The organism is Paraburkholderia haematera, assembly GCF_905220975.1.
Lineage (GTDB): Bacteria > Pseudomonadota > Gammaproteobacteria > Burkholderiales > Burkholderiaceae > Paraburkholderia > Paraburkholderia haematera.
Map to the genome: position 1 here is coordinate 55,953 of NZ_CAJNBK010000020.1, position 55,499 is coordinate 111,451.

Below are 55,499 nucleotides of genomic sequence, written 5' to 3' on the forward strand. Positions count from 1 at the left end.
ACGAAGACGTCGTGCTGCTGAAGGTCGAGCAGGTGTCGGGCATTGCGTGCCACACCGGCCGCCACTCGTGCTTTTTCCAGAAATTCGAAGGCACGGTTGAAGATGGCGGCTGGGCCGCTGTCGATCCCGTGTTGAAAGACCCCGAACACATCTACAAATGACGCAATCCACGCAATCCACGCAATCCACGGAACCCGCTTCGTCCACGAACGACACGTTGCTGCGCCTCGCGGCCGTCATCGACAGCCGCAAGGGCGGCGATCCAGATGTCTCGTACGTGTCGCGCCTGTTCCATAAGGGCGATGACGCAGTACTCAAGAAGATCGGCGAAGAGGCCACTGAAGTCGTGCTGGCCGCCAAAGACGTCCGTCAAGGCGGCGCGCCGAAAGCGCTGGTCGGCGAAGTGGCGGACCTGTGGTTTCACTGCCTCGTGATGCTCTCGCATTTTGACCTGAGCCCGGCCGATGTGCTCGCCGAACTCGAGCGCCGCGAAGGCCTGTCGGGCATCGAGGAAAAGGCGCTGCGCAAGAGCCGCGAACGCGAAGAGAACGGCGACTGATTGTCGCCGCCTTGTCGCCCGTCTTGAAGTGGCGAACGTCGACACCCATATTGCACTGAACACATAGGATCGCATCCTCGGGAGGACGCAAGCATGGAACAGTCGCAAGAAAATTATCCGCCGCCGGCCTACCGCAACGCGATCGAGCCCGAGCGCGAACGCAGTCTGCGCACGCTTACGCACGTGCTGTACGCGCTGTACGCGGTCCATTGGCTGACGGGTGGTCTGACGATCCTGATCGCCATCATCATCAACTACATCAAGCGGCCCGATGTGGCGGGCACACCTTACGAGGCGCATTTCGAGTGGCAGATCCGCTCGTTCTGGATGGCCTTGCTGGGTTATGCGATTGGGGCTGTGCTGCTGTTCGTGCTGATCGGCATTCCGGTTCTGTGGGCCGTCAGTATCTGGATGTTGTACCGTATTATCAAAGGCTGGCTGTATCTGTACGATAACAAGCCGTTCGCGAACCCGCGTGGCTGGGTTTGAGTCGAGTCCGGTTGCGGCCGGCTGGGACCTCAACCGTGCCGCACCACGATTCGCGCGCTAGCCCTACTGCATCAGGAATACGATGAGTCACGACCCGAACTGTCTTTTCTGCAAGATCGCCGCCGGCGAGATTCCGTCGACCAAAGTCCATGAAGACGAAGAGTTTGTCGCCTTTCGCGACATCCGTCCGGCAGCCGAAACACACGTGCTGGTGATTCCCCGCAAGCACGTCGCCACGCTCTCGAATTGCACCGAAAGCGAGGCCCCCCTGCTTGGTAGAATGCTTGTTCTGGTGGCGCGTTTGGCCGAACAGTTGGGCGTGGCTTACACCGGTGGCGAAACCGGTTTTCGTACGGTCATCAATACGGGTCCGGGCGGCGGGCAAGAGGTGTATCACCTGCACGCACATATCCTCGCGGGGCCGCGTCCGTGGCAGCGAATGGGCTGACAAAATACCGCGGGCTGCGAGGTGTGCGGCGAGTTTTGGCCGTCGACAAAAATGCGGCCATTGTTTTTGCTGAATTTTACTGAACTGTAATGACGCCGACGCGATCGTCAGGTCAGAATGGCACACCGTGTCGCGGGTTGAATCGGAACAGCTCGCGGCAACGTATAGATGGAGCGTACGCGCTTCGATTCACGCCGTAAGGCGCACGAGTTTTGCCGCATTACGTTGCGGTGTCGGGGTTAAGGAGAGTAGTCATGGGTTCGTTGAGCATTTGGCATTGGTTGATCGTGTTGCTGATCGTGGCGCTCGTGTTCGGCACGAAGAAGCTGCGCAATATCGGCACCGATCTGGGTGGCGCGGTGAAGGGCTTCAAGGAAGGCATGAAGGAGGCCGAAACGCCTGCAGCAGGTGATGCGCAGCAGCGCGAACTGCCGCGCAATGGCACGGTAGATGTGGATGCGAAGGAAAAAGCGCCGCGTTCCGGCGATTACCGCTAAGCCGCGGCCCAACCGCGTTACTGACGGACACTCCACTTCATGCTGGACCTCGGTCTAACCAAGATGGCGCTGATCGGCGTCGTCGCGCTGGTCGTACTCGGGCCTGAGCGCCTGCCTCGCGTCGCCCGCACGGCCGGCGCGCTGTTCGGCCGCGCGCAGCGGTATATCAACGACGTGAAGGCCGAAGTTACCCGCGAAATCGAACTCGACGAATTACGTCGCATGAAATCCGAGTTCGAGGCGGCGGCGAGCAACGTCGAAACTAGCGTTCAGGACAATCTGCGCAAGCATGAAACCGAACTGAACGATGCGTGGAATAGCGGCACGTCGGTGTCGCCGAGCATTGCTGGCGGCGCGCTTGAAGATGCCGGTAATTCGGCATGGCCGACCATAACGCCACCGGCGGGCCTCAAACGCAAGAACTGGCGTGTCAAGCAGACGGCCATGCCCACCTGGTACAAGCGCGCCACCACGCGCCGCACGCGGGTGCAATCGGGTGCGGCGCGCGTGGCGCGGCATACGCCGGCCACTATGCGTCGTCCGACGCGGTTCTTCTGATGATCAGAACGACAATCTCTAACCGAGGGCCGGTGTGAGCGACCCCCAGCAAACCCAGGACGAAGGCACTGAAGAGACCTTCATTTCCCACCTCGTTGAATTGCGCGACCGCATCATCCGCGCCGGCCTTGCCGTCATCGTGGTGTTTGTCGGGCTCGTGTATTGGGCGCCGGACATCTTCCGGCTGCTGGCGCGGCCCTTGATGCAGAATCTGCCGAAGGACGGCAAGATGATCGTCACCGACGTCACCGGCTCGTTCTTCGTGCCGATGAAGGTGACCATGCTGGTTGCCTTCGTGATCGCGCTGCCGATCGTGCTGTACCAGATCTGGGCGTTCGTGGCACCAGGTCTCTATCAGCATGAGAAGAAACTGGTCGTGCCGCTGGTGGGCAGCAGCTACACGCTGTTCCTGTGCGGCATGGCGTTCGCGTACTTCGTGGTGTTTCCGACCATCTTCCGTGTGATGGCGCACTACAACGCGCCGCTCGGCGCGGAGATGACGACCGATATCGACAACTACCTGAGCTTCGTGCTCACCATGTTCCTTGCGTTCGGCGTGACGTTCGAAGTGCCGATTGTGGTGGTGCTGCTGGTTCGCATGAACGTGCTGACCATCAAGAAGCTTAGGGAAATCCGTCCGTATGTGATCGTGGGCGCGTTCGTGATTTCGGCGGTGGTGACGCCGCCGGACGTGTTCTCGCAGTTGATTCTGGCGATTCCGCTGATTGTGCTGTACGAAGCGGGCATCATCGCGGCGCGGTTGATTGTCGGCAAGCAGCCGGTGGCTGTTGAAGACGCAAGTCCGCCGAATTGAACGCCATGCGCTTCACGCGCTAATTGCGCTGGCCGGGTAGTAGCCAAAGGGCCCGGCAAACAAAAAGGGCAGTCCGCAATGGATTGCCCTTTTTGTTTTGCGACGGCGTTGCGTTTGGCTAGCTGCGTTGCGTGTGGCCCTTCGGTGCTTGCCTCTTCTCTCGTCCAGCGACTGCCAAGCCGACGTTGCGCGTGTGTCGACAGCCGCAAACCCTTGGACCGCCTGCACCGCACTATCAACCGCCTTCGTCGTCCTGTTGATCGCCGCCGCCGTTGTCATCCGCCGGTTGCTTCGGCGGCGGTGGACGCTTGCCGATGGTCACGTCGAGATCCATTTCGTGGCTCTTGCGCACCAGGTGAACTTTCGCCGCCGTACCCGGCTTGATCTGTGCGATCACATTCAACAGACGCGTGGTGTCGGTGATCTCCTGGCCGTTCACGCTTACCAGGATATCGCCCGGTTTGATGCCCGCACGATCGGCCGGCCCGTTCTTCAGGACGCCCGCGACAATCGCGCCCGACTTCTGCTCGAGCCCGAACGATTCTGCGATTTCCGGCGTCACGTCCTGCGGCTCCACGCCGATCCAGCCGCGCGTGACCGAGCCCGTCGTGATGATGCTCTCCAGCACGCTGCGCGCGGTCGAGACAGGAATCGCAAAGCCGATACCGAGCGAGCCGCCCGAGCGCGAATAGATGGCGGTATTGATCCCTAGCAGGTTGCCGTTCACGTCGACCAGAGCGCCGCCGGAATTGCCCGGGTTGATGGCCGCGTCGGTCTGAATGAAGTTTTCGAAGGTATTGATACCGAGGTGATTGCGCCCGAGCGCGCTGACAATGCCCATGGTCACCGTCTGGCCGACGCCGAACGGATTGCCGATCGCCAGCACCACGTCGCCCACACGCGTCTGATCCATGCGGCCGAGCGTGATGGTGGGCAGGTTGGTCATGTTGACCTTCAGCACCGCCAGATCGGTCTCAGGATCGACACCGATCACCTTCGCATTGGTGGTGCGACCATCGGCCAGGGCGATTTCGATCTGATCGGCGCCGTCCACGACGTGCTGGTTCGTTAGAATGTAACCTTCCGAACTCACTATTACCCCCGAGCCGAGATTCGACGCGGGTTGTTCCTGCTGCTTACCTTTGTTCTTGTCGCCAAAGAAGTAACGGAATAACGGGTCTTTCGCGCGCGGGTCGGGCGGCAGTGAGCCATCCTTGCTGGAGAACACATTGACGACCGCGGGCATGGCTTTTTGCGCGGCGTCCGCATAGGACGCCTGGGCGGGGCCAGTGCCGATGCCTGGCGCTACTTCCCGAAGGGCGACGATCGGTTCGGCGAGTTGCTTGCCGAATTGCCCTTGACGCTGGAGCCACTGCGGTTTGAGGGTCGCAATGATGAACATCAGCGCCAACAGCACGGTCACCGCTTGGGCAAAGAACAGCCAAAAGCGTCTAAGCATCTGAAGACTAGAGGTTTATATGGATCGGATCGAACTTGAATTGTACTTGAACAATCTCCTTGAAACCGCGCGCTTCAAGGACTATTGCCCCAATGGATTGCAGGTGGAAGGGCGTCGCCGGATCAATAAGCTCGCGACCGGCGTGACGGCTTCAGTAGCCTTTCTCGAGGCTGCGCTCGACTGGGGCGCGGACGCGGTGCTGGTCCATCACGGCTACTTCTGGCGCAACGAGGCGCCGCAGATCACCGGCCGCAAACATGCGCGGCTGAAGCTGCTGATCGCCAACGACCTGAACCTGTTCGCCTATCACCTGCCGCTCGACGACCATCCCGAGTTCGGTAACAACGCGCAGATCGGCGCGAAGATGGGCTGGATCAGCGACGCGCGCTTCGGCGAGAACGATCTCGGCTGGCTCGCCACGTTCCCGATGCCGATCACGCTCGCGCACTTCACGGCGCAAGTCGAGCAGACGCTCGGCCGCACGCCGCTCGTGTTCGGCGATCCGGATCGCGAACTGCGTCGCGTGGGCTGGTGCACGGGCGCGGCGCAAGGCATGTTCGACGCCGCGATCAATGCCGGCGCCGACGTCTACCTGACCGGCGAAGTGTCCGAGTCGGTCATGCACACCTCGGCGGAAAGCGGCGTGGCGTTCCTCGCGGCCGGCCATCACGCCACCGAGCGTTTCGGCGTGCAGGCGGTGGGCAAACATCTGTCCGAGCAGTTCGATATCGAACACGTGTTTATCGATATCCCGAATCCCGTCTGAATCAAAACTCGGCATTAGATAAGAAAAAGGCACGAATAACGCAGAGGGCGCTTAAAAGGGGGTGCGAAAAAGTTTGCGATCCGTACGGAGAAACCCTGACTTATCAAGGGGTTCGCACGGTTTTTGGCAATCGGGCCTTGTAAATGCCGACTCCATTCGCGCAAACTAGCGGCGGTAGAAGCGACGTGAAGGAAAAATCCAACTCAGAAGTGGGGCGTGTAATGCGAGACAAGGAAGATGAACGCGTCGACGGCGGCCGCCGTACCTGGCTGATAGCGACGACCGTAGCAGGTGGCATAGGAGGCGTTGCCACTGTCGTACCCTTTGTTAGTTCGTTTGCACCATCTGAAAAGGCCAAGGCAGCAGGTGCCCCGGTCGAAGTCGATATTAGCGATCTCAAGCCCGGCGATATGAAGACTGTCGCCTGGCGCGGTAAGCCGGTGTGGATCATCAATCGCACCGACAAGATGCTCGCGGATGTCCAGAAAGCCGATAACGAAGTAGCGGATCCCCGCACCACGAATCCCTTTTCGATGCCGTTGCCGGAGTACTGCAACAACGAATTCCGTTCACGCACCGATCACAAGAATCTTTTCGTCGCCGTCGCCGTGTGCACCCATCTGGGCTGTACGCCGACGCCGCGCTTCCAGGAGGGCGCGCAACCCAATCTTCCCGACGACTGGCCAGGCGGCTTTCTGTGCCCGTGCCACGGCTCGACCTATGACATGGCCGGCCGCGTCTTCAAGAACAAACCTGCGCCGCAGAACCTCGACATCCCGCCTTACATGTTCACGTCGGCCACCGGCCTCGTGATCGGCAAGGACGAGAAAGGAGAAGCGTAATGGCGATCGAACATGAAGTAGAGACGACCGGGCTGGTCGGCTGGATCGACCGGCGCTTCCCCATGACGTCCACGTGGAAGAAGCACGTTTCCGAGTACTACGCGCCGAAGAATTTCAACTTCTGGTACTTCTTCGGTTCGCTCGCGCTGCTGGTGCTGGTCAATCAGATCGTCACCGGCATCTTCCTCACCATGAACTACAAGCCCGACGCGACCCTCGCGTTCTCGTCGGTCGAGTACATCATGCGCGAGGTGCCGTGGGGCTGGCTGATCCGTTATATGCACTCCACGGGCGCGTCGATGTTCTTCGTCGTCGTGTATCTGCATATGTTCCGCGGGCTGATGTACGGCTCGTACCGCAAGCCGCGCGAACTGGTGTGGGTCTTCGGCTGCGCGATCTTTCTGTGCCTGATGGCAGAAGCATTCTTCGGCTACCTGCTGCCGTGGGGCCAGATGTCGTTCTGGGGCGCGCAGGTGATCGTGAACCTGTTCTCGGCGATTCCGCTCATCGGGCCGGATCTGTCTTTGTGGATTCGCGGCGACTACGTCGTGTCGGACGTCACGCTGAACCGCTTCTTCGCGTTTCACGTGATCGCGATCCCGCTGGTGCTGATCGGACTGGTGGTTGCTCACCTGGTGGCGCTGCATGAAGTGGGCTCGAACAACCCCGACGGCATCGAGATCAAGGCAAAGAAGGGCCCGGACGGCATTCCGCTCGATGGCATTCCGTTCCACCCGTACTACTCCGTGCACGACTTCATGGGCGTGTCGGTGTTCCTGATGATCTTTGCGGCGATTATTTTCTTCGCACCGGAGATGGGCGGGTATTTCCTTGAAGCGAATAACTTCATCCCCGCCAATCCGCTGCAAACGCCGCAGGAAATTGCGCCAGTGTGGTACTTCACCGCTTTCTATGCGATGTTGCGCGCCACCACCGATCCGTTCAAGATCGTGCTGATGATCATCATCGCGCTGCTTGGCCTGGTTGCTCTTGTGCGCGCGCGCGGCAAGTGGAAGCTCGGTCTGCCGTTGCTCGCGGTGCTGGTGATTGTGGCCATGGCGTTCACCGAATCGAAGTTCTGGGGCGTGGTGGTGATGGGCGGCGCGGTGATTTCACTGTTCTTCCTACCCTGGCTCGACCGCTCGCCGGTGAAGTCGATCCGGTACCGGCCGTTTTTTCACAAGGTGTTCTACGGGATCTTCGTGCTCGCTTTCCTGACGTTGGGCTTCCTCGGCACCAAACCGCCGTCGCCCGCCTCGACGTTGATTGCGCAGATCTGTGCGCTGATCTACTTCGCGTTTTTCCTCGGTATGCCCGTCTGGACGCGGCTTGGCACGTTCAAGCAGCCGCCCGAGCGGGTGCGGTTCAAGCCCCACTAATCGCGAGCCAGGAGAACATAAAGATGAAAAAACTGCTTTCGACGTGCGCGCTGATCGGCGCGACACTGCTCGCGGTGCTGGCCGGACCGGCGCACGCGGACGAGAATTTCCCTCTCGACCGCGCGCCCGATAACGCGGAGAATTTTGCGTCGTTGCAGCATGGCGCACAATTGTTTGTAAACTATTGCCTGAATTGCCACAGCGCGAATCTGATGCGCTACAGCCGGCTCACCGACCTCGGCATTGCGCCGAGTGAAATCCAGTCGAACCTGTTGTTCACCACGGATAAAATCGGCAACACCATGACGGTGGCGATGCGCCCGGACGACGCGAAAGCGTGGTTCGGCGCGAGTCCGCCGGATTTGTCGGTGGAAGCGCGGGCGCGTGGCAAGGACTGGCTGTACACGTATCTGCGCAGCTTCTATCGCGACAATACGCGGCCGACCGGCTGGAACAATCTGGTGTATGAAAACGTGAGCATGCCTCACGTACTGTGGCAGCTTCAGGGGCAACGTACCGCGAAGTTCGGTGACGAAGTCGACGAAAAAACAGGCGAAACGGTGCACAAATTTGTCGGCTTCCAACAGGTCACGCCGGGGACGATGTCGCCGGTAGATTATGATTCTGCTGTGGCCGACCTCGTGTCGTACCTGTCATGGATGTCCGAACCGACGCAGAAAACCCGCAAACAGCTTGGCGTGTGGGTGCTGATGTTCCTCGGCATTCTGAGCTTTTTCGCCTGGCGACTGAACGCCGCGTACTGGAAACATATCAAATAATCACGCCGTCACCCGGCGTGGGGCCGGCGCCAGGAAAAACCTGTTGAACGGTTTTTCCGCGCGCTGGCCTTTCAGCTTTTTGAGGAAACGTAAATATGATGGTTCTGTATTCCGGCACAACTTGCCCGTTCTCCCAGCGCTGCCGGCTGGTGTTGTTCGAAAAGGGCATGGACTTCGAGATCCGCGACGTCGACCTGTTTAACAAGCCGGAAGACATCGCTGTGATGAATCCGTATGGTCAGGTGCCGATTCTCGTGGAACGGGACCTGATTCTGTACGAATCGAACATTATCAACGAGTACATCGACGAGCGCTTCCCGCATCCGCAACTGATGCCGGCCGATCCGGTTCAGCGCGCCCGTGCCCGCCTGTTTCTGCTCAACTTCGAAAAGGAACTGTTCGTCCACGTCGGCACCCTCGAAAACGAAAAGGGCAAGGCCGCTGAGAAGAATCACGAGAAGGCGCGTCTCGCGATCCGCGATCGCCTGACGCAGCTCGCACCGATCTTCCTGAAGAACAAGTACATGCTCGGCGAAGAGTTCTCGATGCTGGACGTCGCGATCGCGCCGTTGCTGTGGCGTCTGGATCACTACGGCATCGAGCTGTCGAAGAACGCTGCACCGCTGATGAAGTACGCCGAGCGCATTTTCAGCCGCCCGGCTTATATCGAAGCGCTGACGCCTTCGGAAAAGGTGATGCGTCGTTGAGTTTGGCTTTGGGGTGAGGGCGCCGCGTCTCGATTGTTTTCCGTGCGCGCCCAAACCCGGTAAGAGGACTGTTGATGCAAGAGATTTCCACCAAGCCTTATCTGCTGCGCGCGCTGTACGAATGGTGCACGGATAACGGCTATACACCGCATATCGCGGTTCGGGTCGACAATCAGACGCGCGTGCCGCGTCAGTTCGTGCGTGATAACGAGATCGTGTTGAACATCAGCTTCGAGGCGACCAGCCAGTTGCAGATGGGCAACGAATGGATCGAGTTCAGCGCGCGCTTCTCCGGCAAGTCGCACAAGATCGAAGTGCCGATCGCGAATATTCTCGCGATCTATGCGCGCGAAAACGGGCAGGGCATGGCGTTCCCGGTCGAATCGGCGGGCGGCGAAGCGCAGGATTCAGGCACCGACGCGGAACTGGCGGACGAAGCCGAGTCGACGGTTGTGCCCGTCAGCGTGGCGCCGCGTGCGGTCGAAACGTCGTCTCCTGCCGATGCCGCCAAAGCGGAAAGCGCGACCGACGGTCCGCAGCCCGATGATGACGGTTCGAAAGGCGGCGGAAGGGCTCGCCTTAAGATCGTGAAATGAAGTAGAATCACGGCCTCATGCCGGCTTAGCTCATCAGGTAGAGCGCTTGACTTGTAATCATGAGGTGGCGGGTTCGAGTCCTGCAGCCGGCACCAGTAGTACGAAAACGGGTTTCTGATTAATTTCAGAAACCCGTTTTTTTATTTTGGGCGACGATCGGGGGCGTTAAACGTTCGGATAACGTCGGGTTCCATGAAGGAAAGTGCCCTGAAGGATAATCGGCGTTCAAAAATTGCTCTGTCGCGACTGGGGCCGGGGCGTGGAATACCGCGCGCGGCTTGCTGGCCGGGCATTCGACGATTCTCACGTAGCGCCGGCCGCCATGTTGGCGGCGTGCGTACGCGGTGGGAAGCGGGCTCCGTTTTTCCGAATCTTCTTCACCTTGTCGATATTGGACTTTTTTGTCTGCCAATCGGTCACGCCACAATCACCAGACACGCCGGTGACGGTGCACTGGCAATCCGGTGAGGTAGATTCAGCATGCCGCTCGCAGCGTCGATATTCAAACGCAAGATGTTGTCCGTCTGATGATTGATGACGTGCAGGCTGCCGCCGTTCGGCGCAAATACCAACCCAAGCGGCGCGCTTACGTCCTCGTTCCATGACTGAACCGGGACTAGTTTCCCGCTGCCGCTGTCGATGCGAAACACCAGGATAGTGCCGACGAGCGAATCCTCCTGTGCCGCGCGGCGGTAGGCAGCGTAGAGAAAGTGTCCTGAGGGATGCAGCGCGAGTGCCGTGGGTGTTCCAAGGTTGAGCCCATCGCCATCCGCCGGGGCGACGGAAATCGTGTTCAGCTTTTGCCCGATAACACCGAGCCTTGCATCGTAGTCATAGCACGCTACCGTTGCGGAAAGCTCGTTGAGCACATACAGCCACCGGCCTGCGGGATGTATCGCAAGCGCGCGCGGGCCGCTGCCGGGCAGCGTCGCGATACGTCCGGACGCGGTCAGTTGGCCATCGGCGAGGTTCAACACGCTGAGCCGATCGCAGCCAAGGTCTGCACTCAGAACATGTTCGCCCGTTGAATTGAACAACACCATCTGCGGATGTGCGGCGCTTTGGCGTGTGCGATCCGGTCCACAGCCCGTTTCCTTCAGAATTCCGGATACAGTGCCGAGCCGTCCATCGGCGCCGATGGACATGACGTTGTAGGCGCCACCACCAGACAGCGCGACCACCAGCGAGCGGCCGTCAGGTGAGATTGCCGCATGCGAAGGCAGGGTGCCCGAAAGCGACAGCGGCTGCCGGTCCAGCAACGATAAGCACCCGTTGAGCGGATCGATTGCGTAGGCTTCGACACTTCCCGTGCACAACCCCTGATGAAGCTCTATTCGGTTGACGGCATACAGGACGCGCCCGGACGGATGAAGCGCGAGAAACATAGGCTGTTCGCTTTCCACGACCTGGACCCGCCGCCAGCTGCCGCGCGTGATGGCGAATACATGAATGCCGGGTCGCGTGTCCGTCGCCGCGCGGCGGTGATCGCCCACCCCGCTCAAAGCACTGTCCACTGTACTCACGTAAGCAAAGCGCGCTTGCTTTACCGTTTGAGTCGATCCAGGCGGGCTACTGCCAGCTTGCCCGTTTGCCGCATGGACGTTTGCACTGGGCGATGAGGCGAGTACACCGAGCGCCGGCAGTGCCGCGCCAGCCTGTATGAAGCGGCGGCGCCCCGGGCGCAGAGTCAAGATCCGCTCCGAAGGGAGCCTGGCCGTATCGACATGGCATGATGAAAGATGTTGTTCGGATCGTACCGGCGCTTCACGTCTTGCAGAAACGCATAGAGTCCGTTGTCCCCGTAATACAGATGCGGCCAGAACGGGTACGTGAGCATATCGACGTCGGGGTAGTTGATATAGCAGCCCTCATAGCGCTCGCCCGGATAAGGCGTGCCGTCATAGCGGTGATCCATGCCGCCGTGCGCGGAATAGACCGCGCGATACAGATCTCCAATCCAGCGCACATGCGCAGCGTCATCTTCCGGCTTTCGCCAGTAGGTCTGGTATTGCAGCTTCATGATCGAGGCGCGCTGTGGAACAGCGGTCGTGCTGGCGAGTTCGGCGCGATTGATGGCGCCGCCGTACGAATCAACCTGAACCAGCGACTGGCTCAAATCGAGATCCGGCACGTTTTGCGTAAGGTGCGCGTATAGGCGCGCGATCTCATGGTCCGTGAAGTTGTGCTTCATATAAGCGGACTTGTACTTGCCGCGTTGGTTAGGCCCTGAGCCGTTCAGATCCTGCGTCGCGGTTAGCCAGTCATAGCGTGTTACGGTGTGCGATTGCGAGCACAGCAGTTGTCCGCCCGACCGGTGCGCCGGTCCGTAGCCGGGCGGCCCGGTCTTGACCGGCACCGGGTCGCACGCCCTGAAGCGGTCGAGGAAATCGTTCAGTAAGGTGAGATCGCGGCAAGTACCGTCCGGGTCGCAAAACTGGCAGAGCAGCACGATCTGCCCGGCCGAACGATGGGTGAGTTTGAGTAGCGAGAACAGACCCCACGTGTCCGGATGGGTTCCGCGCGTTTCCCAATATTCGCCGTACGCACGCAGCAAGGCGGTAAAGCGCGCCTCGCTCATGTCCGCCCAATCGAACGCGACGCTGGCGATGGCAACTTCGGAAGGCGGGCGCGGCAATTGTGCAAACGCGTATTCGGTCACCACGCCGAAGTTGCCGCCGCCGGCGCCCCGGCATGCCCGGAACAGATCCGGATCACGCTTTGCGTCGACGCTGCGCGACAGGACTTTGCCGTACGCATTGACGGTGACGAGGTCCACACCGGTCAACCAGTCGACGGTCAGTCCGTGCAGCCGCGACAGCAACCCGTAGCCCCCACCGGAGATGTGTCCGCCCACCCCGACCGAATAGCATGAGCCGCCGGGTAGCGTGACGCCGTGGCGCTTATACAGATCCAGGCAGCCGTTCCAGTTCTGCGTGCCCGCTGCGATGCGAAAACTTCCGTCCTGTCCGACCCTTGAGCCGCTCAGCAGACTGAGATCGATCAGGGTACCGCCGGGATTGTTCGAGACGAAGTCTTCGTAGCAATGGCCGCCGCTGCGGATCGTTGGCCGGGATCCCGCGTTGACACAGCGTTGCAGCGCAGTGGCAACGTCCTCCATGCTTTCGCACAGTTCGATGCGCGCGGCTGTCTGGGCTTCCGTGGCAGGCCAGCGCAGATTGAACCCTTTCGTCAGGGTGCGGTAGCGCAAATCATCACGTGTCACGCTGATCATGAACACTCTCTCGTTTGACAATGGGTCCGACGGTAGTTGGGGGCGCTGTTCGCGTCAATTGCGCCTGATTGCCGCAGTGGGTGCCGGGAGGGGCCCCCGGCCACGCGACGATAGTGAATTGCGTCCCGCGAACACGATCGGGAGAGGTACTATTCGGGCGTCAGTCGGCATCGCAAGAAAATCACTCCGGCGGGCAACGCCCCCCGAGACGCGACGTTTCACCGCGTCACTCCCGCAACACAGACCCCACCTTCATCATGACCAGCCTCGCAACCATCACCTGGCCCGAAGCCGACGGCCCCCGCTCTGCGCGTTGGCGCTCCGAAGCCGCGGTGCCGCCACCCAGGCGCGTCGTCGTCGCGGACGACCGCACGACCGCCGACTCGGCCTATCGCCTCGCCTGTGAAGGAACCGCTCTACTGTGGAATGGTGATTTTCAGAACGCCCGCCAATTGCTGCAGGCGGTCACGCGCCGGCTGGAGCGCAAGCCGCGCAAGCAGGGCGAAACGCCGCTTGACGCGTTCAACCTGCATCGTCAGGCACAGTCGCAACGTGCCCGCACGCTCGGCATGATCCTGATTCCGCTCGACGCGGCCTACGCAATTCCGCTGCGCCGCGCGCCGGAAGTACAGCAGGCCTGCATTGAAACCTACGGGCCGTCTACCGACGAACCATCGGTCGTGTCGCTGCGCGAATTGCTCGGTCTGATCGGTGCGCACGAGTGGCGCAAGAAGGGCGTGGAGATTCCCGCGCTGGGTGAGCGCATCCATCCGCACTACGGTGTGTTTTCACCGGTGCGAGGTGAATATGTGGATCTGGTCGCGCGCACGCCTTTGCCGTCGTTGAACAAGGCGTTCGATATCGGCACCGGTACGGGTGTGCTGGCTGCGCTGCTCGCCAAACGCGGCGTGAAGAAAGTCGTCGCGACTGATCAGGACCCGCGAGCGCTGGCCTGCGCGCGCGAAAATCTCACGCGCCTTGGCTACGATCAGCAAGTCGAGATCGTGCAAGCCGATCTGTTTCCGGAAGGCCGTGCGCCGCTGGTGGTCTGCAATCCGCCGTGGGTGCCGGCGCGGCCCGCCTCGCCGATCGAATACGCGATCTACGATTCGGAAAGCCGCATGCTGCTCGGTTTTCTGGACGGGCTGGCGGAGCATGTGTCGCCGGGCGGAGAGGGCTGGCTGATCATGTCGGACTTCGCGGAGCATCTCGGATTGCGTACGCGCGAGTGGTTGCTTGCCGCCATTGAAAAGGCGGGGCTGACCGTGGTGGGTCGCGAGGATATTCGTCCGCGGCACCCGAAGCCGACCGATGAAACCGACGCACTGCATACGGCGCGCATGGCTGAAGTGACGTCGCTCTGGCGTCTGAAGGCGCGCTGAACGGCTGCGCGCGATGGAACGCGATGGTGCGCAGCAATCGGGCCCGCAGCGTTGCTCGAGACTGCGGCCATGCGAGATCCATTGCATCGGCACCGGATTCGCGGGCTAGACGAGACGCCGCTGAAAAACGGCGTGTCAGACCGGCACGCCGCGCGCCTTCAGATAAGCCACTGCGCCGCGTCCGGCCGCGAGGCCGCTGGCGAAGCAGGCGGTCAGCAGATAACCGCCGGTCGGCGCTTCCCAGTCGAGCATTTCACCCGCGCAGAACGCGCCGGGCAGATGCTCGATCATCAAATGTTGACCCAGCGCTTCGAAAGGGATGCCGCCCGCGGTGCTGATCGCTTCCTCGATAGGCCGGGTGCGCGTGAGTCGCACCGGCAGCGCTTTGATCGCGTGTGCGAGGCCATTCGCATCGGCGAAGGCTTCCTTCGACAGAATCTCGTGCAATAAGGCCAGTTTTACGCCTCCAATGCCGACTCTGCCATGCAGGTGAGTCGACATGGAGCGTGAACCGCGTGGTCGCGTGACCTCGGCAACGACACGCTCCAACGTCAAGCCTGGCGCCAGGTCCAGCGCGATCGTGACGTCGCCGTCGGCGAGAATCCGCTCCCGGATGGCTGCGGACAGCGCGTAAATCAGGCTCCCTTCGAGGCCCGTTTCGGTCAGAAGTATTTCACCTTGTCGATTGTGGACTTTATTGTCTACATCGGTGAGCATGATGGCCACGGATTTCACTGGCTGACCGGCGAAACGCTCGCGCAGATAGGGGCTCCAGTCCGCATCGAAGCCGCAGTTTGCGGGCCGCAATGACGTCACCGGCACTTCGCGTGCGCTCAAGAGCGGCACCCATGCGGCGTCCGATCCAAGCCGCGGCCAGCTTGCGCCGCCGAGTGCGAACACTACGGCATCGCAGGTCGCGCGTTGCTCGCCGTCGGGTGTTTCGAAGCGCAACGCATGCGCCGCGGTGTTCCCGTCATCGGTGTCCCAACCGGTCCACTTGTGGCGCATGTGAAAGCGCACGCCCGCTTCCCTCAACCGATGCAACCACGCACGCAGCATCGGCGCCGCCTTCATATCGGTCGGAAAAACCCGCCCCGAACTGCCGACGAAGGTTTCGACGCCAAGCCCATGTAGCCAGGCTCGCAATGCGTCGGGACCGAACGCGTCGAGTAGCGGCGCGATTTGTTCGCGGCGCGCGCCGTAGCGGCCAAGAAACGGCTCGAGCGGTTCCGAATGCGTGATGTTCATGCCGCCTTTGCCCGCCATCAGGAATTTGCGGCCCACGGATGGCATCGCGTCGTAGACGTCGACTTGTACGCCATGCAGAGCGAGCGCCTCGGCGGCCATCAAGCCGGCGGGGCCGCCGCCGATCACGGCGACGCGGGCAGAATCGAAGGAGGATGACATGCGGTCCTGCGGATGAGCGGAGGGGCGGCGCGTTGGCCCGATCCGACAATCGGGCGGCGCGAAGGGCGCTATTTTCACACCGTCGGCAACGCAGGGCAAACTGGGCAACCGGCGACCTGCGACCGGTCAACGAGCTAACGGGCCAGCGCGAGCTAACGGCCGAAAAGAGCTGGGTTCGGGCGTATCGCAAGCTCCTGCGCTCACGTTCGCTCCTTTGTTATTCACTCACGCGAACTATACTTTTCAAACACCTTCCACCGGACGCAGTCCGCTTCTTCCCCGCGTCACACTACCCCACCGCTCTCATTTCGCCCGACACGGCCAATGCAGCCGCGTCGCGGCTGGCGACGTGGTTTGCGCGCCCGCTGTTTGTCTGGATGTTTCGACGTTTGATCAAGGAGACTGCCATGACTCGCAAATACATCGACTGCCGCGAGTTCCCGAGCGAAACGAAATGCACCGTTGCCCTCTCTGCCGACAGCGAGAGCGAATTGCTCGACGCGGCTGTGCAGCATGCCGTGACGGTACACAAACATGCGGACTCGCCGGAACTGCGTGACCAGCTCAAGACGCTGTTTCATGACGGCACGCCGCCGGTCGAAGCCCCGCGCGCGTGATTTGTTGATCTTCTTTGAGGACAGATGCCGGCCGATCAGTTCGAGTGGCTGTGAGCCGCTCGAACGGGTCGCGGCGTTGCGTGGGCGTTCTAGCCGGGGTAGGCCTCATCCACCTTCAGGCCGGCCAGCTTGAAAATGACTCGCAGCGTTTGCGGTTTGATGTCGCGACGTGAAGCGAGCGTTGTCATCACGAAGTCGAGTACTTTCGCGTACTTGAGCATCGTCAGGCACGTCTCCATGTCGACACTGCCATCGCGCATGACTTCGGCCAGCCGCAACATTTCGGAGGAGATGTCGCGTGCCATTTCCAGTTCGAGCTGCTGCTTCTCCGACCACGCGGGCGTGGCGGTGAGCTTGGCCAGCATTTCCTGAAATTTCTGTTCGACGTTTCCGTTGGGTACCGTGTCCATCGCTGCCTCTTCTATTATCCAGGCGCGCGTCCGTTTGAGATCGCGGCGCGCTGCCGGTTACGTAACGTTCAGTCCGTGTTCCGGGACCGTCCTCCCCACATGCATTCGGTTCGCGTGATCAATGCCACGGCCGGCAGGCTGTTGTTATGCGCGACACGGCTTACGCCATCGAGTGAGCCGGCCTGCAAGATGCTTTGAAACCACGTTGGAAACGTCCTGCGTACTGCTTTTCGAGCAGGAAGTGTTCCAGGTTTGCGGTGTTTCTCGCATGTTCGATGCGGCTCCTCAGGTGAGCGGCCCGCGCTTTGGGTAAACTGGCAGCAACTTTTCCTTTTTTCCGTCACCTGTCGCACGTTCGCGTTGCAATCAATGGCGGTTCCCCACGATGTCCAGCAAAACCCACGAAATCCGTCCGAACCAATCCGTCGAGCTCTTGAAGGAGCTTCATATCCTGACGCGCGACGGCAAGATGAACCAGGACAGCCGCCGAAAGCTGAAGCAGGTCTATCACCTGTTCCAGTTCATCGAGCCGCTGCTGAAAGACCTCAAGGATCAGCAGGGCGCGGTGACGCTCGTCGATCATGGCGCGGGCAAGTCATATCTAGGTTTTATCCTGTATGACCTGTTCTTCAAGGAGTTTCACGACGCCGCTGGTGGGGCGTCGCACATTTACGGCATCGAAACGCGCGAGGAACTGGTGACGAAATCCGAGGAGCTGGCCGAGCGGCTGGGCTTCAAGGGCATGTCGTTCCTGAATCTGTCGGTCGCGGAGTCCATCACTTCGGAGCGCTTGCCGGCACAGATCGATATCGTGACGGCGCTGCATGCGTGCAATACCGCGACTGACGACGCACTCCGGTTCGCTCTGGAAAAGCACGCGAAGTACATCGTGGTCGTGCCGTGTTGCCAGGCCGAGGTGGCCGGGGTGCTACGGCAGAACAAGGGTAAATCGCTGGGGAATGCGTTGACCGAGATCTGGCGGCATCCGCTGCATACCCGGGAATTTGGAAGCCAGATTACCAACGTGCTGCGCTGCTTGCAGCTGGAAGCACATGGCTATCAGGTGAGCGTGACCGAACTGGTCGGGTGGGAGCATTCCATGAAGAATGAACTGATTATTGCGCAGTTCAAGGATCTGCCGAGGCGGCGGCCGGCCGAGAGGCTTAATGAGGTGATGGAGACGCTTGGCATCGAGGAGCTGAAAGAACGGTTTTTCGTCTCTGCCTGATCTTGTCCTGTAGCGGTGGCTTTTTCATGGCCACCGCACGAACTACCTTTTCATCAGATCATTCCAACCTTTAAGACCAATGCGCCGCAGGGTTTCCTGATTCCGCTCATAAATAGCTTCAGCATCGGGAAAAGCCTGAACCGCCCGTTCAATACTATCTTCGCGAAGCAGATGCAAAATCGGGTAGGGCGCCCGATTCGTGTAATTCTCAATATCGTCGGGTTTACTGCCTTCAAACTGATATTGAGGGTGAAAGCTCGCAATTTGGATAATGCCTTCCAGCCGAAGTTGTTTGATCATTCTTTCGGCAAAAAACAGGCAATCGTTATAGTCGAGAAAATCGCCGAGCGCCCGCGGTAAAACCAGAAGCGTGGTATCCACTGTTTCAGGATTTGCCGCGACGAGCGCCTGAATTTCGTTTTCGAGATCGGTTAAAACCCCTTCCATATTCACTGCGTCGCTCACGGCATAGCGAATCTGGTCCTTCACATGCACGGCCTTGGCAAAAGGGCACAAATTGAGCCCAATCACGGCCTCTGTTAGCCAGTGACGAGTGGCGGTGATAACAGCGTCATGAGATTCGGCAGGCGACGACATAGCAAGCAGCGAAAGGGGAAAGTGCCATTCTAACGGCGCGGAACCGTACCGATCCGCGCTCTGCCGCAACAGGAGGTCAAAAACTTTAACGTGCCGCTGACGCGCCGCACGCTGCGGCGATCAACTGCGCCGCCACCTTCGGTGCGGCAAGGATCGGCCCGCAGCCCGGGCCGTAGGTCTGGCTGGCCGCATACACGCCTTCGATCATCAAACCCAGCCCGTTGGCCAGCGCCACGGGATCGTCGGCGCCTGCCGCAGTCGTCAGTTCCAGAAGCCGCGCCATCAGCCGTTCCTTGTTGCGAAACACGAATTGCCGTGCCGGATGCGCCGCGTCGGGAAACTCCACCGAGACATTCACGAAAGGACAGCCGCGGTAGTCGTCGATCGATGCGCGCACCGCCAGGTCGTCGAAATATTGCTGAAGCTGCCTGGCCGGCTCGCCGGGATGCTTCGCAAAGCTCTTCTCTACATAGCCGAAAAACTGCTCGTCCTTGCGCTCCAGATACGCCAGCACCAGGTCGTCTTTCGACGAAAACTGGCGATACAAACTCATCTTGTTCACGCCCGCGCGCTCGACCACCGTGTCGATGCCGACCGCTCGCACCCCCTCGCGATAGAACAGTTCGTCCGCGGCGCGCAACAGATTCTGCTGCGCCTGCGGGCCGGCCGTCTGCGCGCCGCGCGTTCGCCGTGCACGGGCTGGCTTGAGGGTTTCACTGTTGGACATGGTGTGCCACCTGGATTGAACTAACGCCTTGACATGTTACCGACCAGTAACTAATATCGCAACACTCATTGTGACTGATCTGTCACAAGTCCTTTACCGAAATCGTAATAGTGCGAGCGGCGCGGCCTTCGGGCAGGCGTCGATTGGAGAACCGATGAACTGGGCAGCGAGACTGATTGGCGGACGTTTCCACTACGGCTGGTTGACGGTCGCGGTGGTGTTTCTGGTGTTGCTGGCGGCGGCCGGCACGCGTGCTACGCCGAGCGTGATGATGGTGCCGCTGGAGCATCAATTCGGCTGGAGCCGCGCGACAATTTCGCTCGCGATCTCCGTGAACATTGCGCTCTACGGTCTGATGGGGCCGTTCGCGGCCGCGGCAATGCAGCGCTTTGGCGTGCGTCCTACTTTGCTGATCGCGCTCGGCACGATGGCGGCGGGCGTGGCGTTGTCGTCGCTGATGACGCACCCGTGGCAGATGATTCTGATCTGGGGCGTGATGGTCGGCGGCTCGACCGGGGTGGCGGCGCTGTCGTTGTCGGCAACCGTGGTGACACGCTGGTTCACCACGCATCGCGGCCTCGTGATGGGGATTCTCACGGCCAGTTCGGCGACCGGCCAACTGGTGTTCCTGCCGATGCTCGCGGCCATCGCGGAGCATTACGGGTGGCGCCAGGTGGTGTGGGTCGTCGCGGGCGCGGCGGCGATCGTATTACCTCTGGTCGCGTTTCTGTTGCCGGAGCGGCCCGCGGATATGCAACTGCGCCCATTCGGCGAACCGGCCAACACGCCGATCTCCACCACTGTCACCAAACAGAACCCGCTGGCCATCGCCTTCGGCACGCTTGCCATGGCGAGCAAGCGGCGCGATTTCTGGCTCCTGTTCTTCAGTTTCTTTATCTGCGGCGCGAGCACCAATGGTTACGTCGGCACGCACCTGATCGCCATGTGCGGCGACTACGGCATGACCGAAGTGCAGGGCGCTTCCTTGCTCGCCGCGATGGGCATCTTCGATCTGTTCGGCACGACGCTGTCGGGCTGGCTGTCGGACCGCTTCAACAGCCGCGTGCTGCTGTTCTGGTACTACGGCCTGCGCGGTTTGTCGTTGATGTATCTGCCGCACGCGTTCGGTATCGATTTCTTCGGCCTGCCGCTCTTCGCGGTGTTCTACGGACTCGACTGGATCGCCACCGTGCCGCCTACCGTGCGTCTCGCGACCGATGCCTTCGGCAAGGAGTCGGCGCCGGTCGTGTTCGGCTGGGTGGTCGCCGGCCACCAGCTCGGCGCGGCTTTCGCGGCGCTCGGCGCGGGCATGCTGCGCGCGAGCCTCGGCACGTACACGGTGGCGTCGATGATTTCTGGCGGACTGTGCCTGGTGGCTGCCATGATCGTGCTGCGGATCAACCGGCCGGCCAAGGTGCCGGAACCGCAAGCGGCGTGAAGCTGCGCCTCGGTGCGCGGTGAACGAAGCGAATCTGCATAAACGGCCTCTCATGAGGCCGTTTTGCCATTGCAGCCAATACGAAAACTAACTGCGCACTTGTTGGAGCGCGAGCGGCCCAGCCCGGTTATGCTATGAGACCCCGGGCAACCGCCCGTCGATCATGAATTTCGACCGAGAGAAGCGCATGACCAACAAACCCGCCCCTACCGCAGTTGCCATTCACGAGCTGATTGCAGGTCGCTGGAGCCCGCGCGCGTATTCGAGCGAGCCGGTGAGCCGCGAAAATCTGCATTCGGTGCTCGAAGCGGCACGCTGGGCGCCGTCTTCGTATAACGCGCAACCGTGGCGTTTCCTCGTATTCGACCGCAGCGTCGATGAAGTCTCGTTCAAGCAGGCTTTCGCCACGCTGGTGCCGTTCAATCAGGGCTGGAATGCGTCGGCGCCGGTGCTGATCGCAGTGACCACGTATACGCTCACCAACAAAGGCGAAGTGAACCGCTGCGCGCCTTACGACGCGGGTGCAGCGGCGATGGCGCTGGTGCTGCAGGCGCACGCGCTCGGTCTCGCCGCGCATCAGATGAGCGGCTTCGACCCGCACGCGTTTCGCACGGCGTTCAAGCTGCCGCACGACGTCGACGTGATCGCCATCATTTCACTCGGCCATTACGGCGACGTCGATAAACTCGATCCGGTGCTGCGTGAGCGCGAAAAGTCGGTGCGTCAGCGTCTGCCGCTTGCCGATATTGCCTACGGCGGTGGTTGGAAGAAGGCGTTCTGAGCGCTTTGCGGCCTCGGTGGTGATAAAAACGCGCGGTGTTGACCGCGCGTTTTTTATTCCGCATGGTTCGCGAAGCTTTAGGGCGCGCGATTCATTCCACGACGCTCGAAAGCGGCGTGGCGACATTCTCGAGCGACTTGCGCTCCGCGTCGACGCCCCAGATCGCCGCGATCACCGCAGCGGCGAGCATCAGCCCTGAGCCGACCAGATAGCCCAGAAACACTTCGCTACGCTGATGCGTGTCGATCAGCCGTCCGAAAAACGCCGGTCCAATGATGCCGCCCAGCGCTGTGCCGAATGCGTAGAACACTGCGATCGCTAGCGCGCGGATTTCCAGCGGAAACGATTCGCTGACCGTCAGATACGCCGAACTCGCCGCCGCCGAGGCGAAGAAGAAGACCACCATCCACGCGATCGTCTGCGTCACAACGGTGAGCATCTGCTGTTCGAACAGGTAGCCGCTGAGCGTCAGCAGAATGCCGGACAGCGCATAAGTCGAAGCGATCATCTTGCGCCGCCCGATGACGTCGAAGAACCGGCCGAGCACCAGCGGTCCAAGGAAGTTGCCGAGCGCGAAGGGCAACAGATACCAGCCGATATGGTCGCCCGGCACGCGATAGAAATCGGTTAGCACCAGCGCGTAGGTGAAAAAGATCGCGTTGTAGAAGAAAGCCTGCGCGGTCATTAGCGACAGGCCGACCAGCGCACGCTGCCGGTGCACATTGAAAAGCGTGTGAAACACCTCGCGCAATGGCGTATGTCCGCGCGCCCGCAGCTTTAACTGCGTGAGGCTGTCGTCGGCGAGCGCATGGCCCTCATGGCGAAAGCGCGTTTCGATGCCGTCGACAATCGAGCGCGCCTCGCGTTCGCCGCCGTGCGTCAGTAGCCAGCGCGGACTTTCGGGCACCCAGATCCGCATCGGCAAAATCCCCAGCGCCAACACCGCGCCGATGAAGAAACAGGCGCGCCAGCCCCAGTCGCCTGGCAGCAGATTCGGATCGAGCAGGACCAGCGAGCCCGCCGCGCCGAGTCCCGCGCCGACCCAGAAGGTGCCGTTGATGCCGAGATCGGTCCAGCCGCGCACCCGTGCGGGCGTGAACTCCTGAATCGTCGAATTGATCGCCGTATATTCGCCGCCGATGCCCGCGCCGGTGAGAAAGCGAAATAGCAGGAAACTGGCGAGATTCCACGAGAAGGCGGTTGCTGCGGTGGCGGCCAGGTATACCGCGAGCGTGGCGAAAAACAGCTTGCGACGGCCGAGCCGGTCGGTCAGCCAGCCGAAGCCGAGCGCACCGAGCACGGCGCCGGCAATATAAGCGCTGCCGGCGAGGCCCACGTCGGCGTTGGTAAAGCGCAACGATGGGCTAGATTTCAACGCACTTGCCACTGCGCCCGCCAAGGTCACTTCGAGACCGTCCAGCAGCCACGTCACGCCCAGCGCGACAACGATCAGCGAGTGAAAGCGTCCCCACGGCAAACGGTCGAGTCGCGAGGGCAGGTCGGTTTCAATGACGGCGGCGTTTTTCTCGTGGACAACGGCGGTAGGCGGCGCGCTCATTGCTGCAAGTCTCCTGATTGCTGAAATTTGGCGGCGTATCCTGTCGAATTCAGCAATTTTTGTTCCGTCGAGCGGATTCTGAACAGGGTTGCGGGCATCCCGAAAAGCGTCAGTTGATGCTGATTGGGCTTTCGTGATACAAAGCCGCTCCCCTTTCTGTCCGCGCCAGCCGTGAGCGGCGATTCCTGCCATGAACTATTGCGCGATTGACTTCGGTACTTCCAATTCGGCCGTGGCCGTCCCAGACGGCGCTGCGCTTAAGCTTGCGCCGGTCGAGGGCGCCTATACGACGCTGCCGACCGCCGTCTTTTTCAACACCGACGAAAACACCCGAGAGTTCGGGCGCTCGGCGTTGGCGGCGTACATCGACGGTTTCGACGGCCGTCTGATGCGCTCGATGAAAAGTATTCTCGGCTCGCCGCTCGCCGAGAACTCGACCGATCTCGGCGACGGCTCGGCGATCAAGTACACGGACATCATCGCGATTTTCGTCGACCACCTGAAGCGCTCGGCGGAAAAAAGCACCGGCGGGCCGATCAGCCGCGCCGTGCTGGGCCGCCCGGTGTTCTTCGTCGACGACGATCCGCGCGCGGACCAGATGGCGCAGCAGCAGCTCGAAGCGGCGGCGCGGTCAGTCGGATTGCGGGAGATTCACTTCCAGTATGAGCCGATCGCGGCCGCGTTCGACTACGAATCGCATCTGACGGAAGAGGGGCTCGTGCTGGTGGCCGACATTGGCGGGGGTACGTCGGACTTTTCGCTGGTGCGGGTGGGGCCGGAGCGGATGACACGCGTCGAGCGTAAAGACGACGTGCTGGCCCACCACGGCGTGCACGTCGCAGGGACCGATTTTGACCGTCGTGTCGAACTGGTGACAATCCTGCGCGAACTTGGCTATCAGGCGCTCGACCCTGAAGGCCGGGAGATTCCGAACCGCATTTATTTCGATCTTGCGACCTGGCACCTGATCAACACCGTCTACGCACCCAAGCGCGTCAGCGAACTCGCGCTCATGCGGCATCTGTTCACCCAGGTCAAACATCACGACCGCCTGATGCGCGTCGTGGAGCGCCGCCTGGGCCATGCATTGGCGGCTCATGCCGAAGAGGCGAAGATCGGCGTGGCGGCGGGCGGCGAGACCGTGATCGACCTCGACGAGGTGGAAGACGACCTGCGCCTCGCATTCGACGAAGCACAACTCATCAAGGCCGGGCAGGACGAGACGCTGCGCATCGTGCAGGCGGCACGGGATACGGTGCAGGCGGCCGGCGTGGCACCGCGCGACGTCAACGCGATTTACTTCACGGGCGGCTCGACTGGATTAGCGTTTTTATCCGGGGCATTGGCGGCGGCATTTCCGGATGCCAAAGCAGTATTCGGCGACCGTCTTGCCAGCGTCGCGACAGGTCTTGGTATTCACGCGCGACGTCTGTTCGGATAACCCGACTAACCAGCCGCATACTGCGCAGATAATCGCCGCATGCAATTGCGACAGATATAAAAAAACCCCGCCAAGGCGGGGTTTTTTGCGTCCAGAAGGAAGCGTGCTTGCTTACACCGGCTTGATGTTAGCAGCTTGCTTGCCCTTCGGGCCCGTCTTCACTTCAAACGTAACCTTTTGGTTTTCTTGCAGCGTCTTGAAGCCTTCCGTGCGGATTTCCGAGAAATGCGCGAACAGATCTTCGCCACCGCCGTCCGGCGTGATGAAGCCAAAGCCCTTTGCGTCATTGAACCACTTGACGGTACCGGTTTCCATATTACTTGTTCCTAAAGATGGTAAATAAGGCCGAAGCCCAATGGGTGCGCATGAAAATCAAGGAAGGGGGTAATGGGACCAACCGGAGTACCGTTGATGGGCGAACTACGAAAGACCAATTCACTCGCCGCTTGAAATCCTGCCCGAACGTTATACGGCGATTTCGGGAGAAGGTCAACACTCTCATCCCAATTTTACAAGTTTTTGACGGATTGGCGTAGAAATTGCTTACAAACCTTGCTATTCGTCCGAAAATTTTGCCAGGGAGAACCCTTGGTTTCGCTGCATCGTGCGGGTGCAACCGTTAAACTACGCGCCGCACGACGGTTGCACCTGATTGGGATGAGCCGTCGCGAAAGCATGCGCGTCACCTCGTCCTCAGCGCCACAAGCGATGTCACGCGGTGCCGGCATAGTTCTGCTGCAACTCGCATGGGGCCGGAGTAACTGCTACAGCACTAACTCCGGCCGACACACAGTGTATGGGGCCAGAGTCAGTGCTAAAGCGCTAACTCTGGTCGACACAGGAGAAGATGTGAAAAGTTCTATTCAACGGAACATCGGACCGGTCGCGCTGTTGCTGACCGGCTTGGGTTCGATCATCGGATCGGGCTGGCTGTTCGGCGCGTGGAAGGCTGCAAAAATTGCCGGGCCTGCTGCCATTTGTGCATGGATCATCGGCGCGGTTGTGATTCTCGCGATTGCATTGACCTACGCAGAACTCGGCGCGATGTTCCCTGAGTCCGGCGGCATGGTGCGCTACGCACGCTACTCGCACGGTGCGCTGGTGGGTTTCATCAGCGCATGGGCCAACTGGATCGCCATCGTCTCGGTGATTCCAATCGAGGCTGAAGCATCCATTCAGTATATGAGTACCTGGCCGTATCCATGGGCGCATGCGCTATTCGTGGACGGGTCATTAACGACAAATGGGCTATTGCTGTCCGCGGCCCTCGTGATCATTTACTTCCTGCTGAACTATTGGGGCGTGAAGCTGTTCGCACGCGCCAATTCGGCGATCACGGTCTTCAAGTTCCTGATTCCGGGTGCGACGATTGCTGGTCTGATGCTGACGGGCTTCCACAAGGAAAACTTCGGCGAAGCGAGCACCTTTGCGCCGTACGGCTGGTCGGCTGTGCTGACGGCTGTGTCGACGAGCGGCATCGTGTTCGCTTTCAACGGTTTCCAGAGCCCGATCAACCTCGCGGGTGAAGCGCGCAATCCGGCCAAGAGCGTGCCGTTCGCGGTGATCGGCTCGATCCTGCTGGCGCTGGTGATCTACGTGCTGCTGCAGATCGCGTATATCGGCGCGGTGAACCCGAGCGACGTGATGAAGGGCTGGAGCCACTTCAACTTTGCTTCGCCGTTTGCGGAACTGGCGATCGCGCTGAACCTGAACTGGCTGGCTATCCTGTTGTACGTCGACGCATTCGTCAGCCCGAGCGGCACCGGCACGACCTACATGGCGACGACCACCCGCATGATCTACGCCATGGAGCGCAACAACACCATGCCGAAGATGTTCGGCAACGTGCACCCGTTCTACGGTGTGCCGCGTCAGGCGATGTGGTTCAACCTGCTGGTGTCGTTCATTTTCCTGTTCTTCTTCCGTGGCTGGAGTTCGTTGGCGGCGGTGATCTCGGTCGCGACCGTGATCTCGTACCTGACTGGCCCGATCAGCCTGATGGCACTGCGCCGCGCGGCGACGGATCTGGAGCGCCCGCTGAACATTCCGGGCATGAAGATCATTGCCCCGTTCGCATTCGTGTGCGCCTCGCTGATCCTGTACTGGGCGAAGTGGCCGCTGACCGGCGAAATCATTCTGTTGATGGTCGTCGCACTGCCGGTGTACTTCTATTTCCAGGCGAAGTCGGGTTTCGGCGGCTGGGGGCGTGACCTGAAGGCTGCATGGTGGCTCGTGGCCTACCTGCCGATTATGGCGATCCTGTCGCTGATCGGTAGCAAGGAGTTTGGCGGTCACGGCATCCTGCCGTACGGCTGGGACATGCTGGTGGTGGCCGCGTTCTCGCTGGTGTTCTACTACTGGGGCGTGAATAGCGGCTACCGTTCGGAATACCTCGAAGAGCGTCAGACGCACGACGAAGTGCTCGAAGGCATCGGCGCACATTAAGAAACGCTAACAGAATGAGCCAAAGGGGTTGCTCACCCGAATCGCGCTCTGCTGTCCTCTTCGCTGTTTCGATGGCGAAGAGGACATGGCTAAAGCGAAAGTATCACCGCAACGATGTGTCGGCCGGCGAGGCCCAACGCCCCGCCGTGACACTTTCAACCTGTGCAGCTAACGCACGTTCAGTTCGATTTGACCCAGACACCGCCCTTGCTTGGGGTGTCGCCCAGGGTCCACCATTGGGCGCAATATTTCGCGCTGAGGTACATCACGCAGGTGCCGCCCGAATAGGCCATGGTCGGGGACCATGTTGCAAGGGGCCCGGACAGCTGTACCCATACCGCCGACTGCCCGGGTACGTCTCCTTGCGTCCACCACTGCGCCTTGTAGGTCGTCCCCTGATACGTAACGGTCATACCTGCCGTATAAACCAGCGTGGCCGACCATGCTGCGCCGGGCACCGGCGTGCCGCCGCCTGAGCTGCCTGTACCGCCCGAACCGGATGACCCACCGCCGGTCGCACCGCCGCTTCCCGTGCCGCCACCAGAACCGCCGCCTGAGGTGCTGCCCGAGCCGCCACTGCCACTGCCGCTGCCCGACGTGGAACCCTTATACGACGCGTCCTTCGTCACGCCCGATCCCCAGTGACCGTTGAGCTGCCCGAAGATCGCGGCAAACGCATACGGCGTTTGCTGAATGCCCGAGCAACTCGGCGACGTATATGCACCGTTGTTCGGGCAGGCCTGATCGCGTCCCACCGACCAGTTGCTCAATAGCCCGAATCCGTCGGCACGTGCGACGTTCAGCACCGACTGGGCGTCGGCGAGCGTGAACGTCTCGCCCTGCACATCGTTCATCCCGATCATCGGCGTTACCCCGACCATTTGCCAAAGCTGCGCATCCGTCTTTGTCTGTCCGACCGACTTGAACGCCGTGTCGATTTGCGAGTACAGCGACGATGCGGCCTGCGTCGCTGCCTGCCCCATCTCGATCGAAGGGCTGCCGTAATCCATCGCCATGACATTGATCGCGTCGAACAAGACGTTATTGGCAATGGCTGCGTTGAGAATGTTGACACCGTCCTGAGTCAGCCCTGTCGGCATAACTGGCAGTGTGAGCGTGACGTGCAACGTCTTGCCCTTCGCCGTCATCGCCGACTGCAGTGCATGAACCGCCTGAAAATTGCGCGCAATCGCCGTGGTGTCCTGCTGCGACGCCCCTTCGATGTCGAAGTCGATGTGCGTGAGCGCATAGCTGTCGATCACCGTCTGGTACGCGCTCTGCAAGGTTGCGGCACTGGTGCATGCCTGCATCAGCGGTACGCCGTTCGCGCCACCGAACGAGATGGAAGCGTCGCCGCCCTTCGCCCTATAGTTCGTGAGCGACGTCGAGAGCGACGTGAGCAGATCGGACGTATTGCCGGGACCGATGTTCTGCACACCGCCCCACGATGGGACACACTGACTGTTGGCGGACACGACAAAAGCCATGGTGAATTGCTGGATACCCTGCTGGACACCGATCACGTCGAGTAGCGGCGTAGGCCATGCCGTCACGTCCACATAGGGTGCGTAGACACCGGAAGCGAAGGCACCGCTCATCGCACTCATGCATAGGGCCGAAGCGGCCAGGATCCTCGATGACATCCGTCTCATTTCTTCTCCGTTTTTTTTAGGGGGACGCCGAGTGCTTCGGGTAACCCGTGCAGGCGGCGCCCCCGGTTTGAAGGCGGAGTACATTATTGGCAAACGTTTGCTTCTTTGGAAGAAGACTTAACAATATATCTTCATACGAAATGGTATTCCCGGTATAAGAAGCGCCAACACAACGAAGGCTGAAGTTGCCGTCAGCAGATGAGGCAATGGGCGTTTTTTATCGGGTGAACGGTCCCTTTGGCTCATTCTGTTAGCGTTGCCAAGTTGCTGTGCCGAGTCCTGCACCGGACCGCCTGATCGCCGTGGTTCGGCGCGGCACGAAAAAAAGCCCGCCTGAGTTGCTCAGGCGGGCTTTTTTATTTGCGGCGCGTCGACCGTGACTTGGCGCTTCGATGGCGTTGACTCAGGCGCTACCGAACACGTAATTCGTCATGGCGAGCGAGCGTTGATACGTTCCAAGCGACTGGATTGCTATCGAATAATCGTCGTCCGCCGCGCCCAGTGCCGCGAATACGGGCAGCAGATGCTCGTCGGTCGGATGCATCAACACCGCATGCGGCGCCTGGCGGCGGTAGTCGAGCAACGCGTCGATGTCGTGCGCGACGAGCCTGGCCTCGAACCAGTCGGTGAATTCGGCCACGCGCGGATCGGCGTCCTCCGGGCGCGCGGAAAAATCCGCAGCGCGCAGGTTGTGCGTGATCTGGCCCGAGCCGATCACCATCACGCCGTCGTCTTTCAGCGAGCGCAGCGCGCGACCCACACGGAAGTGATGGGCAGCGTCCATGTGCGGCTGGATCGACAGTTGCGCGACCGGCACATCGGCTTCCGGGAACATCAGCAGCATCGGCACCCACGCACCGTGATCGAGGCCATGCGGCTGGGCGTCGGTGAGGATACCGTTCTCGCCGAGCAGCACGGCGGCACGGCGCGCCATATCGGGCGCGCCCGGAGCCGGATATTGAATCTCATATAACTGACGGGGGAAGCCGTAGAAATCGTGGATCGTTTCCGGCGCCGCGGCGGTGCTCGCCACCGGCTGCGCCGTGCCCCAGTGGGCCGACAGCATCAGCACGGATTCAGGACGCGGCAATTGCGCCGACAGTGCACCGAATTCGGCGGACGGCAGGGAAGGGTCGATCGGCAGCGTGGGCGCGCCGTGGGAGAGGAAAAGCGACGGTAAGCGATTCATGGCAGCAACGCCGCCGCGGGAACGCGGCGCGGAAGTAGGGTTGCTATCAATATAGGTCCGTACCGACGTTTGATAAACGGGTGAAAACGGAATTGATTGTGTCGCGAGTGTTGTTAATCCGGTTCGCGCAATCCGGCCCAAGCCGGCGACAAAGCTGGCCCGAGGGCGAACAGATCCAGCACGCGCGCCACCGTGTGATCGACCATTTCGTCGATCGTCGCAGGCTGGTTGTAGAAAGCAGGCAAGGGCGGAAAGATCACGCCGCCCATTTCGGTGACAGCCGTCATGTTGCGCAGGTGCGCGAGATTGAACGGCGTTTCACGCACGAGAAGCACGAGCCTGCGGCGCTCTTTGAGCGTGACGTCGGCGGCACGGGTGATCAGGTTGTCGGAAAAGCCATGTGCGACGCTTGCGAGCGTCTTCATCGAGCAGGGAGCGATCACCATGCCGTCGGTGGCAAACGAGCCGGACGCGATGCTCGCGCCGACGTCGCGCACCGAGTGGACGACATCCGCGAGCGGATGCACGTCTTCTTTACTCAACTGGAGTTCGTGCTGGATATTGAGCCAGCCCGCGCTCGAAATCAGTAAATGACTCTCGACGCCGCCGAGCTTGCGCAACGTCTCGAGCAACCGGATGCCGTAGATGGCGCCCGTTGCGCCGGTGATCGCGACGATCAGCCGGCGTGGCGCTGCAGCGCGTGTTTCCATGGCTCGCGGCGCCTTGTTGGAGGACAACAAACGTTCGGACAGCGGCCCTTCAGGCCGCGGCGAACAGTTGCTGCAGTTCGCCCGATTCGTACATTTCCATCATGATGTCCGAGCCGCCGACGAATTCGCCCTTCACGTAGAGCTGCGGAATGGTCGGCCAGTTCGAGAACTGCTTGATGCCCTGGCGGACTTCGTCGTCTTCGAGCACGTTGACGGTCTTGATTTCGTTGACGCCGCACGCCTTCAGAATCTGGATGGCGCGGCCGGAAAAGCCGCACATCGGGAACTGAGCGCTGCCCTTCATGAAGAGCACGACATTGTTTTCGTCGACGATTTGCTTGATGCGTTGTTGCGTATCCATGACTGACCTTGCGGTTCCGTTATGTGTAGGGAATAGGCTGAAATGATAGCGGATTTCGGTAAGACCGGCCGAGGGCCGCTTTGTCACCCTGGCGATTAAGGCCGTCCATCGAGATTAGCCGGGCCACTCTCCGCCGCTGATTCGCTCGATGCCGGCAAGATCGTGCTCCGAGCGGACTTGTGCAAATCCTTGCGCGCTCAGCAGTGCGCGCACCGCTTCCGCCTGATCGTACCCGTGTTCAATCCACAATACGCCGTTGGCGGCCAAACGGGTGGGCGCGCCGGCAATGATCTTGCGAATCGCGCTGAGTCCGTCGGCTTCGTCGGTAAGTGCGCCGCGCGGTTCGAAGCGCAGATCGCCTTCCGACAGATGCGGATCGCCGCTCGCGATATACGGCGGATTGCTGACGATCACGTTAAAGCGCAACGCTGTGTCAAGTGAGCCGTACCAGTCGCTTTGCTGCAATTCCAAGGCGCCGCCAGGGCGTTGGGTATCCAGCAGACGTGCGGCGTTGCGTGCGGCCACCGCCAGCGCTTCGGCGGAACGGTCCAGCGCCCAGACTTGCGCGTCGGGCCGCATCGAGGCAATCGCCACGGCAATTGCGCCGGTGCCTGTGCCCAGATCGAGCACGCGTGGCCGCGCGATGTTTTCCAGCGCCGCCAATGCCGTTTCGACCAGCAATTCGGTTTCGGGACGTGGGATCAGCACGTCGGGCGTCACTTCGAAATCAAGCCCGAAAAATTCGCGCCCGCCGACGAGTTGCGCCACCGGCTCACCGGCGATACGCCGCGCTTCCAGGGCCCGGTATCGCTCAACGACCGTGCTGTCGAGCGCATCATCACCGCGCGTAATCAATTGCGTATGGCGCCAGCCGAGCACGTGCGTGAGCAGAATTCGCGTTTCGAGCGGCGGGAGTGGCGAGGCGCGCAACAGCGCGGCGGGCGTGACCGGGTCCATCCGCGCTTAGTCCGCGTCGCCCAGCGATGCCAGCAACTCGGCCTGATGCTCGCTGACCAGGGCGGCGATCAATTCGTCGAGATCGCCGTCCATGAGGGCGTCGAGGCGATACAGCGTCAGATTGATCCGGTGATCCGTCAGACGCCCTTGCGGGAAGTTGTAGGTGCGAATCCGTTCCGAGCGATCGCCCGAGCCGATCAGGCTCTTGCGCGTTGCGGCTTCCTTCGCCTGCTGCTCGTGCGACTGCTTATCTTTGATGCGCGCGGCCAACACCTTCAGCGCGCGATCCTTGTTCTTGTGCTGCGACCGGTCGTCCTGACATTCGACGACGATACCCGTCGGCAAGTGCGTGACGCGCACCGCCGAGTCGGTCTTGTTGATGTGCTGCCCGCCCGCGCCGGAGGCGCGAAACGTGTCGATGCGCAGATCGGCCGGATTGATCTCGACCTCGCCGATTTCGTCTGCTTCCGGCATTACCGCCACTGTGCACGCCGACGTGTGAATGCGGCCCTGCGTTTCGGTGGCCGGCACGCGTTGCACGCGATGGCCGCCCGACTCGAACTTGAGTTTGGAATAGGCCGCCTCGCCGGCGATCCGAACGATCACTTCCTTGTAGCCGCCGAGGTCCGATTCGCTCGCCGACATCATCTCCGTTTGCCAGCGATTGCGCTCGGCAAAGCGCAGGTACATGCGCAGCAAATCGCCGGCGAACAGTGCGGATTCGTCGCCCCCCGTGCCGGCGCGAATTTCGAGGAAGATGTTGCGGTCGTCGTTCGGGTCTTTCGGCAGCAGCATTTTCTGCAATTCCGAACCGAGCTTTTCCATCCGCTCGCGCGCCGTGCGAATCTCCTCTTCCGCGAAGTCGCGCATCGACACATCCGCCAGCAGTTCCTGCGCGGTCGCCGCGTCGCTCATCGCCTGGCGCCACAGCGCGTAATGCTCGACGACCGGTCCAAGCTCGGCGTGTTCACGCGTGAGTTTGCGGTATTGGTCGAGATTCGAGGTGATGTCCTCGCGGCTCAACAGGTCGTTCAGTTCGGCCAGCCGGGTAGTGAGCTGGTCGAGCTTGCGTTGCATGCTCGTTTTCATCGGACGGGTTTCGGAGCGGACTCCGGCAAGGACGGCGACTAGGGGAGTGGGCAGATGCCCTGGTCAGAAGCATGTCGCGGGCCACTCAGAATGGCGCGGACGGTGCGGCAGGGGCTGCGCCGCTAACGCTCCGTAGAACCGGAGTGTTTGTAGAAGCCGCCCATCAACTCGATGAGCGTGTCACGGTTCTCGCTGCTTGCGCGATTGAGCGCGTGCGTGGGGCCGTGGATCAGTTTGTTGGTGAGCGATTGCGACAGCGCTTCGAGTACCGCTGCCGGGTCGTCGCCGCGCGCGAGCATTTTCTGCGCGCGTTCGACTTCAGCGCGACGCAGCACGTCGGCCTGCGTATGCATGTGGCGGATCACCGGCACGATGCTGCGCGCGTCGAGCCATTGCATGAAATTCTGCACGCGCGTTTCGATAATCGCTTCGGCCTGGGCGACCGCGGCTTGCCGCGACGCATTGCCTTCACGCACGATCGCACCGAGGTCGTCGACGGTGTACAGGAACACGTCTTCGAGCTGGCCGACTTCGGGTTCGATATCGCGCGGCACCGCCAGATCGACCATGAAAATCGGCCGGTGACGGCGCGCTTTCACGGCCCGCTCGACCGCGCCCAGACCGATGATCGGCAGGGTGGAAGCGGTACACGACACGATGATGTCGAACTCGTGCATGCGCGTGGGCAGTTCCGAAAGCGGAATGGCCCGGCCGTTGAAGCGTTCGGCGAGGCGGGTGCCGCGCTCGGCGGTGCGATTGGCAACGACGAGCTCGCGTGGCTGCTGCGCGGCGAAGTGCGTAGCGCACAACTCGATCATTTCGCCCGCGCCGATAAACAGCACGCGCTGGTTCGAGACCTTGTCGAAAATCCGCTGCGCGAGCCGCACTGCCGCCGCCGCCATGGAAACCGACTGCGCGCCGATTTCGGTGGTGCTGCGCACTTCCTTAGCAACGGCGAAGGTGCGCTGGAACAACTGGTTCAGATAGGTGCCGAGCGCGCCGGCTTCAGACGCCGTGCGTACCGCATCCTTCATTTGTCCGACGATTTGCGTCTCGCCCAGCACCATCGAATCCAGCCCTGACGCGACGCGGAACGCGTGGCGCACGGCTTCCGACTGCGGCAGTGCGTAGACATGCGGCGCGAGTTCCTCGACGGGCAGGTTGTGGTATTTCGAGAACCACTGGATCGCGGCTTCACGCGCGGCCTGGTCGTCGGTCACGCAGTAGAGTTCGGTGCGGTTGCAGGTGGACAGAATCGCCGCTTCCGGCGCCGTGCGGGTGGTGTGGCCGAGCCAGACGTTCTTGAAGGTGTCCAATGCAGGCTTGATCTGTTCGAGCGGAAACGCCACGCGTTCGCGCAAGGCGACAGGCGCAGTGTGGTGATTGATTCCGATCGTTAGAAGCTGCATATGGGGAGCTATGGTTTAGCCCAATATTATAGCGTTTTCACGATTCTTTCATTCTGAGCGCGTCATCCGGCCTCTACAACGGCTTCCGGCGGGATCGCGTCGAGCTGATAGCCGTAGCCATAAAGCGGTGTCAGGCAATAACCGTGCTCCGGGCGCAACTGCAATTTGGTCCGCACGCGCGATGCGTGGGTGTCGACCGTGCGCGACCTTACGTCGCGACGGCGTGTCCAGACGGTTTCGAGAATATGTGCGCGCGACACCGGCCGGGACAGATTGGTGAAGAGCAGGAGCGCAAAGCGGAATTCCTTCGGCGTCAGGGTAACTGTGTGGTGACGGAACGTGACGGCAAACTGCGCCGCGTCGAACGCATAGCCGCCGATCGTGTCACGCCGCCGGTTGTGCGGTCGTCGCAAACCCGCGCGACGTAGCAGCGCGTCGACCCGGGCCAGCATTTCCGGGCCGCGGACCGGTTTGATCAGGCAGTCGTCGGCGCCGGCGTGCAGCGCGGCAACGATCTGGCTCTCGCGTGGCTCCGATAGCAGCACGATCACCGGCAAGCCAGGCAGGATAGAGCGGGCGCGCGGGATCACGTCTTCGGCGGAATGGTCGCCGGCCCAGCTCTCGGTGATGAGAAGATCAAAGCACTCGTCGGCGGCGCGATGCAGGAACGGGGTGCTCGCGGTGAAGTGCTGGCACGCATGGCCGCCGGCAAAGATCAGCCGGCCGACTAATGTGGCGTGCCGAAGGTCCGGCTCGATAAGGGCGATTCGCATGGCACGCTTTCAGCTTGGCAATGACCCAGGACCAGGCTTATCCGTAAGGCTTACAACTTGCCTAACATCACCCCGACCCCTAAACTCAACCGCTATGCGGAAAGCGCCGTGCTGAACCTCTATAGTTAACGAGATAAAAATGCTAGTTGCCCAGGCCTTCTGCGCCCATGAGACGAATCTGAAACTGCGCGAGAACTGCGGCTGATGGGGTGGCCCGGAATCCTGGTGCTGGGTGCGGTGATCGGCCTCGCGGGCTGGTGGCTGCACCCGCTGCGCCGTTCGAGCCGCGCCCAATGGTGGGCGGCGCTATTGGCTGGCGTGCTGGGCGCGGGTGTCGCGCGCATGGCCGGCAACGTAGTTGGTCTCTTTCATGATGGCGACACGCTCGAATGGCCGGTATGTACCGCCATTGCGCTGGTCGCCGTTGCCGTGACGGTCGGCTTGCTGTCCCGTCGATGAATATTTGCAGGTGACTCCGATGAATGCCCGACTCCCCGAAACCTCCTCCATCCCCGAACGGCTCGCAACATTACGCAATGCGATGGCGCGCGAAGGCGTAGCCGCCTATCTGGTGCCGTCCGCCGACCCGCACCTTTCTGAATATTTGCCCGGGCGCTGGCAAGGCCGTCAGTGGTTGTCGGGTTTTACCGGCTCGGCCGGCACGCTGGTCGTGACCGCCGATTTCGCCGGCGTGTGGACCGATAGCCGCTATTGGGAACAAGCCAACGCGCAACTGGCCGGCACCGGCGTTCAGCTGATGAAGATGACCGGCGGCCAGCAGACCGCGCCGCATTTCGAATGGCTTGCGCAGAACGTCGCGACCGGCGGCACGGTTGGCGTGGACGGCACCGTACTCGGCGTGTCGGCGGCGCGTGCTTTGAGTCAGGCGCTCACCGCGCGCGGCGTGAAGCTGCGCACCGACGTCGACCTGTTCGACGCGATCTGGCCGCAGCGCCCGTCGCTGCCCGCAGCAGCCGTGTTCGAGCATGCCGCGCCGCACGCGAGCGTCGCCCGTTCGGAAAAGCTCGCGCAGATTCGCCGCGCGATGGCGGAAAAGGGCGCGCAGTGGCACTTCATTTCCACGCTCGACGACCTTGCATGGCTTTTGAATCTGCGCGGCGCCGACGTCAGCTACAACCCGGTGTTCGTGGCGCATGCGCTGATCGGCCCGGAGAGCGCGTCGCTCTTCGTCGCCGACGGCAAGGTGCCGCAAGCGTTGGCCGAGGCGCTCGCGCGCGACGGCATCCGCGTCGAGCCGTACGCAAAGGCGGCCGACGCGCTGGCCGCGCTGCCGGCCGGCAGCACACTGCTGATCGACCCGCGCCGCATTACATACGGCTCGCTGCAGTCGGTGCCGTCGGCGGTAGAGGTTGTCGAGGCGGTCAATCCGTCCACGTTCTTCAAGTCGCGCAAGACCGAGGCAGAAGCGGAGCACGTACGCGAGACGATGGAACAGGACGGCGCGGCACTGGCCGAATTCTTCGCGTGGTTCGAAGGCGCGTTGGGTCGCGAAACGATCACTGAACTCACAATCGACGAGCGCCTGACGGCAGCTCGCGCGCGCCGTCCGGGCTTCGTGTCGCTGAGCTTTGCGACGATCGCGGGCTTCAACGCGAACGGCGCGATGCCGCACTACCGCGCGACGGATGAATCGCATTCGGTGATCGAAGGCAATGGCCTGTTGCTGATCGACTCGGGCGCGCAGTATCTGAGCGGCACGACCGACATCACCCGCGTCGTGCCGGTCGGCACCGTCAGCGAGGCGCAGCGGCGCGATTTCACGATCGTGCTGAAAGGCACCATGGCGCTGTCGCGCGCGAAATTCCCGCGCGGTATCCGTTCGCCGATGCTCGACGCGATCGCCCGCGCGCCGATCTGGGAAGCCGGCGCCGATTACGGTCACGGCACCGGTCACGGTGTGGGGTATTTCCTGAACGTGCACGAAGGTCCGCAGGTGATTTCGCACTACGCGCCGGCCGAACCGTGGACGGCAATGGAAGAAGGCATGATCACCTCGGTCGAGCCGGGCATTTACCGGCCGGGCAAATGGGGTGTGCGGATTGAGAACCTGGTGCTCAACGTGCCCGCGGAGAAAACCGAGTTCGGCGATTTCCTCAAGTTCGAAACGCTGACGCTGTGCCCGATCGATACGCGCTGCCTCGACCTGTCGCTGTTGCGTGACGACGAGCGCGCATGGCTCAACGCGTATCACGAGATGGTGCGCACACGCCTGTCGCCGCATGTGTCGGGCGAGGCGAAGGCGTGGCTTGAGTTGCGTACACAAGCTATCTGATCTCGTTGCCACGACCTTACTGACGGAGCGTGCATGGCCATCAAGGCAGTCGTGTTCGATTTCGGCGGCGTGCTGATCGACTGGAACCCAGACTATCTGTATCGTCAGTTGATTCCTGACGAGACGGAGCGCCGCTGGTTTCTGACCCACGTCTGTTCGATGGACTGGGTGATCCGTCAGGACGGCGGCCAGCCGATCGTCGAAGGAACCAACGAACTGATCGCCAAGTTTCCCGATCACGCACCGCTAATCCGCGCGTTCTACGAACGCTGGCACGAGATGGTGGCCGGCGTGCTGGAAGAGGGCGTGGCGATCATGGAGAAGCTCGAGGCAGCCAATGTGCCGCTCTTTGGGCTGACGAACTGGTCGGCGGAGACGTTTCCGTATGCGTGGGAGCATTTCCCCGTGCTGCGGCGGTTCCGCGACATCGTCGTATCGGGCAGGGTGAGGCTCGTGAAGCCCGATCCGGCGATTTTCGCGGCCATGCATCAGCGGATCGAGGCGCAGTTGCCGGGCATCGAACCGCGCGAACTCGTTTTCATCGACGACAATCTTAAAAACGCCGAGGCCGCAACGGCACTTGGCTGGCACGGCGTGCACCACACGGGCGCTGCGCAAACCGAAGCGACATTACGCGAGCTGGGGTTGCCGTTCTAAGCCTACTGACCGAGTAGCTTCTTCAACGCGTTACCCAAACCTTTCACTGTTCAGCCCGCTCATCAACCAATGAGCGGGCCACCAAGCTCGCGAATTATCGCGTGATCGGCTTGTAACGCAGACGCTTCGGACGTGCCGCTTCTTCGCCAAGGCGTGCGCGTTTGTCCGCTTCGTATTCCTGGTAGTTGCCGTCGAAGAACGTGATTTGCGAATCGCCTTCGAACGCGAGGATGTGCGTCGCGATCCGGTCGAGGAACCAGCGATCGTGCGAGATCACCATGACGGAGCCGGCGAACTCGAGCAACGCGTCTTCCAGCGCGCGCAGCGTTTCGACGTCCAGATCGTTCGACGGTTCGTCCAGCAGCAGCACGTTGCCGCCCGCGATCAGGGTCTTCGCCAGATGCAGCCGGCCGCGCTCACCGCCCGACAGATTGCCGACGGTCTTCTGCTGATCGCCGCCCTTGAAGTTGAAGCGGCCAATGTACGCACGCGAAGGCGTTTCGTACTTGCCGACCGTCAGCACGTCCGCACCGCCGGAGATTTCTGCGAACACGGTCTTCGAGCCGTCGAGCGCGTCGCGGCTTTGGTCCACGTACGCGAGCTTGACCGTCGGGCCTTGCACGATTTCGCCCGAATCCGGTTGTTCACGGCCGGTCAGCATGCGGAACAGCGTCGACTTACCGGCGCCGTTCGGCCCGATGATGCCGACGATCGCGCCCGCCGGAATCTTGAAGCTGACGTCGTCGAGCAGCAAACGGTCGCCATACGACTTGCTGACGTTCTTGAACTCGATCACTTCGTTACCCAGGCGGTCGCCGACCGGGATGAAGATTTCCGAGGTTTCGTTGCGCTTCTGGTAGTCCTGGCTGTTCAGTTCCTCGAAGCGGGCAATACGCGCCTTCGACTTCGCCTGGCGGCCCTTCGGGTTCTGGCGCACCCACTCCAGTTCCTTCTTGATCGCCTTCTGACGTGCCGATTCCGACGACTCTTCCTGCTTCAGGCGCTCTTCCTTCTGGTCGAGCCAGCTGCTGTAGTTGCCCTTCCAGGGAATGCCGTGGCCGCGGTCGAGTTCGAGAATCCACTCGGCGGCGTTATCGAGGAAGTAGCGATCGTGGGTGACGGCGACGACGGTGCCCGGGAAGCGCGTCAGGAACTGTTCGAGCCAGTCGACCGATTCCGCGTCCAGGTGGTTGGTCGGCTCGTCGAGCAGCAGCATGTCCGGCTTTTCGAGCAGCAGCTTGCAGAGTGCCACGCGGCGCTTTTCGCCACCCGACAGGTGTTCGATCTTCGCGTCCCATGCCGGCAGACGCAGTGCGTCGGCGGCGATTTCGATTTGCTGTTCCGCGCTGCCGTCGGTGGTGGCGAGAATGGCTTCGTACTTTGCCTGCTCGGCGGCGAGCGCGTCGAAGTCGGCGTCCGGCTCCGCGTAGGCGGCGTAGATTGCGTCGAGTTTCTTTTGAGCACCGAAGACTTCGCCGAGACCTTCTTCCACGGCTTCACGCACCGTCTTGTTCGGATCGAGCTGCGGTTCCTGCGGCAGATAGCCGATGTTCAGGTTCGGCATCGGCGTGGCTTCGCCTTCGATGTCCTTGTCCACACCGGCCATGATGCGAATCAGCGTCGACTTGCCCGAGCCGTTCAGGCCGAGCAGGCCGATCTTCGCGCCAGGGAAAAACGACAGCGAGATGTCTTTCAGGATTTGACGCTTGGGCGGCACGATTTTGCCGACCCGGTTCATGGTGAAGACGTATTGGGCCATTTGCTTGCAATAGACGTTGACGACGCCGGCCGCGAGGGGGCGGGCGGTCGTGGGTGGATGGGTAACGGGTGTCGTGGCCGGGCAGTGTGCCCGGCGCCGGCCGGCGCGGCGTCGAGCTCAGTGTCGAACTTCGCGACGCCCCGCGCGCGGGCGGGTTGTGCAGGTGGCATTGTACTTCGGGGCGCGGGTGCGGCGGCAGAGGGCGTCCGCGGTGACGTCAGTTTGCCCGTCGTCCCGTCGCTGAATCGAAGAAATGCAGATGCTGCGCGGGCAGCGAGACTTGCAGCGCTTCGCCAGCGGCGGGACGATGCGTGTGCGGCAGCCGCACAGTCACGTCGTGCTTGCCCCAGCGGCCGTGCGCGAGGTTGTCCGCGCCGAGCAGTTCGCAGGAATCGACGGTCAGCGTGGCGTGAGATGCGTCCGCTTGACCCGGCGTCATGTGCTCGGGGCGAATGCCGAGCGTCCATTCGCGGCCCTTCGCAACTTCCCGGCCGATCGATGCCACGCCTGTAAGCGGCAGCTTCGGACCGTTACCCGCCACTTCAAACGTCAAGCCGTCATCCGACACGCGACCCTCCAGCAGATTCATCCCCGGCGAGCCGATGAAGCTCGCGACGAACACCGTCGCCGGCCGCTCGTAGACCTCGGTCGGCGCGCCGATCTGCTCCGCGTGGCCCTTGTTCATCACGATCACGCGTTGCGCGAGCGTCATTGCTTCGATCTGATCGTGGGTGACATACAGGCTGGTCGTGGCAAGCCGGGCATGCAGGCGCTGGATTTCGAGGCGCATTTGCACCCGCAGGCGTGCATCGAGATTGGACAGCGGCTCATCGAACAGAAATACCGCCGGCTCGCGCACGATCGCGCGGCCCATGGCGACGCGTTGTCGTTGCCCACCGGACAACTCGCGCGGCTTGCGTGCGAGCAGCGGTCCAAGCTCGAGAATCTGCGCCGCAGCGTCCACGCGCTTCGCAATCTGCGCGCGGTCGACGCCCGCAATCTTCAGCGCGTAGCCCATGTTTTCGGCGACGCTCATATGCGGATACAGCGCGTAGTTCTGGAACACCATCGCAATGTTGCGATCCTTCGGCTCCAGCCGATTGACCACTTTGCCGGAGATCGAGACAGTGCCGTCGGAAATGCCTTCGAGTCCGGCCACCATCCGCAGCAAGGTCGATTTGCCGCAACCCGACGGACCGACCATCACGACGAACTCGCCGTCCGAGACGTCCACGTCGATGCCGTGCAACACGAACTGTTTGCCGTCGTAGGTCTTTTTAACGCCTTGCAGAGTCAGTGCAGCCATGCTGTTTTAGCCTTTTCGTTGCTTGCCGCGCGTGCCACGCTTTGCGCGGTGTTCTTTATTTCATGTCCAACGCTGAAGCTCGCCCAAGCTGCGCGAGTTACTTCTCCGAGTCCACCAGTCCGCGCACGAACCAGCGCTGCATCGTCAGCACGACGGCGAGCGGCGGCAGCATCGCGAGCAGTGTTGCGGTCATCACGAGATGCCATTCGGTTGCGGTGTCGCCGGACGCGATCATGCTCTTGATGCCGACCACGGCTGTCGTCAGCGATTGCTGGCTCGTAATCAGAATCGGCCACAGATACTGATTCCAGCCGTAAATGAATGTGATGACAAAGAGCGCCGCCATGTTCGTTTTCGACAGCGGCAGCACCACGTCCCAGAAGAAACGCATCGCACCGGCGCCGTCGATGCGCGCCGCTTCCATCAGCTCGTCGGGCAGCGTCATGAAGAACTGGCGGAACAGGAAGGTGGCGGTGGCCGATGCGATCAACGGCAAGGTCAAGCCGCTGTACGTATTGCTCAGATGCATCGACGACACGACCTGCACGGTCGGAAAGATGCGCACTTCGACCGGCAGCATCAGCGTGATGAAGATCAGCCAGAACGACAGATTGCGAAACGGAAAGCGGAAAAACACGATCGCGTACGCGGAGATCATCGAGATGGCGATCTTGCCGATCGAAATCACCAGCGCCATCACGAGGCTATTGAACAGCATGCGGCCGAACGGCGCCGCCGCATTGCCGCTGCCATGCGACCAGACAGTCGCGATGTTCTCGAACAGATGCGTGCTCGGCACCAGTGACAGCGGCACGCTGAACACCTCATGCTCGCTCATCGTCGCCGCGCAAAACGCGACGTACACCGGGAACACCACCAGCACGACGCCGAGAATCAGCACCGCATGGCAGAAGAGGTCGAAACCGCGGCGGTTCTCGATCATGAGTATTGAACCCTGCGTTCGATGAAGCGGAATTGCACGACCGTCAACGCGACCACGATCACCATCAGGATGACGGACTGCGCACCCGAGCTGCCGATGTCCAGCCCCTGGAAGCCTTCGGCGAAAATCTTGTAGATCAGCGTGCGGGTGGACTGTGCCGGACCGCCGCCGGTGGCGGCGTCGATCACCGGGAAGGTGTCGAAGAACGCGTACGTGATGTTGATCACCAGCAGGAAAAAGCTGGTCGGCGAGAGCAGCGGCAGGGCGATGCCGAAGAAACGCCGCACCGGACCGGCGCCGTCGATGGCCGCCGCTTCGATCAGCGAACGCGGAATGGCCTGCAAGCCGGCATAGAAGAACAGAAAGTTATAGCTGACCTGTTTCCACACGGATGCCAGCACGACCAGAAACATCGCCTGGCCCGCGTTCAATGCGTGATTCCACACGATGCCGTACTTCGCGAGCGCATAGGTGACGAGGCCGATGCTCGGGTTGAACAGGAACGACCACAACACGGCGGCGATTGCGGGCGCGACCGCGTACGGCCAGATCAGCAGCGTCTGATAGGCCTTCGCGCCGCGCGTCACGCGATCCGCACAGACCGCCAGCAAGAGCGAAATCACCAATCCGCACACGGTGACGAGCGCGCAGAAAAGCAGCGTCGTATTGAACGACGACAGATAAAGCGGATCCGCGAACAACTGCTTGAAATTGGCGAGGCCGACAAATTCGCTCGACGTGCCGAACGCGTCCTGGCTCTGCGTGGATTGCCACAGCGCTTCGCCTGCCGGCCACAGAAAGAACAGCAGCGTGATTAGGAGTTGCGGCGCGACGAGCAGGTAGGGCAATACGCTGGTGCCGAAGCTGGAGCGCTTTTCCATCGAGAATTCCCTGGGATTTTCTACCACGACGGGTTTCGGTGCGAGCGCACCGAAACCCTGCCGGCTAGTACTTAGTTGCCGGCTTTCTCGAAGCGGCGCAGCAACTCGTCGCCACGCGATACGGCCGAATCGAGCGCCTGTTGCGGCGTCTTCTTTTCCGCCCACACCTGTTCGAGTTCTTCGTCGATCACGGTGCGGATCTGCGGCATGTTGCCCAGGCGCAAACCCTTTGTGTACGGCAGGGGCGGCTTGTTGAGCATCTGCTTGATCGCGGTGTCGCTGCCCGGGTTCTTCTCGTAGAAGCCTTGCTGCTGCGTCAGTTGATACGCGGCGGTCGTGACCGGCAGGTAGCCCGTGTCCTGATGCCACTTCGCGGCAACCGGCGCCGAGGACAGATACGACAGGAATTTCGCCACGCCCTTGTAGACGGCCGGATCTTTACCCGACAGCACCCACAAGCTTGCCCCGCCGATGATCGCGTTCTGCGGCGCACCCTTCACACTCGCGTCGTACGGCATCATGCCGGTGCCGAAGTTAAACTTCGCGTATTTCTTGATCGTGGCGAGCGAGCCCGACGAGTTCGTGATGATCCCGCAGTCGCCGCTATAGAACTTCGACACCGGTTCGTCCTTGCGGCCGACATAGGTGAAGGTGCCTTCCTTCTGCATGTTCTGCAGGAACTGGATGTGCGCGACCTGAAGCGGTTTGTTGAATTCCAGTTGCGCGTCGGCGCCGTCGAACCCGTTGTTCTTCGACGCGAACGGGGCGCCATGCCAGGCGCTATAGTTTTCGAGTTGAATCCAGCTCTGCCAGCCCGACGAATAGCCGCACGCCATGCCGGACGCCTTCAGCTTCTGCGCGTCCACCTGCAATTCGGCCCAGGTTTTCGGCGGCTGGTTCGGATCGAGCCCGGCTTTCTTGAACGCGTCCTTGTTGTAGTACAGCACCGGCGTCGAGCTATTGAACGGCATCGAGATCAGCTCGCCGGTTTTGGCGTCGCTGTAGTAGCTGGCGATGGTCGGCACGAAGGCCTTTTCGTCGAGCGGCACGCCGGCTTGCTTGAACACTTCTGAGACCGGGATCACAGCCTTTTTCGCCTGCATCATCGTGGCGGTGCCGACTTCGTAGACCTGCAGGATGGCAGGCGCGTTACCGCTGCGATAAGCGGCGATGCCGGCGGCGAGGGTCTGGTCGTAGGTGCCTTTGAACACCGGCACGATCTTGTAGTCGCTTTGCGACGCATTGAACGCGTTGGCGATGTCGTTCAGACGCTCGCCGAGGGCGGCTTCCATGCCGTGCCAGAACTGGATTTCAGTGGCGGCGTGGGCTGCCTGGCTGATGCCGAAACTCAATACGGCGGCAACGGAAAGCGAACGGAACAGCGGCGTGCAACTCATCGATGTGTCTCCTGACGGAACGGGCGCTGATGGGAATCGCGCGATTCTATTTGTGTTCGATGACAGTCTGGCGTCGATTACCGGGCGGCGGCCCGCTTTTGACCGGCGCCGACTGCCGCAATTTAACACCGGCTGTCACGGAACGGAAACAATGCGCGTCTGAATGCGCTGGTTTGCGCGAGGTCAAGGCAAAACGTCGACCGGCGAACATCACTGCGAGTGCGTGGTCAAGATGGACATCGAGAGGGGAAGACGGGTGCCGGGGCGATACATGAATCGGGCACGCACTAACATGACGTTCGCTAATCAGGATTCCATATGCTTCGACCAATGCGATTTGCACTATGTGGTGCGGTGATGGGCCTTGTGCTGGCGGGTTGCCCCTTGACACACGTGGCGGCGGATAGCGGCGCGCTGCCGGTTGCTACGTTGCCGAAGATCGTCGCCCATCGCGGCGGTACGGGCGACGCGCCCGAGAACACGCTCGAAGCGATTCGCGAGTCGATCGCGCATCATGCCGATGCCATGTGGCTCTCCGTCCAGTTGAGCAAGGACGGAGTGCCTGTCCTGTTTCGTCCCGCCGACCTATCGGCGCTGACTGACGTGAAGGGTCCGGTTTCCGCGCACACTGCGGCGGAACTCGCGCGCGTGAACGCAGGCTGGACTTTCCGTCGTGGCGACACGTATCCGTATCGCGCCCAGCCGGTGGGTATTCCCACCCTGCGTGAAGCGCTGCGTGCGATCCCCCCGAGCATGCCGGTCGTGCTGGATATGAAGGCGATGCCTGTGCAGCCGCAAACCCAGGCAGTGGCCCAGGTGCTAAGTGAGGAGAATGCGTGGTCGCGCGTCACGATCTATTCGACCGATCAGCAGTACCAGCAGAGCTTCGGCATTTATACGCAGGCACAGCTTTATGAGTCGCGCGACGCAACCCGCCAACGCTTATTGGGCGTGCTGCTCAACCAGGACTGTGCGGATGCCCCCACGCAACATACGTCAACCGCGTTCGAGATGCACCGGGCACTGACGGTGGTCGAGCAGTTCACGTTGGGTGAGGGCCGTTCGGAAGTGACGGCGACCCTATGGACGCCGGCAACGGTTGCCTGCTTCAGGCGGAACCCGGACGTGCGGATTCTCGCGATCGGGGTGAATAGCGCGGCCGATTATCTGGCGGCGGCGTGTATGGGGATCGATTCGGTGCTGGCGGATTCCCCATCGCAGATGGCCGCGATCAAGTTCGGTATGGTCATGCCGTTGCGGTGTGCAGCGCAAAACGGAACCGCGGTCCCCCAGTAAAGCAAAAAGCCCGCAGCATGCGGGCTTTTTGTTCTATGAAGATACGGCTGCGGCTTTCGGTTTGTTGCCGATTTCCGCCTCACGCCGAGGCGAAGCCTCGGACGTTGATTACACGTTGAACAGGAAGTTCATCACGTCGCCGTCGTGCACGACGTATTCCTTGCCTTCCGCGCGCATCTTGCCGGCTTCCTTTGCGCCTTGCTCACCCTTGTAGCTGATGAAGTCGTTGAAGGCGATCGTCTGCGCGCGAATGAAGCCACGCTCGAAGTCGGTGTGGATCGCGCCAGCCGCCTGCGGTGCGGTGTCGCCGACATGGATCGTCCATGCGCGCACTTCCTTCACGCCGGCTGTGAAGTAGGTCTGCAGGCCCAGCAACTTGAAACCCGCGCGAATCACGCGGTTCAGGCCGGGTTCGTGCATACCCATGTCGGCGAGGAACACTTCCATGTCCGCTTCGTCGAGGTCGGCGATTTCCGCTTCGATCGCCGCGCACACGGCGACGACCGGTGCGCCTTCGGCCGCCGCGAACTTCGTGACTGCGTCCAGATGCGGATTGTTCTCGAAACCGTCGTCCTTCACGTTGGCGACGTACATGGTCGGCTTGGCAGTGATCAGGCAGAACGGCTTGAGCGTGGCCTTTTCCTCATCCGACAGGTCGAGCGCGCGGACCGGCTTGGCCTGGTCGAGCTGCGCACGCACTTTTTCCAGCACCGCGGCGTTTTTGATCGCTTCTTTATCGTTGCCCGACTTGGCGGCCTTCGAATAGCGCGACAACGCCTTTTCGACGGTTGCGAGGTCGGCCAGCGCCAATTCGGTGTTGATCACCTCGATATCCGACAGCGGATCGACCTTGTTCGCGACGTGAATCACGTTGTCGTCTTCGAAGCAGCGCACCACATGCGTGATCGCGTCGGTTTCGCGGATGTTCGCGAGGAACTGGTTGCCCAGACCTTCGCCCTTGCTCGCACCGGCCACGAGGCCGGCGATGTCGACGAATTCCACCACGGCCGGCAGGATGCGCTCCGGCTTGACGATTTCAGCGAGCGCCTTGAGGCGCGCGTCCGGCACTTCGACAATGCCGACGTTCGGCTCGATCGTGCAGAACGGATAGTTTTCGGCGGCGATGCCCGCCTTGGTCAGCGCATTGAACAGGGTGGACTTGCCGACGTTAGGCAGGCCGACGATGCCGCATTTGAGGCTCATGGAAATCCTTCAGTGAATCAGTAAGTTGCGTGATGCGCTCGACGCTGTGTGCAGGATTCGAAAAGCCTTCGCGTTTGGCGTGGCGGAGGAAGCGCAGCGGAGCGGGACAAGACACCAGATCGGGGCGTTGCCTCGACGATTCTGGGCGAGTTTTGTCACGGAAAGCGCAATTGTAACCCGTTCGGATCGGGTTCTTGATCTGCCTGCGGTAAAGCTGGCGGCTCGATCCGTCCCCCGCAACCCCCGCGGCTATAATGCGCGGATGAACGCACACCACCAGACCTTTGATGCCGCCGTGATCGGCGGCGGGCTCGTCGGCAAGACCGCGGCGCTGGCGCTGACGCAAGGCGGACTGCGCGTGGCGCTGCTCGCGCAGCCGTGCGCGGTGCTGCCGCCGGGCGCCACCTTCGACTCGCGGGTCTATGCGCTGTCGTCGAGTTCGCAGGCTCTGCTGGAGCGATTGCGGGTCTGGCAGGCGCTCGATCTCTCGAAGCTCGGGCCCGTCTACGACATGCGCGTCTATGGCGACGCGCATGCCGAACTCCATTTTTCCGCTTTTCAGGCATCCGTGCCGCAACTGGCGTGGATTGTCGAGTCATCCGTGATCGAGCGCGCGCTAGATGCCGCGTTGCGTTTCCAGCCGAATCTCACCTGGATCGACACACGCGCGCAGGCGCTGGACTTGACCGCCGACGGCGCGAGCGTCGGTCTTGCCAACGGCAATGTGCTCGAGGCCGATCTGGTGGTCGGGGCGGATGGTGCGCATTCGTGGGTGCGCGCGCAGATCGGCTCGAAGGTGAACCGGCGCGACTATAAGCAAACCGGTGTGGTCGCGAACTTCAAGGCCGAAAAGCCGCACGGCGAAACCGCTTACCAATGGTTCAAGGACGGCGAAATCATCGCGCTGCTGCCGATGCCGGAGGGTCACCTCTCGCTGGTCTGGTCGGCGCGCACTGAGCACGCCGAGCAACTGCTCGCGCTCGACCCGGCGCAACTTGCTGCCGAAGTCGAACGCGTGACGGGTGAGCAGTTCGGCGCTTTGGAATGCGTGACGCCTGCGCAAGGCTTCCCGCTCGCGCTGCAAACCGTCGACAAGCTGGTCGCGCCGCGTGTCGCGCTGGTAGGCGATGCCGCGCATCTGATTCACCCGTTGGCGGGGCAGGGCATGAACCTCGGTTTGCGCGACGTCGCGGCGCTCGCCGAGACGGTCGCCGGTAAGGAAGCGTTCCGCGATCTCGGCGATATGGTGCTGCTGCGCCGCTACGAGCGCGCCCGCCGCGAGGACATCCGCGCGCTGATGATCGCTACCGACGGCCTGCAAAAGCTCTTCTCGGCACCCGGTCCGTTCGCCAAGGTACTGCGCAATACCGGTATGGCATTTGTCGGCGCGCAGCCGTTCATCAAGCGCTGGCTGGTGTCGGCCGCGCTGGGGTAAAGCGCCCGAGCCAACATACCGGGTTGGCGAGACGGGTATCATGAACGGACGGACGCCGTTCTGGTCAGACCAGCAACGCCCCCAAAACGCGCAACGCGCGATTGAACTCCAGGAATTCAGCATGAAAAAATCCTTCCGCATCGCAGCCGCCGCGCTCGCGATCGTTGCCGTGACGATCGGCTGCTCCGCGCAGGCCGATCAAGCCACCGACAAGCTCAAAGCCACGCTGCAAACGCGCCTGACCGACGTGACGATCAAGAGCGTGACGAAGTCGCCGATTGCCGGCCTCTACGAAGTGAATCTCGGCACGCAGATCATCTATAGCGATGCGAACGGCGACTACCTCATGCTCGGCGACATGGTCGACGCGAAGACGCGCAAGAATCTGACGGAAGCGCGTCTGTCGGAGACCAACCGCATCGACTTCGCGAGCCTGCCGTTCGCGAACGCGGTGAAGGTCGTGAAGGGCAACGGCGCGCGCAAGATCGCCGTGTTCTCCGATCCGAACTGCCCGTACTGCAAGCAGCTCGAAACCACGCTCAAGTCGATCGATAACGTCACGGTCTACACCTTCCTGTACCCGGTGCTGTCGCCGGATTCGACCGCCAAGTCGAAGTCGATCTGGTGCTCGACCGACCGCGCGAAGGCATGGGAATCGTGGATGCAGGACCATCAGGCGCCCACCGCCGCCGGCACCTGCGACACCGCCGCGATCGACAAGAACCTGGCGCTCGGCCACGCGATGAACGTTGACGGCACGCCGACCGTGTTCCTCGCCGACGGCCGCCGCCTGCCCGGCGCCGTGCCGGCAGACCGGCTGGACAAGGAAATGTCCGCCGTGCGCTGAGCACGCGGCACAAGTCGAAGAAAGGAGGCGCGAAGTGCGCCTCCTTTCACATCAAGCCCCAAACCTCCCCGCTAGAAACCTCCTAATCGCCGCCGATGAAGCCGATCCGCTACACCATCGTTCCCAAGCAACCCGCCGCCCATCTGTTCGAAGTCACCGTGACCGTCGCCGATCCCGATCCGGCCGGCCAGCGCTTCATGCTGCCGGTATGGATTCCGGGCAGCTACATGGTGCGGGAATTTGCCCGCAACATCGTCACGCTGCGCGGCACCAATGAGGCGGGGCGGAAGGTGCGCGTCGAAAAAACCGACAAGCACACGTGGCAGGCAGCGCCGGTCAAGGGTCCGCTGACGCTGCGCTACGAGGTGTATGCATGGGATCTGTCGGTGCGCGCCGCGCATCTCGACGATTCAACGGGCTTTTTCAATGGCACGAGCGTGTTCCTGGTGCCGCTCGGTCATGAGGAAGCGCAGTGTGTGGTCGATATCCAGAAGCCGGACGGCGCGGCGTATCACAACTGGCGGGTCGCGACCGCGTTGCCGGAGGCGCGTGGCACGAAGCGCTATGGCTTCGGCGAGTATCGCGCGCAGAACTACGACGAATTGATCGATCACCCGGTCACGTTGGGCGAGTTCGCGCTGGGGACGTTCAAGGTGCACGGCGTATCGCACGATATCGTGATCGCGGGCCGCGTGATCGGACTGGATATGGCGCGTTTGTCCGCCGATCTGAAGCGTATCTGCGAAGCGCAGATCGCCTTGTTCGAGCCGGAGTCGAAGAAGGCGCCCATGGATCGCTACGTGTTCATGACGCAGGCCGTCGCGGATGGTTATGGCGGACTGGAACATCGCGCCTCGACGGCGCTGATCTGCAATCGCGGCGACCTGCCGGTAGAGGGCCGCGACGCGCTCACCGAGGGCTACCGAACCTACCTCGGCCTGTGCAGCCACGAATACTTCCACACCTGGAATGTGAAGCGCATCAAGCCGGCCGTGTTTGCGCCGTACAACCTGAGCGTCGAAAACTACACGCCGCTGCTGTGGCTGTTCGAAGGCTTCACCTCTTACTACGACGATCTGATCCTCGTGCGCAGCGGCCTGATCTCGCAAGACGACTATCTCGGCATGCTCGGCAAGGTCGTTGGTGGCGTGCTGCGCGGCAGTGGCCGCCTGAAGCAGACGGTGGCGGAAAGCTCGTTCGACGCGTGGGTCAAATACTATCGGCAGGACGAAAATGCGCCGAATGCGATCGTCAGCTATTACACCAAGGGCTCGCTCGTCGCGCTCGCGTTCGATCTGACGATCCGCACGCAGAGCAATAACCGCAAATCGCTCGACGACGTGATGCGCCTCTTGTGGAAGCGGTTTGGACGCGACTTCTATCGTGGCAAGCCCGTCGGCGTCGAGGAAAGCGAGATCGAGGCGATTTTTGCCGAAGCGACAGGCGTGCAACTGGGCGAATTGTTCGCCGAAGCCGTGTACGGCACCCGCGATCTGCCTCTCGAGACGTTGCTCGCGCCGTTTGGCGTCTCGCTCGCGCCGGAATTGGAAAAGCACGGCAAGCCGTCGCTCGGCGCTCGCGTGCGCGGCGGCGCGGATTGCACGCTGTCGGCGGTTCACGAAGGCAGCGCGGCACAAAAGGCCGGCCTTTCGGCGGGCGACGTGCTGATCGCGCTCGACGGCCTGCGCGTGACCGGCTCAAATCTTGATTCGCTTCTGTCGCGCTATTTGCCGGGTGCAAAAGTCGAGGTCCACGCCTTTCGACGCGACGAGCTGCGTGTCGCGCAAGTCAAGCTGGACGGGCCTGAGGTGTCGCGCTACAAGCTCGCCGTGAGCGACAAGCGGCCCGCCGCCCGCAAGGCGCGGGAGCGCTGGCTGGCAAGCTAATTGTAAGCAATGGTGCTATTAATCGGAGGGTTCACAGCGGGGGATTGTTCTACCAGTGCAACAATCCTTCGCTGCCGGATGGCTTTTTCCCGGGACGGTAAAAAAACACAATGGCTCCACTCGCGCAAAACTGCGCGCCCCTACTGGAGTCAACCATGACCACGATCCTGCAAATCAACTCGGCAGCCCGCTCGCAAGGCGCGAACTCGACGCTTCTCGTCAACGAGCTCACCGCCAAGCTGCAACAATCGAACCCGGGCGCGCAAGTCGTCGTCCGTAACCTGCAAGCTGAACCGCTGCCGCACCTGGACGACGCCGTCCTCGGCGCGTTCTTTACGCCGGCAGATCAACGCACGCCGGAACAAGCCGCGATTTCTGCACGCAGCGAAGCGCTGATCGCTGAACTGCAAGCCGCCGACATCGTCGTGATCGGCGCACCGATGTACAACTTCGGCATCTCGTCGCAATTGAAGACGTACTTCGACTTCATCGCACGTGCCGGTATCACGTTCCAGTACACCGCGAACGGTCCGGAAGGTCTCGTGAAGGGTAAGAAGGTTCACGTGGTTTCGGCACGCGGCGGCAAGTATGCCGGCACCCCGAACGACAGCCAAACACCGTACCTGAAGAGCTTCCTCGGCTTCCTCGGCATGACCGACGTGAACTTCATCTACGCCGAAGGCCTGAACATGGGCCCGGACGCTGCTACCGCCGCGTTGGCTGGCGCGCGTGAAGCGATCGCTGCTGCATAAGGATTGAGGTTTGTCTCGCGCTGCGTGATCGCGGCGCGGTGGAATGAAAAAACGCCACGGAATGTGAGTTCCGTGGCGTTTTTGTTTTTGCGCGCAGTGGACGTTAGGCCAGCATCTGCGCTTCGTCGGGCAGGCGCCAATCGATCGGTGTGCGGCCGTGCTTGACGAGATATTCGTTCGCCGACGCAAAGTGACCACAGCCGAGAAAGCCGCGATGTGCCGACAGCGGCGACGGATGCGGCGCCTCCAGCACGAAATGCGACTTGCCGCCGAGCAGCGCGCGCTTGGCTTGCGCATGCGCGCCCCACAGCATGAAGACGAGGCCGTCATGCCGCATGGCCAGTTCGTGGATCAGCGTGTCGGTGCATTTCTCCCAGCCGCGTTTCGCGTGACTCGCGGCCGAGTCGCGCTCGACGGTCAGCACTGTGTTCAACAGCAGCACGCCCTGCTTGGCCCAGGTGTCGAGGCACCCATGACGCGGCGGCTCGTGGCCGAGGCTAGCGGCGATTTCCTTGAAGATATTGCGCAGCGACGGCGGCGTGCGAACGTTTGGCGCGACCGAAAACGCCAGTCCGTGCGCTTGCGGCGTGCCGCGGTCTTCGCCGTGATACGGGTCCTGGCCGAGGATCACGACTTTGACTTCGTCGGGGCTGGTGAGGCGCAGGGCTCGGAAGACGTCGGCGGGATAGACGGTTTTGCCGGCCGCGCGCTCACCGTCGACGAAGCGGCACAACGGTGCGTAGGCGTCGCTTTCGATGAACGGTGTGAGGTGTGCGCGCCATGCCGGCGGCAGGGCGGCGAATTGGGCTTCGAGCGTCGGCGGCGGTTGGTCGGCGGCGGGCGGTTTCTGCGACTGCGCGTTTGCGTCGGCTGACGGAGCAGGGGTGTCGTCGAACAACGAGGCTTGCGACGATTTGGAGCGGGTGCGAGAGGGGGAGGTCATGGCGTGGAAGTGTCGCAGCAAATGCGGGCCGGCTCAAGATGGCTGTGCCGCGTAAGGCTTGCACGCCGCGCGGACGCGCCTGTGCTTGGGGGCTGATGATTCTGGGGTCTGGCTTTGGTGTACGGTGTACCGCGCAAACGGTGAAGCGCTTTTGCGCTATAGACAGACGGCAAAGCGCAGGTTGCGAAGTGCAAACGGCGGGGCGCAAACCCCACAGGCACACGGCTCGAAGACTCGGGGCTGCACTAACAATCGTTGCCACCCGCGTCGCGCGCTCCGCGTAGCCTTAACTCGTCCGCAATTGATATCCGCGCTGCGCTTTGCTGATGTTGTCTGGCGCGAGGCCGGCTACGTGTTTGCCGAGTTCGTTCGCGAGCAGATTGAGTGCGGCTTCGTCGCCGGACTTCAATTCAAGCTCCACTTCGGAAATCGGCGCGCGGCGGATTTCGCCGTTCACCTCGGCGATGACGTTGCCTTGATCGATCGCCGCTTCGACTTCCGAGCCGTCCAGTTCGATATGCCACAGCGTGCGAGTGAAATTCGTGCGGAACAATTCGATCAGCTCCGGCGCGGCCTGACGCAAGGCTTCAGACGCAATCGGCTCGTCACACTCACGCAGCAACGCATCGATCTCCAGCTTTTCACCCGCCACCGGCATTTCCCACTCGTGCCGGCTGTGCAAACCGTCCTTTGCGTTGCCTACCGTCTTGAAGGTTTGCAGCCAGCCGTCCGGCGTGTGCCGCAGGCGCAGTGCGCTTTTCGAACTAGCCAGCGCCAGCGCCGGCGTGTCGAAGTAGATATTCGCCAGTTCGATCGGCCGGCCCTCGTTGCCGGTGCGCGCGACGAACCACCGCGTCGCCGCGTTCACCTGGCTGACCGGCAGTGCCAGCTTGATTTCACGTTCCATGCCCATGACCTGCTCCGCTATGTAGCCCGCGTGTTGAACCCGCGCCTAGAAAAACATGCGCGCAAGCTCCACACCAGGCTCTTCCGCTCGCATGAACGCCTCGCCGACGAGGAACGTATGCACGTCCATCGCCCGTAGACGTTCGACATCGATCCGAGACAGAATGCCCGACTCCGTGACGACGATGCGGTCGTCCGGAATCGATTCGAGCATGCCGATGGTCGTTTCGATCGACGTTTCGAACGTACGCAGATTGCGGTTGTTGATACCGATCAGGGGTGTCTTCAGCGTGAGCGCTTCCTTCAGCTCATTACTGTCGTGCACCTCGACCAGCACCGCGAGGCCCAGCGAATGCGCGAGCGCTTCCAGATCCTGCATCTGCGAGGTTTCCAGGGCGGCAGCGATCAGCAGAATCGCGTCCGCACCCATCGCGCGGGCTTCGACGATCTGGTACGGATCGACGATAAAATCTTTACGCAGCACCGGCAGATTGCAGGCGGCGCGCGCTTCCTGCAGATACTCCACGCTGCCCTGGAAGAATTGCACGTCGGTGAGGACGGACAAGCAGGCGGCACCGTGCTTTTCATACGAACGCGCGATTTCGGCCGGCACGAAATGTTCGCGCAGCACGCCTTTCGACGGGCTCGCCTTTTTTACCTCGGTGATCACCGCGGGAAGACCGGCCGTGAGTTTCGCGCGCAATGCGCCGACGAAATCGCGAATGTCGCGCGACGAAGCTTCGAGGCGCAGCGCTTCGAGCGGCGCGCTCTGTTCAGCCGCGCGGACTTCTTCGCGTTTGACCGCGATGATGCGGTCGAGGATGTCGCTCATGAGTGTCTCGCTACGTAGTTACTGCTTGAATTGCTGGGTGAAGCGAATCAGGTCGTCGACCTTCGCGCGTGCCTTGCCGCTCGCGATCGCTTCGCGCGCCAACTGGATGCCGTCCGCAATCGAGGCCGCCACGTTCGCCGAATAGAGGGCCGTGCCCGCGTTCAGCGTGACGATCTCACGCGCGACGCCAGGCTTGTTGTCGAGCGCTTCGAGCAGCATCAGTTTGGACTCGGCGGCGTCGGCCACTTTCAGCGTGCGGTTCGACACCATCTGCATGCCGAAGTCTTCCGGATGGATTTCGTATTCGTGCACCTCGCCGTCGCGCAACTCGCCGACCTGCGTGGCTGCGCCGAGCGAGACTTCGTCCATGCCGTCCATGCCGTACACCACCAGCACGTGCTTGGCGCCGAGGCGCTGCATGACACGTACCTGAATGCCGACGAGGTCGCCGTGGAACACGCCCATCAGCTGATTCGGTGCGCCGGCCGGATTGGTCAGCGGCCCGAGAATGTTGAATATGGTTCGCACGCCGAGTTCGCGGCGCACCGGCGCGATGTTCTTCATCGCCGGATGATGGTTCGGCGCGAACATGAAGCCCATGCCGGTTTCTGCGATCGACGCCGCAACCTGTTCCGGCTGCAGATCGATATTCACGCCGAGCGCTTCGAGCACGTCCGCGCTGCCCGACTTGCTCGACACGCCGCGGCCACCGTGCTTCGCGACCTTGGCGCCGGCCGCGGCCGAAACGAACATGGTCGCCGTGGAAATATTGAAGGTCTGCGAGCCGTCGCCGCCGGTGCCGACGATATCAACGAAGTTCGAATTGTCCTGCACGTCGACGTGCCGGGCAAATTCACGCATCACCGT

At 61.7% G+C, this 55,499-nt stretch carries 56 protein-coding genes and 1 tRNA gene (2 of these 57 cut by a window edge); 29 read left to right on the forward strand and 28 right to left on the reverse strand.

The annotated features are described in order from the left end of the window. The 7 genes from hisI to tatC form a co-directional block, all read left to right on the forward strand. Positions 1–161 carry the end of a phosphoribosyl-AMP cyclohydrolase gene (hisI, locus tag KHO23_RS26325; RefSeq protein ID WP_211614519.1) on the forward strand. 250 nt of this gene lie to the left of the window's left edge, so 161 of the gene's 411 nt are visible here — the last part of the coding sequence; its start codon lies beyond the left edge, outside the window; its stop codon occupies positions 159–161. Beyond that, complete coding sequence (locus tag KHO23_RS26330; RefSeq protein WP_211614522.1) at positions 158–559, forward strand: phosphoribosyl-ATP diphosphatase; 402 nt, start codon at positions 158–160, stop codon at positions 557–559. The genes hisI and KHO23_RS26330 overlap by 4 nt, the downstream gene beginning before the upstream one ends. 93 nt (positions 560–652) lie before the next feature. Next, positions 653–1,048, forward strand: a complete 396-nt coding sequence (locus KHO23_RS26335) for a DUF4870 family protein (protein WP_211614524.1) — start codon at positions 653–655, stop codon at positions 1,046–1,048. A gap of 82 nt (positions 1,049–1,130) precedes the next feature. Beyond that, positions 1,131–1,496 carry a histidine triad nucleotide-binding protein gene (locus KHO23_RS26340; protein WP_030100684.1) on the forward strand — a complete coding sequence of 122 codons (366 nt, stop codon included), beginning with the start codon at positions 1,131–1,133 and terminating at the stop codon, positions 1,494–1,496. A 254-nt stretch (positions 1,497–1,750) separates the two neighbouring features. Next, on the forward strand, positions 1,751–1,993 hold the full coding sequence (gene tatA, locus KHO23_RS26345) for a Sec-independent protein translocase subunit TatA (protein WP_120289268.1): 243 nt from the start codon (positions 1,751–1,753) through the stop codon (positions 1,991–1,993). Positions 1,994–2,032: 39 nt separating this feature from the next. Continuing rightward, the gene (gene tatB, locus KHO23_RS26350) at positions 2,033–2,551 is read left to right on the forward strand and encodes a Sec-independent protein translocase protein TatB (protein ID WP_211614526.1); all 519 of its coding nucleotides are present in this window, start codon (positions 2,033–2,035) and stop codon (positions 2,549–2,551) included. A gap of 34 nt (positions 2,552–2,585) precedes the next feature. Continuing rightward, complete coding sequence (gene tatC, locus KHO23_RS26355) at positions 2,586–3,365, forward strand: twin-arginine translocase subunit TatC (protein WP_211614528.1); 780 nt, start codon at positions 2,586–2,588, stop codon at positions 3,363–3,365. Positions 3,366–3,600: 235 nt separating this feature from the next. On the opposite strand, the gene KHO23_RS26360 is transcribed toward tatC, so the two are convergent. Continuing rightward, positions 3,601–4,824 (reverse strand): Do family serine endopeptidase, encoded by a 1,224-nt coding sequence (locus tag KHO23_RS26360; protein WP_211614530.1) that lies wholly within the window; start codon positions 4,822–4,824, stop codon positions 3,601–3,603. A gap of 19 nt (positions 4,825–4,843) precedes the next feature. Between KHO23_RS26360 and KHO23_RS26365 the strand changes: the two genes are divergently transcribed. The 7 genes from KHO23_RS26365 (at position 4,844) to KHO23_RS26395 (ending at position 9,988) form a co-directional block, all read left to right on the forward strand. Then, positions 4,844–5,590, forward strand: coding sequence for a Nif3-like dinuclear metal center hexameric protein (locus KHO23_RS26365; RefSeq protein WP_054036638.1), 747 nt, complete (start codon positions 4,844–4,846; stop codon positions 5,588–5,590). Positions 5,591–5,811: 221 nt separating this feature from the next. Beyond that, positions 5,812–6,432, forward strand: a complete 621-nt coding sequence (gene petA / locus KHO23_RS26370; RefSeq protein WP_211614532.1) for a ubiquinol-cytochrome c reductase iron-sulfur subunit — start codon at positions 5,812–5,814, stop codon at positions 6,430–6,432. After that, positions 6,432–7,811: a cytochrome b gene (locus KHO23_RS26375; RefSeq protein WP_211614534.1), complete on the forward strand. Its 1,380-nt coding sequence runs from the start codon at positions 6,432–6,434 to the stop codon at positions 7,809–7,811. The genes petA and KHO23_RS26375 overlap by 1 nt, the downstream gene beginning before the upstream one ends. Before the next feature lie 23 nt (positions 7,812–7,834). Beyond that, on the forward strand, positions 7,835–8,590 hold the full coding sequence (locus KHO23_RS26380) for a cytochrome c1 (RefSeq protein WP_211614535.1): 756 nt from the start codon (positions 7,835–7,837) through the stop codon (positions 8,588–8,590). 95 nt (positions 8,591–8,685) lie between these two features. Beyond that, entirely contained in the window at positions 8,686–9,297 is a 612-nt protein-coding gene (locus KHO23_RS26385) for a glutathione S-transferase N-terminal domain-containing protein (protein ID WP_006052302.1), read from the forward strand. A 74-nt stretch (positions 9,298–9,371) separates the two neighbouring features. Further along, the gene (locus KHO23_RS26390) at positions 9,372–9,893 is read left to right on the forward strand and encodes a ClpXP protease specificity-enhancing factor (protein ID WP_211614536.1); all 522 of its coding nucleotides are present in this window, start codon (positions 9,372–9,374) and stop codon (positions 9,891–9,893) included. 19 nt (positions 9,894–9,912) lie between these two features. After that, positions 9,913–9,988: transfer RNA gene (locus KHO23_RS26395), tRNA-Thr, on the forward strand. A 29-nt stretch (positions 9,989–10,017) separates the two neighbouring features. Here KHO23_RS26395 and KHO23_RS26400 read toward each other — a convergent pair. The 3 genes from KHO23_RS26400 to KHO23_RS26410 are packed head-to-tail and all read right to left on the reverse strand — an operon-like array spanning position 10,018 to position 13,125. Continuing rightward, a complete protein-coding gene (locus KHO23_RS26400; protein WP_211614537.1) occupies positions 10,018–10,305 on the reverse strand; it encodes a hypothetical protein in 288 nt (95 codons plus the stop codon). Between the two features lie 4 nt (positions 10,306–10,309). Further along, a complete protein-coding gene (locus KHO23_RS26405; protein ID WP_211614538.1) occupies positions 10,310–11,584 on the reverse strand; it encodes a lactonase family protein in 1,275 nt (424 codons plus the stop codon). Then, the gene (locus tag KHO23_RS26410) at positions 11,581–13,125 is read right to left on the reverse strand and encodes an FAD-binding oxidoreductase (RefSeq protein WP_211614539.1); all 1,545 of its coding nucleotides are present in this window, start codon (positions 13,123–13,125) and stop codon (positions 11,581–11,583) included. Before KHO23_RS26410 ends, KHO23_RS26405 begins: the two co-directional genes overlap by 4 nt. Before the next feature lie 257 nt (positions 13,126–13,382). On the opposite strand from KHO23_RS26410, the gene KHO23_RS26415 reads away from it, so the two are divergent. Beyond that, positions 13,383–14,507, forward strand: coding sequence for a methyltransferase (locus KHO23_RS26415; RefSeq protein ID WP_211614541.1), 1,125 nt, complete (start codon positions 13,383–13,385; stop codon positions 14,505–14,507). A gap of 135 nt (positions 14,508–14,642) precedes the next feature. Here KHO23_RS26415 and KHO23_RS26420 read toward each other — a convergent pair whose 3' ends face one another. Next, positions 14,643–15,914: a TIGR03862 family flavoprotein gene (locus KHO23_RS26420; protein ID WP_211614543.1), complete on the reverse strand. Its 1,272-nt coding sequence runs from the start codon at positions 15,912–15,914 to the stop codon at positions 14,643–14,645. Positions 15,915–16,321: 407 nt separating this feature from the next. Between KHO23_RS26420 and KHO23_RS26425 the strand changes: the two genes are divergently transcribed. Further along, complete coding sequence (locus KHO23_RS26425) at positions 16,322–16,531, forward strand: DUF1059 domain-containing protein (RefSeq protein ID WP_211614545.1); 210 nt, start codon at positions 16,322–16,324, stop codon at positions 16,529–16,531. A gap of 89 nt (positions 16,532–16,620) precedes the next feature. Here the strand turns inward: KHO23_RS26425 and KHO23_RS26430 are convergent, their stop codons facing one another. Beyond that, complete coding sequence (locus KHO23_RS26430) at positions 16,621–16,941, reverse strand: type II toxin-antitoxin system HicA family toxin (RefSeq protein WP_211614547.1); 321 nt, start codon at positions 16,939–16,941, stop codon at positions 16,621–16,623. Positions 16,942–17,326: 385 nt separating this feature from the next. Between KHO23_RS26430 and KHO23_RS26435 the strand changes: the two genes are divergently transcribed. Continuing rightward, positions 17,327–18,169, forward strand: coding sequence for a class I SAM-dependent methyltransferase (locus KHO23_RS26435; RefSeq protein WP_211614549.1), 843 nt, complete (start codon positions 17,327–17,329; stop codon positions 18,167–18,169). Positions 18,170–18,211: 42 nt separating this feature from the next. On the opposite strand, the gene KHO23_RS26440 is transcribed toward KHO23_RS26435, so the two are convergent. Beyond that, complete coding sequence (locus KHO23_RS26440; protein WP_211614551.1) at positions 18,212–18,766, reverse strand: DUF1415 domain-containing protein; 555 nt, start codon at positions 18,764–18,766, stop codon at positions 18,212–18,214. 85 nt (positions 18,767–18,851) lie between these two features. Further along, positions 18,852–19,493 carry a TetR/AcrR family transcriptional regulator gene (locus tag KHO23_RS26445; RefSeq protein ID WP_211614553.1) on the reverse strand — a complete coding sequence of 214 codons (642 nt, stop codon included), beginning with the start codon at positions 19,491–19,493 and terminating at the stop codon, positions 18,852–18,854. A gap of 154 nt (positions 19,494–19,647) precedes the next feature. On the opposite strand from KHO23_RS26445, the gene KHO23_RS26450 reads away from it, so the two are divergent. Both KHO23_RS26450 and KHO23_RS26455 read left to right on the forward strand, forming a co-directional pair. Continuing rightward, entirely contained in the window at positions 19,648–20,931 is a 1,284-nt protein-coding gene (locus tag KHO23_RS26450; RefSeq protein WP_211614555.1) for an MFS transporter, read from the forward strand. A 187-nt stretch (positions 20,932–21,118) separates the two neighbouring features. Further along, the gene (locus KHO23_RS26455; RefSeq protein ID WP_211614557.1) at positions 21,119–21,712 is read left to right on the forward strand and encodes a nitroreductase family protein; all 594 of its coding nucleotides are present in this window, start codon (positions 21,119–21,121) and stop codon (positions 21,710–21,712) included. Positions 21,713–21,803: 91 nt separating this feature from the next. On the opposite strand, the gene KHO23_RS26460 is transcribed toward KHO23_RS26455, so the two are convergent. Beyond that, positions 21,804–23,270 carry an MFS transporter gene (locus tag KHO23_RS26460; protein ID WP_211614559.1) on the reverse strand — a complete coding sequence of 489 codons (1,467 nt, stop codon included), beginning with the start codon at positions 23,268–23,270 and terminating at the stop codon, positions 21,804–21,806. A gap of 190 nt (positions 23,271–23,460) precedes the next feature. Between KHO23_RS26460 and KHO23_RS26465 the strand changes: the two genes are divergently transcribed. Then, entirely contained in the window at positions 23,461–24,711 is a 1,251-nt protein-coding gene (locus KHO23_RS26465; protein WP_211614561.1) for an Hsp70 family protein, read from the forward strand. Between the two features lie 111 nt (positions 24,712–24,822). Here KHO23_RS26465 and KHO23_RS26470 read toward each other — a convergent pair whose 3' ends face one another. After that, the gene (locus tag KHO23_RS26470) at positions 24,823–25,026 is read right to left on the reverse strand and encodes a cold-shock protein (protein WP_007180251.1); all 204 of its coding nucleotides are present in this window, start codon (positions 25,024–25,026) and stop codon (positions 24,823–24,825) included. Between the two features lie 534 nt (positions 25,027–25,560). Between KHO23_RS26470 and KHO23_RS26475 the strand changes: the two genes are divergently transcribed. Continuing rightward, the gene (locus KHO23_RS26475) at positions 25,561–27,156 is read left to right on the forward strand and encodes an APC family permease (RefSeq protein ID WP_211614563.1); all 1,596 of its coding nucleotides are present in this window, start codon (positions 25,561–25,563) and stop codon (positions 27,154–27,156) included. Positions 27,157–27,335: 179 nt separating this feature from the next. On the opposite strand, the gene KHO23_RS26480 is transcribed toward KHO23_RS26475, so the two are convergent. The 8 genes from KHO23_RS26480 to KHO23_RS26515 form a co-directional block, all read right to left on the reverse strand. Then, positions 27,336–28,799 (reverse strand): chitinase, encoded by a 1,464-nt coding sequence (locus tag KHO23_RS26480; protein WP_211614564.1) that lies wholly within the window; start codon positions 28,797–28,799, stop codon positions 27,336–27,338. 412 nt (positions 28,800–29,211) lie between these two features. After that, entirely contained in the window at positions 29,212–29,997 is a 786-nt protein-coding gene (locus KHO23_RS26485) for a DODA-type extradiol aromatic ring-opening family dioxygenase (RefSeq protein ID WP_211614566.1), read from the reverse strand. Between the two features lie 113 nt (positions 29,998–30,110). Continuing rightward, the gene (locus KHO23_RS26490) at positions 30,111–30,707 is read right to left on the reverse strand and encodes a UbiX family flavin prenyltransferase (protein WP_211614568.1); all 597 of its coding nucleotides are present in this window, start codon (positions 30,705–30,707) and stop codon (positions 30,111–30,113) included. 49 nt (positions 30,708–30,756) lie between these two features. After that, positions 30,757–31,068, reverse strand: coding sequence for a Grx4 family monothiol glutaredoxin (gene grxD, locus KHO23_RS26495; protein ID WP_211614571.1), 312 nt, complete (start codon positions 31,066–31,068; stop codon positions 30,757–30,759). A 114-nt stretch (positions 31,069–31,182) separates the two neighbouring features. Continuing rightward, complete coding sequence (gene prmC, locus KHO23_RS26500) at positions 31,183–32,025, reverse strand: peptide chain release factor N(5)-glutamine methyltransferase (protein WP_211614573.1); 843 nt, start codon at positions 32,023–32,025, stop codon at positions 31,183–31,185. Positions 32,026–32,031: 6 nt separating this feature from the next. Beyond that, positions 32,032–33,114 (reverse strand): peptide chain release factor 1, encoded by a 1,083-nt coding sequence (prfA, locus tag KHO23_RS26505; RefSeq protein WP_211614575.1) that lies wholly within the window; start codon positions 33,112–33,114, stop codon positions 32,032–32,034. A 122-nt stretch (positions 33,115–33,236) separates the two neighbouring features. Further along, positions 33,237–34,523 (reverse strand): glutamyl-tRNA reductase, encoded by a 1,287-nt coding sequence (gene hemA, locus KHO23_RS26510; RefSeq protein ID WP_211614577.1) that lies wholly within the window; start codon positions 34,521–34,523, stop codon positions 33,237–33,239. A gap of 62 nt (positions 34,524–34,585) precedes the next feature. Next, complete coding sequence (locus KHO23_RS26515) at positions 34,586–35,296, reverse strand: response regulator transcription factor (RefSeq protein WP_211614579.1); 711 nt, start codon at positions 35,294–35,296, stop codon at positions 34,586–34,588. A gap of 204 nt (positions 35,297–35,500) precedes the next feature. On the opposite strand from KHO23_RS26515, the gene KHO23_RS26520 reads away from it, so the two are divergent. From KHO23_RS26520 to KHO23_RS26530, 3 genes are read left to right on the forward strand one after another with little or no spacing between them, the layout of a single operon-like run. Further along, positions 35,501–35,755, forward strand: coding sequence for a hypothetical protein (locus KHO23_RS26520; RefSeq protein ID WP_211614581.1), 255 nt, complete (start codon positions 35,501–35,503; stop codon positions 35,753–35,755). A 19-nt stretch (positions 35,756–35,774) separates the two neighbouring features. After that, positions 35,775–37,589, forward strand: a complete 1,815-nt coding sequence (locus KHO23_RS26525; RefSeq protein ID WP_211614583.1) for an aminopeptidase P family protein — start codon at positions 35,775–35,777, stop codon at positions 37,587–37,589. 33 nt (positions 37,590–37,622) lie between these two features. Next, a complete protein-coding gene (locus tag KHO23_RS26530; RefSeq protein WP_211614584.1) occupies positions 37,623–38,246 on the forward strand; it encodes an HAD family hydrolase in 624 nt (207 codons plus the stop codon). Between the two features lie 94 nt (positions 38,247–38,340). Here KHO23_RS26530 and ettA read toward each other — a convergent pair whose 3' ends face one another. The 5 genes from ettA to ugpB all read right to left on the reverse strand — a co-directional run bounded on the left by ettA (position 38,341) and on the right by ugpB (position 44,532). Next, a complete protein-coding gene (gene ettA, locus KHO23_RS26535; RefSeq protein ID WP_211614585.1) occupies positions 38,341–40,005 on the reverse strand; it encodes an energy-dependent translational throttle protein EttA in 1,665 nt (554 codons plus the stop codon). 217 nt (positions 40,006–40,222) lie between these two features. Beyond that, positions 40,223–41,311, reverse strand: coding sequence for a sn-glycerol-3-phosphate import ATP-binding protein UgpC (locus tag KHO23_RS26540; RefSeq protein ID WP_211614586.1), 1,089 nt, complete (start codon positions 41,309–41,311; stop codon positions 40,223–40,225). A 97-nt stretch (positions 41,312–41,408) separates the two neighbouring features. Then, positions 41,409–42,254, reverse strand: coding sequence for a sn-glycerol-3-phosphate ABC transporter permease UgpE (gene ugpE, locus KHO23_RS26545; protein ID WP_063497462.1), 846 nt, complete (start codon positions 42,252–42,254; stop codon positions 41,409–41,411). After that, a complete protein-coding gene (gene ugpA / locus KHO23_RS26550; protein WP_211614587.1) occupies positions 42,251–43,135 on the reverse strand; it encodes a sn-glycerol-3-phosphate ABC transporter permease UgpA in 885 nt (294 codons plus the stop codon). Before ugpA ends, ugpE begins: the two co-directional genes overlap by 4 nt. Positions 43,136–43,206: 71 nt before the next feature. After that, positions 43,207–44,532, reverse strand: a complete 1,326-nt coding sequence (gene ugpB / locus KHO23_RS26555; protein ID WP_211614588.1) for a sn-glycerol-3-phosphate ABC transporter substrate-binding protein UgpB — start codon at positions 44,530–44,532, stop codon at positions 43,207–43,209. A 318-nt stretch (positions 44,533–44,850) separates the two neighbouring features. Here ugpB and KHO23_RS26560 point away from each other — a divergent pair, with 318 nt between their 5' ends. Further along, the gene (locus tag KHO23_RS26560) at positions 44,851–45,828 is read left to right on the forward strand and encodes a glycerophosphodiester phosphodiesterase family protein (protein WP_211614590.1); all 978 of its coding nucleotides are present in this window, start codon (positions 44,851–44,853) and stop codon (positions 45,826–45,828) included. 108 nt (positions 45,829–45,936) lie between these two features. On the opposite strand, the gene ychF is transcribed toward KHO23_RS26560, so the two are convergent. Then, entirely contained in the window at positions 45,937–47,031 is a 1,095-nt protein-coding gene (gene ychF, locus KHO23_RS26565) for a redox-regulated ATPase YchF (protein WP_211614592.1), read from the reverse strand. Between the two features lie 262 nt (positions 47,032–47,293). Between ychF and KHO23_RS26570 the strand changes: the two genes are divergently transcribed. The 4 genes from KHO23_RS26570 to KHO23_RS26585 all read left to right on the forward strand — a co-directional run bounded on the left by KHO23_RS26570 (position 47,294) and on the right by KHO23_RS26585 (position 51,951). Beyond that, positions 47,294–48,466 carry a UbiH/UbiF family hydroxylase gene (locus KHO23_RS26570; RefSeq protein ID WP_211614594.1) on the forward strand — a complete coding sequence of 391 codons (1,173 nt, stop codon included), beginning with the start codon at positions 47,294–47,296 and terminating at the stop codon, positions 48,464–48,466. 121 nt (positions 48,467–48,587) lie between these two features. After that, positions 48,588–49,313 (forward strand): DsbC family protein, encoded by a 726-nt coding sequence (locus tag KHO23_RS26575; protein ID WP_211614596.1) that lies wholly within the window; start codon positions 48,588–48,590, stop codon positions 49,311–49,313. A 95-nt stretch (positions 49,314–49,408) separates the two neighbouring features. Beyond that, positions 49,409–51,199, forward strand: coding sequence for a M61 family metallopeptidase (locus KHO23_RS26580; protein WP_211614598.1), 1,791 nt, complete (start codon positions 49,409–49,411; stop codon positions 51,197–51,199). A gap of 155 nt (positions 51,200–51,354) precedes the next feature. Beyond that, complete coding sequence (locus tag KHO23_RS26585) at positions 51,355–51,951, forward strand: FMN-dependent NADH-azoreductase (protein WP_211614600.1); 597 nt, start codon at positions 51,355–51,357, stop codon at positions 51,949–51,951. 103 nt (positions 51,952–52,054) lie between these two features. Here the strand turns inward: KHO23_RS26585 and KHO23_RS26590 are convergent, their stop codons facing one another. The 4 genes from KHO23_RS26590 to trpD form a co-directional block, all read right to left on the reverse strand. After that, a complete protein-coding gene (locus KHO23_RS26590; protein WP_211614603.1) occupies positions 52,055–52,894 on the reverse strand; it encodes a uracil-DNA glycosylase in 840 nt (279 codons plus the stop codon). A 286-nt stretch (positions 52,895–53,180) separates the two neighbouring features. Further along, the gene (locus KHO23_RS26595; protein ID WP_211614605.1) at positions 53,181–53,807 is read right to left on the reverse strand and encodes a CYTH domain-containing protein; all 627 of its coding nucleotides are present in this window, start codon (positions 53,805–53,807) and stop codon (positions 53,181–53,183) included. A 39-nt stretch (positions 53,808–53,846) separates the two neighbouring features. Continuing rightward, complete coding sequence (gene trpC, locus KHO23_RS26600) at positions 53,847–54,632, reverse strand: indole-3-glycerol phosphate synthase TrpC (RefSeq protein WP_211614607.1); 786 nt, start codon at positions 54,630–54,632, stop codon at positions 53,847–53,849. Positions 54,633–54,650: 18 nt separating this feature from the next. Further along, a protein-coding gene (gene trpD, locus KHO23_RS26605) for an anthranilate phosphoribosyltransferase (RefSeq protein ID WP_211614609.1) crosses the window boundary here: on the reverse strand, positions 54,651–55,499 show its 3' portion. The gene runs 183 nt beyond the window's last position; the window shows 849 of its 1,032 coding nt (coding positions 184–1,032); the start codon falls outside the window, past its right edge — the gene reads right to left on this strand; its stop codon occupies positions 54,651–54,653.

Bases quoted from the DNA above. Each gene is read 5' to 3' on its own strand.
- KHO23_RS26460 (WP_211614559.1), bottom strand. From the start codon at position 23,270: ATGAGCGCGCCGCCTACCGCCGTTGTCCACGAGAAAAACGCCGCCGTC.
- prfA (WP_211614575.1), bottom strand. From the start codon at position 33,114: ATGAAAACGAGCATGCAACGCAAGCTCGACCAGCTCACTACCCGGCTG.
- KHO23_RS26425 (WP_211614545.1), top strand. From the start codon at position 16,322: ATGACTCGCAAATACATCGACTGCCGCGAGTTCCCGAGCGAAACGAAA.
- trpC (WP_211614607.1), bottom strand. From the start codon at position 54,632: ATGAGCGACATCCTCGACCGCATCATCGCGGTCAAACGCGAAGAAGTC.
- KHO23_RS26520 (WP_211614581.1), top strand. From the start codon at position 35,501: ATGGGGTGGCCCGGAATCCTGGTGCTGGGTGCGGTGATCGGCCTCGCG.
- KHO23_RS26440 (WP_211614551.1), bottom strand. From the start codon at position 18,766: ATGTCGTCGCCTGCCGAATCTCATGACGCTGTTATCACCGCCACTCGT.
- KHO23_RS26340 (WP_030100684.1), top strand. From the start codon at position 1,131: ATGAGTCACGACCCGAACTGTCTTTTCTGCAAGATCGCCGCCGGCGAG.
- prmC (WP_211614573.1), bottom strand. From the start codon at position 32,025: ATGGACCCGGTCACGCCCGCCGCGCTGTTGCGCGCCTCGCCACTCCCG.
- KHO23_RS26445 (WP_211614553.1), bottom strand. From the start codon at position 19,493: ATGTCCAACAGTGAAACCCTCAAGCCAGCCCGTGCACGGCGAACGCGC.
- KHO23_RS26415 (WP_211614541.1), top strand. From the start codon at position 13,383: ATGACCAGCCTCGCAACCATCACCTGGCCCGAAGCCGACGGCCCCCGC.
- KHO23_RS26480 (WP_211614564.1), bottom strand. From the start codon at position 28,799: ATGTCATCGAGGATCCTGGCCGCTTCGGCCCTATGCATGAGTGCGATG.
- petA (WP_211614532.1), top strand. From the start codon at position 5,812: ATGCGAGACAAGGAAGATGAACGCGTCGACGGCGGCCGCCGTACCTGG.
- ettA (WP_211614585.1), bottom strand. From the start codon at position 40,005: ATGGCCCAATACGTCTTCACCATGAACCGGGTCGGCAAAATCGTGCCG.
- KHO23_RS26330 (WP_211614522.1), top strand. From the start codon at position 158: ATGACGCAATCCACGCAATCCACGCAATCCACGGAACCCGCTTCGTCC.
- KHO23_RS26410 (WP_211614539.1), bottom strand. From the start codon at position 13,125: ATGATCAGCGTGACACGTGATGATTTGCGCTACCGCACCCTGACGAAA.
- KHO23_RS26365 (WP_054036638.1), top strand. From the start codon at position 4,844: ATGGATCGGATCGAACTTGAATTGTACTTGAACAATCTCCTTGAAACC.
- KHO23_RS26455 (WP_211614557.1), top strand. From the start codon at position 21,119: ATGACCAACAAACCCGCCCCTACCGCAGTTGCCATTCACGAGCTGATT.
- KHO23_RS26585 (WP_211614600.1), top strand. From the start codon at position 51,355: ATGACCACGATCCTGCAAATCAACTCGGCAGCCCGCTCGCAAGGCGCG.
- KHO23_RS26375 (WP_211614534.1), top strand. From the start codon at position 6,432: ATGGCGATCGAACATGAAGTAGAGACGACCGGGCTGGTCGGCTGGATC.
- KHO23_RS26435 (WP_211614549.1), top strand. From the start codon at position 17,327: ATGTCCAGCAAAACCCACGAAATCCGTCCGAACCAATCCGTCGAGCTC.
- KHO23_RS26540 (WP_211614586.1), bottom strand. From the start codon at position 41,311: ATGGCTGCACTGACTCTGCAAGGCGTTAAAAAGACCTACGACGGCAAA.
- KHO23_RS26525 (WP_211614583.1), top strand. From the start codon at position 35,775: ATGAATGCCCGACTCCCCGAAACCTCCTCCATCCCCGAACGGCTCGCA.
- KHO23_RS26490 (WP_211614568.1), bottom strand. From the start codon at position 30,707: ATGGAAACACGCGCTGCAGCGCCACGCCGGCTGATCGTCGCGATCACC.
- KHO23_RS26450 (WP_211614555.1), top strand. From the start codon at position 19,648: ATGAACTGGGCAGCGAGACTGATTGGCGGACGTTTCCACTACGGCTGG.
- ugpA (WP_211614587.1), bottom strand. From the start codon at position 43,135: ATGGAAAAGCGCTCCAGCTTCGGCACCAGCGTATTGCCCTACCTGCTC.
- KHO23_RS26515 (WP_211614579.1), bottom strand. From the start codon at position 35,296: ATGCGAATCGCCCTTATCGAGCCGGACCTTCGGCACGCCACATTAGTC.
- KHO23_RS26465 (WP_211614561.1), top strand. From the start codon at position 23,461: ATGAACTATTGCGCGATTGACTTCGGTACTTCCAATTCGGCCGTGGCC.
- ugpB (WP_211614588.1), bottom strand. From the start codon at position 44,532: ATGAGTTGCACGCCGCTGTTCCGTTCGCTTTCCGTTGCCGCCGTATTG.
- grxD (WP_211614571.1), bottom strand. From the start codon at position 31,068: ATGGATACGCAACAACGCATCAAGCAAATCGTCGACGAAAACAATGTC.
- KHO23_RS26385 (WP_006052302.1), top strand. From the start codon at position 8,686: ATGATGGTTCTGTATTCCGGCACAACTTGCCCGTTCTCCCAGCGCTGC.
- KHO23_RS26380 (WP_211614535.1), top strand. From the start codon at position 7,835: ATGAAAAAACTGCTTTCGACGTGCGCGCTGATCGGCGCGACACTGCTC.
- KHO23_RS26390 (WP_211614536.1), top strand. From the start codon at position 9,372: ATGCAAGAGATTTCCACCAAGCCTTATCTGCTGCGCGCGCTGTACGAA.
- KHO23_RS26595 (WP_211614605.1), bottom strand. From the start codon at position 53,807: ATGGGCATGGAACGTGAAATCAAGCTGGCACTGCCGGTCAGCCAGGTG.
- hemA (WP_211614577.1), bottom strand. From the start codon at position 34,523: ATGCAGCTTCTAACGATCGGAATCAATCACCACACTGCGCCTGTCGCC.
- KHO23_RS26430 (WP_211614547.1), bottom strand. From the start codon at position 16,941: ATGGACACGGTACCCAACGGAAACGTCGAACAGAAATTTCAGGAAATG.
- KHO23_RS26360 (WP_211614530.1), bottom strand. From the start codon at position 4,824: ATGCTTAGACGCTTTTGGCTGTTCTTTGCCCAAGCGGTGACCGTGCTG.
- KHO23_RS26335 (WP_211614524.1), top strand. From the start codon at position 653: ATGGAACAGTCGCAAGAAAATTATCCGCCGCCGGCCTACCGCAACGCG.
- KHO23_RS26580 (WP_211614598.1), top strand. From the start codon at position 49,409: ATGAAGCCGATCCGCTACACCATCGTTCCCAAGCAACCCGCCGCCCAT.
- KHO23_RS26575 (WP_211614596.1), top strand. From the start codon at position 48,588: ATGAAAAAATCCTTCCGCATCGCAGCCGCCGCGCTCGCGATCGTTGCC.
- KHO23_RS26470 (WP_007180251.1), bottom strand. From the start codon at position 25,026: ATGGAAACCGGTACCGTCAAGTGGTTCAATGACGCAAAGGGCTTTGGC.
- KHO23_RS26590 (WP_211614603.1), bottom strand. From the start codon at position 52,894: ATGACCTCCCCCTCTCGCACCCGCTCCAAATCGTCGCAAGCCTCGTTG.
- KHO23_RS26485 (WP_211614566.1), bottom strand. From the start codon at position 29,997: ATGAATCGCTTACCGTCGCTTTTCCTCTCCCACGGCGCGCCCACGCTG.
- tatB (WP_211614526.1), top strand. From the start codon at position 2,033: ATGCTGGACCTCGGTCTAACCAAGATGGCGCTGATCGGCGTCGTCGCG.
- KHO23_RS26530 (WP_211614584.1), top strand. From the start codon at position 37,623: ATGGCCATCAAGGCAGTCGTGTTCGATTTCGGCGGCGTGCTGATCGAC.
- tatA (WP_120289268.1), top strand. From the start codon at position 1,751: ATGGGTTCGTTGAGCATTTGGCATTGGTTGATCGTGTTGCTGATCGTG.
- KHO23_RS26560 (WP_211614590.1), top strand. From the start codon at position 44,851: ATGCTTCGACCAATGCGATTTGCACTATGTGGTGCGGTGATGGGCCTT.
- ugpE (WP_063497462.1), bottom strand. From the start codon at position 42,254: ATGATCGAGAACCGCCGCGGTTTCGACCTCTTCTGCCATGCGGTGCTG.
- ychF (WP_211614592.1), bottom strand. From the start codon at position 47,031: ATGAGCCTCAAATGCGGCATCGTCGGCCTGCCTAACGTCGGCAAGTCC.
- KHO23_RS26420 (WP_211614543.1), bottom strand. From the start codon at position 15,914: ATGTCATCCTCCTTCGATTCTGCCCGCGTCGCCGTGATCGGCGGCGGC.
- KHO23_RS26570 (WP_211614594.1), top strand. From the start codon at position 47,294: ATGAACGCACACCACCAGACCTTTGATGCCGCCGTGATCGGCGGCGGG.